Source organism: Pseudomonas sp. FH1 (assembly GCF_000510895.2).
Lineage (GTDB): Bacteria > Pseudomonadota > Gammaproteobacteria > Pseudomonadales > Pseudomonadaceae > Aquipseudomonas > Aquipseudomonas azotoformans_A.
The window spans coordinates 55812-112138 of record NZ_AOHM01000039.1 but is presented as its reverse complement, the minus strand read 5'-3'; the positions used below and the strand labels follow the sequence as shown (position 1 = coordinate 112138).

Below are 56327 nucleotides of genomic sequence, written 5' to 3'. Positions count from 1 at the left end.
CTGACCCAGCGCCTGCAAGACCTGCTGCTCAATGAGGGCGAAACGGTGTACTGCGAGATTGCGCCGTTGTCACCGGGCATAACCTTGCCGGTGTTCCTTGAGCGCCGCCGCGAAGCGTCCGATGGCGCACCCTTGCGAGTCGATGTGAAAGCCGCCGTGCAACACAGCCTCGGGCCCGAAGGCCTGGACCTCAAGCGCCTGGAAGACCGGGTGCGCATGGACCCGCAAATCACCGCCGTGCTGATCGCCGCAGCCAACAGCGCCGGCCATCACGGCAACCCCGTGCAAACCCTGCCTGCTGCCTTGCAAAAGCTGGTGCCGGGGCAAAGCATGAACTTGATTCTTGGTCTGGCGCTCAAGCACAACGTGGTGCTAGGTGACCCGGCTCTGGTGGCCTATGCCGAGCGCCATTGGCAACTGTCCCAGGACACCGCCGACTACGCCCGGCGCCTGGCACGCATGTTGGAGCTGGACCACGAACGCTGTTACAGCGCCGGTATCCTCCATCGGCTCGGTGACCTGGCGTTGTTGCGCTGCCTGGAAGACTGGCGCCAGGGCGGCGGTGCGCTGGATGACGAAGCGATTGGTGAATCGCTCTACACCTTTGGTGCCGCCTATGGTTCGGCACTGCGCGCGCGTTGGCGTTTGCCGCTGGAATTGCGCCAATTGATCGCGGCGATTTATTCGTTGGAGGGCGGTGTGTATGCCAGGGATGCACTGGTGGTGAACCTGGCGGCGCAGATGGCGCGTTTGACGGAACATGAAGGCTTGGAAGAGCTGGCCAGGGGCAAGACTGCGCGATTGCTCAAGGTCGGCTTGGCGGAGCTGACGCGGATCCGCAAGGCGTAGCGTCAGCCCGCAACGACGCGATTTTTGCCCAGGCGCTTGGCCTCGTACATCGCCGCATCGGCGCGGGCGAACAGGCTGTCCAGGGTCGAGTCTTGCTCCGTGAGGCTGGCCAGGCCCTGACTGATGGTCACGCTGAACGCCTGGCCTTCATAGCTGAAACCCAACTCCTGGATCTCTTTGCCCAGCCGCTCCGCCACTTGCAAGGCCATCTCCGGCGCGCAACCGGGCAATACGGCAGCGAACTCTTCGCCGCCAATGCGCCCGAACAGGTCGCCACGGCGTAATACCCCGCGGCCGCTCTCGGCGATACGGCGCAACACCTGATCACCTTCCAGGTGGCCATAGCTGTCGTTGACGTCCTTGAAGTCGTCGATGTCCAGCAGCAGGAAGGCCAGCGGCGCACCTTGGGCACAGGCCGTATCGAAGGCTTGGTTGGCACACTCGAAGAAATGCCGACGGTTGCTGCTCTGGGTCAGCACATCGGTGGTGGCCAGGCGGTGCAGCTCCAACTCCATCTGTTTCTTATCGGTGATGTCTTCGGCCATGCCCACCACGATCAACGGCTCGCCGGGCTCGACCTGCTGGTTGATGTAGCACTTGTCGCTCAGCCAGCGGATCTGCCCGTCGGCGGTGATGATGCGGTACTCGCGGTCCTCCACGGCGCCTTGTTCCAGCACGCGGGCCAGGCTGTGCTCGGCGTAGTCGAGGTCTTCGGGGTGAATGCTGTTGCGCCATTCACGATGGTCGGCCAGCAGCAGGCCCGCGGAACGGCCGAAAACGCGTTCATAGGCCGGGCTCACATACAGCACGCGGCGTGTTTCCCAATCGATGGCCCACAGCACGGCGTTCACGCTCACCAGCATCGAACTCAACAGCTGCTCACGCTCGCTCAACCGCTCGACTTCACCCTGGGCATGCACCAGCGCCAACAGGGTCGCGGCGGCAGCCGGACGCGGATGCTCAGCGGTGGGCGGATCGGGCAAGTAGGGATTTTCGTGAACCATCGGCACAACTCTCTCTGGGCGCGCCGCAGGCTGGAGCAGCGGTCACTACAAGGGGCCACCATGATGGCGAAGTGTTCATTGAGAGAGGGGAATTGCAGTGAAGTTCCGTCAACAGGACCGATTGCCGGTGCCCGGTAAATGACGCCAAAAAGCTGATAGGTGGGAGAGCAAGCCCTCCCACCGCACCATCAGACCGCCGCAGGACGCAGCGAATAAGTCTTCAATTGGTGAGCAAAATCCCGCAGGGACTGGATGCCGCTGGCCTCGGCCTCATGCACCCATTCCTTGATCGCCGCGAGCATATCGTGGCCATTGGAACTGGTCTTGAGCCAGATCTGCTGCAGCGCCAGGCGCTTTTCGTAGATCACTTTCAGGGCCTGGCTGTGTTCCAGCATGCTCTGGATACGCACATGGTGGCGGTCATCCAGCAAACTGGTTTCCCGCGACAGCAGGCGCTTGGCACGGTGGAATTGGTGGCGAACGGAGTGATCGACCTTTTCCAGCTCCTGCTTGACCAGTGGGCCGATAACCAACTTGCGGTACTGGGCCATGATCTGGAAGCGGTTGTTGAGGATCGCCATGGCGGTGTCCATGTCCAGGTGGCCCTTGCCTTCCACGCGGTGGGCGATGGGCGCGACGCGTTGCACCTTGGCCAGGCGCAGGAAGCTAAAGACCTTGATCCAGGCCCAGCCCATGTCGAATTCCCACTTCTTCACCGACAGTTTGGCGGAGTTGGGATAGGTGTGATGGTTGTTATGCAGCTCTTCGCCACCGACGATGATGCCCCATGGCACCAGGTTGGTCGCCGCGTCACGGCATTCGAAATTGCGATAACCCACGGCATGGCCCAGACCGTTGATCACACCAGCGGCCCAGAACGGAATCCACATCATCTGGATCGCCCAGATGGTGATGCCGATGGTGCCGAACAGCAGCAGGTCGATCACGCCCATGATTGCCACGCCCAGCAGCGGGTAGGGCGTGTAAATTTTACGTTCGATCCAGTCTTCCGGGCAGTTCTTGCCGTAGATGCGCAGGGTCTCGGGGTTTTCGGCCTCGGCGCGGTACAGCTCGGCGCCTTTGCGCATCACAGTGGACAGGCCCTTGATGACCGGGCTGTGCGGGTCGTCGACGGTTTCGCACTTGGCGTGGTGCTTGCGGTGGATGGCGGTCCACTCGCGGGTGTTCTGCGCCGTGGTCAACCACAGCCAGAAGCGGAAAAAGTGTTTCAGGCCGGCATTGAGCTCCAGGGAGCGATGGGCTGAATAGCGATGCAGATAGACTGTGACCGCAACGATGGTCACGTGGGTCATCAACAGAGTGACCGCCACCAGTTGCCAGGCTGACAGGTCAAGAAAACCGTTGTACCACATAGGCTGTATGGCCCTCAGATAAAGAAAAGAACAGCTCACGCATTATCACTAAGCCTACAGAGAAAACCAGCCGCCCTTTCAGATAGGAGTGACTGGATGTTTCTTATTCTATAATCCGCAGCCTTTGTAGGGCGATTCTGTTTTTTTGGTAAGGATTACTGACCATATGCTGTTTTCATACCGAGGTGCCCTGCGTGCGGGGCTGGTATACCTGCTGGTTTCCGTTCTGTGGATCGGCGTAACCCAACGCCTATTGATCGAGTTTCTCGATAACCCGAGTGAGCTGAACCACTGGCTGCAGGTGCGCGGCTATGTATGGGTGGCGCTCAGCGCTCTGGCGATTTACCTGATCTGCGCTCGGTTTGCCCGGGCCCATCAGCTGCAACAGCCCTTGAAAGAAAACCGCGAACGCCTGCGCCAGGCCGCCGCCGTGTTCGATTGCACCCGCGAAGGCGTGTTGGTGACGGATGCACAGGGGCTGATCGTGCACGTCAACCGGGCCTTCATGGAGATCACCGGCTACAGCCGCGAAGACGTCATGGGGCATCAGGCCAGCCTCTTTAAATCCGGTCGCCATTCGTCGAATTTCTATCAACAGATGTTCCAGAGCCTGGAGCGCACCGGCGAATGGAGCGGTGAAATCTGGAACCGCCGTAAAAGCGGTGAGATTTATCCACAGTGGCAGACCATTCGGGTCATTCACGATGACCAAGGGCAGGTCAGCCATTACGTCGCGGTGTTTTCCGACATCAGCGCCATCAAGGACTCCGAGCACGAACTGGCCCACCTCGCGCACCACGATCCGCTGACCGACCTGCCCAACCGCCTGCTGTTCACCGACCGCGCCGAGCAGGCGCTGGCCTCGGCGCAGATCCACAAGCGCGGTTGCGCCCTGCTGTTGCTGGACCTGGACCACTTCAAGATCATCAACGACAGCCTGGGCCATAACGTCGGCGACCAGTTGCTCAAGCTGGTGGGCGAACGCCTCAAGGCGCTGTTTGGCCCTGGCGTTACGCTGGCGCGCCTGGGGGGAGATGAGTTCGCGGTGCTGGCGGAAAGTTGTCCACAGGTGGCCCAGGCGGCGGGCCTGGCGCAGCGCATGCTGGACGCGATGAAACAGCCCTTTATCTTCGACGGCCACCAGCTGTTTATCAGCGCCAGTATCGGGATAAGCCTGTTCCCCAACGATGCCCTGAGCGCCGAGCAGTTGCTGCGTAACGCCGATTCCGCGCTGTTCAAGGCCAAGAGCGCCGGCCGCGAAGGCTACGCCTTGTACACCGAGGAGCTGACTGCCCACGCGCAAAATCGCGTGGAAGTCGCCAGCGAGCTGCGCCGCGCCCTCGAACAGCAGGAGCTCTGCGTCTATTACCAACCCGTGCACGACCTGCACAGCAGCCGTCTGATCGGCGTCGAAGCGCTGGTGCGCTGGCAGCACCCGGAGCGCGGCCTGGTGCCGCCGGGGGAATTTATCCCGATCGCCGAGCGCACCGGGTTGATTGCCGAGATCGATGCGTGGGTGATGGACCAGGCGTGTCGGCAGATGTGCCAATGGCTGGCTGATGGCGCCCCGCTGAGTTTTATCGCCATCAATGTGTCCAGCCGTCTGTTTGCGCGGCGTGAGCTGTATGAACAGGTCGCCCAGGTGCTGCATGACACGGGTCTGGATCCGGCCTTCCTCGAGCTGGAAGTCACCGAGAGCGCGGTGATGGAAGACCCGGAGGTCGCGCTGGAGCAGATGCACCGTCTCCGGGAGTTGGGGCTGCGCCTGGCGATCGATGATTTTGGTACGGGTTATTCGTCGCTGCTGCGCCTTAAGCGCCTGCCGGTGCAGAAGCTCAAGATCGACCAGGGCTTTGTTGCCGGGTTGCCCGGGGACGAAGATGACGCGGCCATCGTGCGCGTGGTGATCGCCCTGGCTAAAAGCATGGGCATGCAGGTGCATGCCGAGGGGATCGAGCAGGTCGAACAGGCGCGGTTTCTGTTGGATCAGGACTGCGATATGGGGCAGGGGTATTGGTTTGGCCGGCCGATGCCGGCGCAGGAAATTGATTGGTCGCGGGCCCCCGTAATCGGACAGGCATGACGCGATCAATGTGGGAGCCGGGCAAGCCCGGCTCCCACAGGGTTCAGTGGCACCCATAAAGAAGTATTTTCGAGCTGAAAGCTGTTGCAACCCCACGCCCCACCAGAAAATTCTTTCTGGTTATATAAACATTCTTAAATAGTATTTTTAAGAATATCCGCGCTTATCTACTATCGCTCTCACGCCGCAAGCAGTGCCGCCACTGCGAGGCACTATTCATTTCAGGAGCGAGACCATGAGCGCATCTCTACGTAGCGTCGACGGCCAGGACGAAGCAGCCATTTTGCGTGAGATCCAGAGCGCCTTGCGCGATCTGCGGTTTGGCGCGGTGGAAATCACTGTGCACAACGCTCAAGTGGTACAGATCGAACGCAAAGAAAAATTCCGTTTGCAGAACCCGGGTAACAAACCGAGCTAAGCACTGACGGCGATAGACCCGCACTTAATAAGAAAAAGCCAACACCCCAGAATTTTCAGGAGCTTCTATGTCGTCGATTCGCCGTTATGCCCTGGCCGCCCTGGCCAGCGCCGTGTTTGCAGGTTCCGCCGTTGCCAAGGACTACGAGTTGCTCAACGTCTCGTACGACCCGACCCGTGAGCTGTACCAGGACTACAACGCTGAGTTCACCAACTTCTGGAAACAGTCCCACCCAGGTGACAACGTCAAGATCCAGCAATCCCACGGGGGTTCGGGCAAACAAGGCCGCGCGGTGATCGACGGCCTGCGCGCCGACGTGGTCACCCTGGCCCTGGCCGGTGACATCGACGAAATCGCCAAGCTGGGCAAGACCCTGCCGGAAAACTGGCAGACCCGCTTGCCGGACGCCAGTACGCCGTACACCTCGACCATCGTGTTCCTGGTGCGCAAGGGCAACCCTAAAGGCATCAAGGATTGGGGCGACCTGATCAAGAAAGACGTGTCCGTGATCACCCCGAACCCGAAAACGTCCGGCGGCGCGCGCTGGAACTTCCTCGCCGCCTGGGCCTACGGCCTGAAAACCGGTGGCAGCGAAGCCAAGGCCCAGGAATACGTGAAAGAACTGTTCAAGCACGTACCTGTGCTGGACACCGGCGCTCGCGGTTCAACCATCACTTTCGTCAACAACGGTCAGGGTGACGTGTTGCTGGCCTGGGAAAACGAGGCGTTCCTGGCTCTGAAAGAAGATGGTGGCGCTGACAAGTTCGATATCGTCGTGCCGTCCCTGTCGATCCTCGCGGAGCCGCCAGTGGCCGTGGTCGACAAGAACGCCGAGAAAAAGGGCAACACCGAAATCGCCACTGAATACCTGAAACACCTGTACAGCCCGGCTGGCCAGGAGATTGCGGCGAAGAACTTCTACCGCCCACGCGATGCAAAAGTGGCCGCCAAATACGCCCAGCAGTTCCCGAAACTGGACCTGGTGACTATCGACAAAGACTTCGGCGGCTGGAAAACTGCCCAGCCGAAATTCTTTAACGACGGTGGCGTGTTCGACCAGATTTACACCGCGCAGTAAGCCGAGCAACAACCCGCCCACGGAGCCCGCATTCACCTGCGGGTTTTGTGTGTCAGTTCCCTTAACCAAGGACTCTTATGTCGCGTCGTATCTCCCCCGTCATACCCGGCTTCGGGCTGACGCTGGGCTACACCGTGGTGTACCTCAGCCTGATCGTACTCATCCCCCTCGCGGCGATGTTTGTACACGCCGCTCAACTCACCTGGGATCAGTTCTGGAACATCATCTCCGCACCGCGCGTGCTGGCGGCGTTGCAACTGAGCTTCAGCACCGCGCTGTACGCCGCGTTGATCAACGGCGTGATCGGTACGCTGCTGGCCTGGGTGCTGGTGCGCTACACCTTCCCCGGCCGCAAGGTCATCGATGCGATGATCGACCTGCCATTCGCCTTGCCCACCGCTGTCGCCGGGATCGCGCTGACCGCGCTGTACACGCCTAACGGCCTGGTGGGCCAGTTCGCCGCCGACCTGGGCTTCAAGATCGCCTACACCCCGTTGGGTATCACCCTGGCGCTGACCTTCGTCACGCTGCCGTTCGTGGTGCGCACGGTGCAGCCGGTACTGGCCGATATCCCCCGGGAAGTCGAAGAAGCCGCCGCCTGCCTGGGCGCCAAGCCGTTGCAGGTGTTCCGTCACATCCTGGTGCCCGCGTTGCTGCCCGCCTGGTTGACCGGTTTCGCCCTGGCGTTTGCCCGTGGCGTCGGTGAGTACGGTTCGGTGATCTTCATCGCTGGCAACATGCCGATGAAAACCGAGATCCTGCCGCTGCTGATCATGGTCAAGCTCGACCAATACGACTACCGCGGCGCCACGTCCATCGGCGTGTTGATGCTGGTGGTTTCCTTTGTCCTGCTGCTGCTGATCAACTTGTTGCAGCGGCGCATCGAACGTCCATAAGGAGGCGCGGAACATGTCCCAATCGTCTATTTCCGCCGCGTCCTCGGCCAACGCCGCCCGTCGTGGCAGTGCTGCATCGCGACGTATCCTGATCGGCCTTGGCTGGCTGGTGTTTGCGCTGTTTTTGCTGTTGCCGCTGTTTATCGTGGTGACCCAAGGCCTGAAGAACGGCCTCGGCGCGTTTTTTACCGCGATCCTTGAGCCCGACGCGTTGTCGGCGCTGAAGCTCACGGTGATCGCCGTGGTGATTTCGGTGCCGCTCAACCTGGTGTTCGGCGTCAGCGCCGCGTGGTGCGTGAGCAAGTACTCGTTCCGTGGCAAAAGCATCCTGGTGACGCTCATCGATTTGCCGTTCTCGGTGTCGCCGGTGATCGCCGGCCTGGTCTATGTGCTGATGTTCGGCGCCCAGGGCTTCTTTGGCCCGTGGCTGCAGGACCATGACATCCAGATCGTATTCGCCTTGCCCGGCATCGTGCTGGCAACCATCTTCGTCACCGTGCCCTTCGTGGCCCGTGAACTGATCCCGCTGATGCAGGAGCAGGGCACCCAGGAAGAAGAGGCCGCGCGCCTGCTCGGTGCCAATGGCTGGCAGATGTTCTGGCATGTGACCGTGCCGAACATCAAATGGGGTTTGATCTACGGCGTGGTGCTGTGTACCGCACGGGCCATGGGTGAGTTCGGCGCGGTGTCGGTGGTGTCCGGCCACATTCGCGGCGTAACCAACACCCTGCCGCTGCACGTCGAGATTCTCTACAACGAATACAACCACGTTGCCGCGTTTGCGGTGGCGAGTCTGTTGCTGATCCTGGCGCTCTTCATCCTGCTGCTCAAGCAGTGGAGCGAGAACCGTATAAACCGCCTGCGCGCCGGTGCGGCTGAGGAATAATTCATGTCGATCGAAGTCCGTAATGTCAGCAAGAACTTCAATGCCTTCAAGGCCCTGAACAGCATCAACCTGGACATCCAGAGTGGCGAGCTGGTGGCGTTGCTTGGCCCGTCCGGCTGCGGCAAGACCACCTTGCTGCGTATCATCGCCGGCCTGGAAACCCCGGATGACGGCAGCATCGTGTTCCACGGTGAAGACGTCTCCGGCCACGACGTGCGTGATCGCAACGTCGGCTTCGTGTTCCAGCACTACGCGTTGTTCCGCCACATGACCGTGTTCGACAACGTGGCGTTCGGCCTGCGCATGAAACCGAAGAACCAGCGCCCGAGCGAAAGCCAGATCGCGGTCAAGGTGCATGAGCTGTTGAACATGGTGCAGCTGGATTGGTTGTCGGATCGCTACCCGGAGCAGCTGTCAGGTGGCCAGCGCCAACGTATCGCCCTGGCCCGTGCCCTGGCGGTGGAACCTAAAGTGCTGCTGCTCGACGAACCCTTCGGCGCCCTCGACGCCAAGGTGCGTAAAGAATTGCGCCGCTGGCTGGCGCGTCTGCACGAAGACATCAACCTGACCTCGGTGTTCGTGACCCACGACCAGGAAGAGGCCATGGAAGTCGCTGACCGCATCGTGGTGATGAACAAGGGGGTGATTGAGCAGATCGGTTCACCGGGTGACGTCTACGAAAACCCGGCCAGCGATTTCGTTTATCACTTCCTGGGTGATTCGAACCGTTTGCACCTGGGCGAAGATAAACACGTGCTGTTCCGCCCGCATGAAGTGTCGTTGTCGCGGCATGAGCTGGAAGATCATCACGCGGCTGAAGTGCGTGATATTCGCCCGCTGGGTGCGACCACGCGTGTGACCTTGAAGGTTGAAGGCCAGAACGAACTGATCGAAGCCGAAGTGGTGAAAGACCACGATAGCCTGACCGGTCTGGCCCGTGGCGAGACGCTGTTCTTCAAGCCAAAGGTCTGGCAAAAAGCCTAAGCTTAAAAACACTGCATAACCCTGTGGGAGCTGGGCAAGCCCGGCTCCCACAGTGGATCTTCATTAATCTTCAAACCGTGGCACGTTTTTCTCTTGCGGCCACCGGACCCGAACGCTCCTCGATCTGCTGCTTGAGGTCATGGCGCAACCCCAGCAAAAACGCCAACTCCGCCACCACAAACAACGGCCCCACAATCAACCCCGACACGTCATCCACAAACGCCGGTTTCCTGCCTTCGTAGTAGTGCCCGACAAACTGAATCACCCAGCCCACCACAAACATGCCGATACCGCTGCTCAGCCACACTAAAGTGCTCTGCGCCGCCAGCACATGCCCGGCCCACACCGACAAGCCCATCAACACCGTCATCAGCACGCCCAGCGCCAGTTCGAGTCGCAGGTAAAACCATGCCGAAAACAGCGCGAGCATAACGGCCGGTGAGATCCACACGCCACCTGCGGCCCACTCCGGGCGTGACAGCAGCACGGCCACCGCGACGACAATCAGCGGAATGCCGATAAAGTGGCTGGCAATATTGCGCGGGTCGCGGTGTTAGGCAGCGTATTGACTGAGGTGGTCGACGAGGCTTTTCATTGTTGTTCCTCCTGTAGGATGCTTGATCATGCCCTGTCACCCGGTGGCGAACTGTCAGCTGGGCGACAATCTTCGGAGTTCTCATGGACGCAGAGCAATGGCACGCGCGGTTGGCCACCGGTCATTGGTTCAGCCGCCTGCCGGGACCTTTTCAGCATAGCTTGCTGGCCCATGCCCGGCTGCGGCAGCTTACGGCTGGGCAGTACCTGTTCAAACGGGGTGATCCGCCTTGTGGTTTGTATGCGGTACTCGACGGCAGCCTGCGGGTCAGTGCGGTGAATGAGCAGGGCAAAGAAGCCATCCTCAGCCTGGTCGAGTCGCCCTACTGGTTCGGTGAAATCAGCCTGTTCGACGGTCTGCCACGCACCCACGATGCCTGCGCCGTCGGGCCGTGCACATTGTTGCAAGTGCCGCAGCAGGCGCTACTGAACATCCTGGATGAAAATCCCCGGTACTGGCGTGACCTGGCCTTGTTGATGAGCCAGAAATTGCGCCTGAGTTTTATCGGCCTCGAACAACTCAGCCTGATGCCGGCCTCGGTCAGGTTGGCCCATCGCTTGTTGATGATCGTCGAGGGCTACGGCGATATCGACCATTCAAAACGCGTGCTGCAATTGCCCCAGGAAGACCTGGCGGCAATGTTGAGCCTGTCGCGTCAGACCACCAACGCCTTGCTCAAAGACCTGCAAGCCCAGGGCATCGTGCGTTTGGGGTACGGAGAGATCGAAATCCTCGACGCGCATCGGCTGCGGGAGGCGGGGCACACCTGAGGGTGTTAGCCTGCACGCCTGATCAATCGAGGTGTGTTATGCGCGTGCTGTTAGTGGAACATGAGTCCGACGAGGCACAGCGGATGGCCTGGGGCCTGAACGAAGCCGGTTACACCGTGGAAGTGGCGGCCAATGGCATGGCGGCGTTGCGGCTGGTGGAAAGCACCGAATACGACCTGGTGATTCTGGATGTGATGTTGCCGGGATTGAATGCCTGGAAGTTGCAGCAGGCGATTCGCTTGAAGGGCAAGACGCCGATGTTGTTCCTGACGACCCCTGGGGGTATTGAAGACCGCCTGCGTGGGTTGGAACTGCATGAGGAAGACTATTTGCTCAAACCCTTCGAAGCCAAGGTTCTTGTTGTGCGGGTAAAGAAATTGTTGCGGCGTGATCGCGGGCGCTGAGTTGTTTGAGCGATCGCTATCGTAACCCATCCCTGAACTGCCCCGGCGTCATCCCCGTCCAGCGCTTGAACGCACGGTTAAAGCTGCTGGTATCTGCAAAACCGAGCAGATGGCTGATTTCCGCCAGTGAGCACTGCGGGTCCCGCAGGTGCAACAGCGCCAGGTTCTCACGGCACTCATTGAGCAACGCATCAAATCGGCACCCCTCATCCGCCAGGTGCCGCTGCAAGCTGCGCAGGCTCAGGTGCAGCGCTTGGGCGACTCGCTCGGCGCTCGGTTCGCCGTCGGGCAACTGCGCTTCAATCACGCGGCGTACCTTGCGCTCCCAGGTCAGCGGTTGCAGTTGGGCGAGGGTGCGCTTGAGCACGGTTTCGTTATGTTCGGCCAGTTCGGGGTTGGCATCGTCCAGGTGGCTGTCGAAATCCTGCGCGGCGAACTCCAGGCGGTCCTCCTCCGCGCCGAAAAACACCGGCGCGCGAAATACTGTGTGCCATGGCTTGGGATCGGCCGGTTCCGGCCTTCGCAGGTACACCGCCAGCGGCGCGTATTCGCGCCCCAGGCGATTGCGGCAGGTACGCACATAGATCGCCGCAAACGCATCGATGGCCTCGAACGCCGGTGCCGGACTCTGGGCCGGTCGCAGCAAGCGAAAGCGGTAACGTTCTCCCTCCCGACTCAGTTCCAGCGTCAAAGCATCACTGACCACCTGGTGATAACGCACGATGCGCTCGAACACTTCCCGCAAGCTGCCACTGGCCACCAGCGCATAACCCAGCGCATGAAAGGTGGTGGGGCTGACAAATCGCGACACCCGCAGCCCAATCGCCGGATCACCACTGGCCTGCACCGCCAATTCCCACAGACGCGTGGTGGCCGACAGCGGGTAGCGGGCGTTGGGATCGTCCATCTGCTGCGGGTCGAGCCCGGCTTGCTGGCACAACGCGGCGCTGTCGAGGCCCAAGGCATCGAGCTGCTTGCGCAGGGCGCGGGTCCAGCTGGCGAGGGAAGTGGGTTCGGTCATGACGATTGGCGCTTGCGGTCAACAGGTTGGCGTCCGGGGCTAGCGTCCTGCCAGATCGCTTGGGGCAGGATGGGCGCATCAATACACAAGAGGATGGGAGCATGGACGGTACTTCTGCAAGTCCCCAACAGATGAACGCACAACAGCGTTCGGCGCATATCCGTGAAGTGGTGCTGGCCGAAGGCGTGCGCCTGCGCCAGCAGCACCCCTGGCTGTTGCATCAGGACGCGCTGGGCGCGGGCATCCTGGCGTTTGCGCTGCTCGGTATGCTGGGCTCGGCGGCGCTCTACATCACGGGCCATATGGCCTGGTGGGTGTGCCTGCTGCTTAATGCCTTCCTGGCTTCGCTGACCCACGAGCTGGAACACGACCTGATCCACAGCATGTACTTTCGCAAGCAGCGCCTGCCCCACAACCTGATGATGGGCCTGGTGTGGCTGGCGCGGCCTAGCACCATCAACCCGTGGGTGCGCCGCCACCTGCACCTCAACCATCACAAGGTCTCCGGCACCGAGACCGATATGGAAGAGCGCGCCATCACCAACGGTGAGCCCTGGGGCTTTGCGCGGTTGTTGATGGTTGGGGATAACGTGATGTCGGCCTTCATCCGCATCCTGCGGGCCAAGACCTGGAAGCATAAACTGGCGATCCTCAAGCGCTCGCTGCTGGTGTACGCGCCGCTGGCGCTGCTGCATTGGGGCGCGTGGTATGTGTTCCTCGGCTTTCATGCGGCCAACGGCATTGCCAGTCTGCTCGGTGCACCCATCGCGTGGTCTGCCGGCACCTTGCAGATGATGCACGTGATCGATATCGCCGCCGTGGTGATCATCGGCCCTAACGTGTTGCGTACCTTTTGCCTGCACTTTGTCAGCTCCAACATGCACTACTACGGTGATGTGGAATTGGGCAATGTGATCCAGCAGACTCAGGTATTGAACCCCTGGTGGATGTGGCCGCTGCAGGCGTTCTGCTTCAACTTCGGCAGTACCCACGGCATCCACCATTTTGTGGTGAAGGAACCGTTTTACATCCGTCAGATGACCGCCAGGGTGGCCCACAAGGTGATGGCTGAGATGGGCGTGCGGTTCAATGATTTCGGGACGTTTGCGCGGGCCAATCGGCTGGGTTTTCCACCGCCAGCAGGGTTTCGATCAGCGCCTTCGCCGCAGGCGACAAACGCACCCCAGCGCGGCTGATCACCCCGCAACGGTTGCTGAGGCTGTCAAGCGCGTGGGGCAGATTGCGCCAATGCAGCGCCTGCAATTGGCCGCTGGCGAATGCGTCGACGAAGGCTTCCTCGGCACCCAGGCCGATGGCGTCGGATTGCTTCACGATGGTGGCCAATGCGGCAAATTGTTCAAGCTCTATGGCGGGCGCAAAGTCGATGCGCCCACTGAGGTTGGCCAGCAGTTTGCGAATGCCAGGCGCAATCAGTGGCGTGGCCAGCGGGTAGCCGAACAGGTCGTTGGTGGAGAGGCTGTCCTTGGCCAGCAGCGGGTGCCCGGCGCGGCAGAAAAACACGCTGCGCCGAGGCGTCAGGGCCTGGGTCTGGAAGTTCGGGTCAGCCTCAAAGTGACGCACGTCGGCGATAAAGAACTCGATCTCTTCACGGTTCAGGCTGCGCCCGAGTTTCTCCCAGTTATCCACCTGCAAGGCAGTGCGCACCTTGGGGTAGGTGGAGACAAAGCGCGCCATCGCCTGGGGCACCAGGTTCACGGCAGCCACGGCGTCGCTGCCCAAGCGCACTTCGCCCGCATCGAGTTTGGTCATGCGCGTGACTTCATGGCTCAGCAACGCCGCGCCTTGCACCAGGCTCAATGCGTGTTGCAACACCACCTGGCCTTCGGGGGTGGGACGCAGGTCTTTATTCGCGCGGTCCACCAACACGCAGCCGAACTCCTGTTCCAGGCCCTGGATGCTGCGGCTGAACGCCGGCTGCGTGATGCCCATGGCATCCGCCGCGCGCACGAAACTGCGGTGCTCGTTGAGCGCGATGAAGTAGCGCAGTTGGCGAAGGTCCATGGTATGCCCGGCATCCTTTAGGGGAACCGGGATTTTAAGGTGACGGCTTATTCCGTCAATGAAGCATTATTGTTTTATCTAGATCTTAAATGCATATCTATAGAGCGGGCGCCGTGCGGTAAGTGGCGGGGCTGAATACCCGGGTCACCACCAGCATCGCCACCGCTGTCACCGTCAGCACCACCCAGGCACTGACAAAACTGCCGGTGAGTTCACGCAGCCAACCGGTCAGCCACGGCGAAATCGCATTGATCAAAAAGCCCACGCCCTGCACGAACGCCGCCAATTGTCCGGCTTGGCGCGGGTCGCGGTGGTGGTCGAGGGTCAGCAGCAGGCTCAGGGCAAAACACGCGCCCAGGCCGAAGCCACACAGCGCCACCCACAGATGGGGAAACTGCAACGGCGCCATCAGGAGGCCGAGATAGCCAATGGTTTGGGCCAGCAGGCTGATCCACAGCAGTGGCCGCCGATCAATCCCTCGTTGCGCCAGCACGGGCATCAACAGCGCGGCGATTACCTGGAAGATGGTCATGAAGGCCAGCAACGAGCCACTGGGCAACACATCCCATCCCAGTTGCTGGTAGTAGGCCGGCAGCCACGCAACCATGCTCATGTAGCCGCAATTTACCAGGCCGAAATACAGCGCCAGCAGCCAGGCGCGGCGATTGCGCAGGCCCTTGAAGGCGGGGATGACGTTCGCGCTTTTTGCCGCGCCCAGTGGCAACCAGGCCCACAACAGCAGCGCGGCCAAGGCCGGCAGCAACCACACACCGAGCCCGGCTTCCCACCGCTGAAAATGCGTGGCCACCACTGGGCTGATCAGCGCCGCCAGCCCACCACCGGCCATTAGCGAGGCAGAGTAAACCCCCATCGCCACCGGCACGCGGTGATGAAATTCGCGCTTGATCATCGCTGGCACCAACGCCTGGATCAACGCGACACCGGCGCCACCGAGCAACGCGGTCACCAGCAGCGTCGAACCCTGGCCCATCAGCCAGCGGGCCAGGCACGCCAGCAGGATCATCATCAAGCCCAGGGCAATGCCACGGCGTTCACCCAGTTGCGCTTCAACCCGCACGCCCACCAGCGCCACAAGGCCCATGCACACCACGGGCAGGCTGGTGAGCAGGGCGCTGCTCTGGAAGCTCAAGCCGGTGGCCAGGCGAATCTCACCGAGCAACGGGCTGATGGAGCTGAGGATCGGCCGCAGGTTGAGGCCCAGGACCACCAACAGGCCCCAGCCAGCGAGGGATTTATTCAGGGGCATGCAGGTTTTTCCAGTGCTGGTACAGCGTGGTCATGGCCGCATCCGGCAGATGCTGGATCGGCAGGCGCTGCTCGCTCACTGGCAGGCCCACCTGCTGCCCGATCGCCGCTGTCGACAGGCCAAAGGGCTCGGCCATTTCGTTGCTGGCGGCAAACACCACCCGTTCCACACCGCACAGATACATGGCGCTCAGGCACATCGGGCAGGGTTGGCCGCTGGCGTAGATCACGCAGCCATCCAGGCGCGTGCCGAGTTGCTGGCTGGCAGCGCGGATCGCCAACAATTCGGCGTGGGCGGTAGGGTCCTGGGTCAGATGGATTTCATTCACCGCTTCAACCAGCACTTCGCCGCCTTGCGTCAACACCGCGCCAAACGGTCGGCCACCCTGGGCGACGTTGGTCTGGGCAAGTTGGATCGCGCGTTGCAGGTGCTGGTGATCGTCGGTCATGGAAATCCCTCCGGGCATGATTGGAGGGTGAAGTATGGGTAGCCGTCAGAGTATTCTGAAATTAAATATAACCATGCTAACCAGTGGCAAATGGAATGGTAAGCGCCCATGTTCGATCCCGTATTATTGCGCAGCTTTGTCGCCGTCGTGGATTGCGGCAATTTCACCCGCGCCGCCGAGCGTCTGCACCTGACCCAATCCACGGTCAGCCAGCAGATCCGCCGATTGGAAGAGGCGGTGGCATGTCAGTTGCTGGACCGCGATCAGCGCCGCGTGGTCGCTACGGCGGAAGGCGAGCGCTTGCTGGCCTATGCGCGGCGCATCCTGGCGCTGCATGAAGAAGCCGCCGATGTGTTGATCAGCCAGCAAAGCGACGGCGTGTTGCGCCTGGGTGTGCCGGAGGACTTTGCATCCGAACGCCTCATGCCGCTGCTCTCGGCCTTTGTACTGGCGTTTCCAAGGGTGCGCCTGGAAGTCACCAGCGGCCTGGGCCCCGAGTTGCAGCGCCAGTACCGTAGCGGAGAGTTCGACGTGTTGTTGGTCAAGCAGATGGGCGACAGCGACGACTGCCTGGCCTCATGGCCGGAGCCCTTGTGCTGGGTGGACAGCCGCAGCACGCCGTCCCTGGGGCGCGATCCTTTGCCGTTGGTGGCATTTCCCGTAGGCGGCCTGTACCGCAATGAAATGCTGCAACACCTGGAAGTGGGCGGCTGGCGCTGGCGCATCGGGTACTCCAGCGCGAGCCTGGCGAGTGTGTGTTCGGCGGTGGCGGCGGGGTTGGGCATCAGTTTGTTACCCCGTCGCGTCGTACAGGCAGGGCATAGCGTGCTGGGCCCGGACAGCGGCTTGCCGAGGGTGCAAGGCGTGCGTCTGGCGTTGTATGGCCGCAGTGGCTTGGGCGCGGCTGGGCAAAGCCTACAACGCCAACTGCTTGATTTGTGTGCAAACAGCCCCGCCTGATCAATGCCTTTACTGAATATTTCTTATGCCTGAAAGGCATTCAAAAACAACGCCTTTGCGCCAGCCCCCGCAGGACGGGGCTTTGCCGTATCCAAGTGTTTCATTTATTCAATTTAGATCTATGTATAACTTTAAAGATTACTTTAAGAGATAAGCGTCTGGCCCCGATGATTCAACCCTCGACGGCCTTCCACGCAGGCCTGTCGGTTTTTTTGTTTCAAAACTGTAGGGAGTGAATCAATGGGCAATGTCCAGACCGCCGCCAGTGCACATGAGGCGCAATGGCGCCAGGCACAGGGTGGTGAGTTGGTCGACCTTGGCCGGCCGCACCGCGCGCCGTTGGGGCAGTTGCGCACGCAGAAAACGCCGAAGCGTTTCTCCAGCCGTCGCGAAGGGATCCTGCTGGGTTTGCTGGTGCTGGCCCTGCACGGCGTGGTGATCTACTGGGTGAGCCAGAAGCCGACCCCGGTGTTGCCGATCGTGCCGCCGGAAATTCCGCCGATGACGATCGAGTTTTCCCAACCGGCACCTCCCGTGGTGGAACCGCCGCCTCCCGTGCCGCCGCCACCACCGCCGCCTGTTGTCGAGCCACCGCCGCCGGTGGTGGATGAATTGGCCGCCAAGCCAGCGCCGCCTAAACCGATTCCGAAACCCAAGCCTAAGCCGGTTCCAAAGCCTGAGCCCAAGCCCGCACCGAAGCCCGTCGAGCAGCCGCCCGCGCCACCGACACCGGCACCACCTGCGCCTCCAGCACCACCGGCGCCGGCCCCGGTAACACCCGCTTCGGCCAACGCCGCGTACCTGAAGAACCCGGCGCCGGAGTACCCGTCACTGGCGCAGCGGCGCGGTTGGGAAGGCACGGTGTTGCTCAGGGTCCAGGTACTGGCCAGTGGCAAGCCGGGTGAGATCCAGATCCAGAAAAGCAGCGGTCGCCAGCAACTCGACGACGCCGCCCTGGCAGCGGTGAAGCGCTGGAGCTTTGTACCGGCCAAGCAGGGCGATGTGGCCCAGAACGGCTGGGTCAGCGTACCGATCGATTTCAAGATTCACTAACTATTCGGCTGCGGTGTGTTGCACACGCCGCGACCTGCACAGAGGGAAAACATCATGGCATTAGCATCTCCACTTGAATCCATCGAAAGCGCGGTGATCTGGCTGCTGGTGGTTTTTTCGGTCGCTACCTGGGGCCTGGCCCTGCTCAAGGGCGTGCAGTTCGGTCGCCTCAAGGCGCAGGATCGCAAGTTCCACAAACAGTTCTGGGCGGCGTCGAGTCTCGACTCGGCCGCCGAGCTGGCCGAAACCCAGCCGGGCGCCGCGGCCCGTGTGGCCCAGGCCGGTTACGCCGCGATCCAGGTGGGCGAAACTCCGCACGCGGCCGACCTGAGCCAGGCGATTAACCACCAGGACCGCCTCGAACGCGCCTTGCGCCAGCAGATCGTGCGTGAACGCCGCTCCTTGGAAACCGGCCTGGCCGTGGTCGCCAGTATCGGTAGCACCTCGCCGTTCATCGGCCTGTTCGGCACCGTGTGGGGCATCATGGAAGCGCTCAAGGGTATCAGCGCTGCGGGCTCCGCCAGCCTCGAAACCGTGGCCGGCCCGATCGGTGCGGCGCTGGTCGCGACCGGTGTGGGTATCGCCGTCGCGGTGCCTGCGGTGCTGGTCTACAACTATTTCCTGCGTCGCCTGAAGCTGACCGCTGCCGACCTGGACGACTTTGCCCACGACTTCTACAGCCTGGCCCAGAAGAACTCCTTCCGCGTGCTGCTGCACCCGGCCCTGAACAAAACCAATGCCGGCAACCCGCAGAAAGTGAAGGAGGCGTCCTGAGATGGCCTTCTCCACGCAAGACAGCGATGAGGTGCTGAGCGAGATCAACGTGACGCCGTTGGTGGACGTGATGCTGGTGCTGCTGGTGGTGTTTATCGTCACCGCGCCGCTCTTGACCAACGCAATCCCGATCAACCTGCCCAAGACCGAGGCGGTCGCGCCGGTGGAGCAGAAAGACCCGCTCGTGGTGAGTATCGACGGCGCCGGCAAACTGTTTATCAACAAGGATGAAATCCAGCCGGACCTGCTGGAATTCAATCTGCAGGCGGCCAAGGCCAAGGATCCCGATGTGCGGGTGCAACTGCAGGCTGACGATGGTGTGAACTACGGCGAAGTGGCGCGAGCCATGGCGTCGATCGAGCGCGCGGGGATTACCAAGCTGTCGGTGATTACCGCACGTTAATTGCAAAAGCCTCGACAATTTTTTGGCCGTCTCCTTGGCAGGGTGCGGCCTTTTTTTTGCGTAAAATCCTTTTGTGATTTTGGTTATTAATAAATAGCTTCTTATTCCTTAACGAATATAACCCCCGTCCCTATACTGTTCAGCAACGTTAAACGCTGCAGGAGGGCACACCCATGCACAGCGAGTCGATTCGTTATCTGATCGTGCCGGGCTGGCAAGGATCGCCAGAAGATCATTGGCAAAGTCACTGGCAGAACAGCCTGCCCAACAGCGCCCGCGTGGAGCAAGATGACTGGCTGACGCCCCGTCGCGAAGACTGGGTCGCCGCGCTGGCCGAGGCCATCGCGGCCGACAGCACGCCGGTGATCCTGATCGCCCATAGCCTGGGCTGCATCACCGTGGCGCATTGGGCGGCCACAGCGCCGGTGCAGTTCCTGCGCCAGGTACGCGGCGCCTTGCTGGTGGCACCGGCCGATGTCGAGCGTCCTGCCTGTGCTCCCGCCTTGCGTAATTTCGCGCCCATCCCCACCGACCTGCTGCCGTTTCCGAGCCAGGTGGTCAGTTCCGACAACGACAGTGCCGTGAGCGCGGCTCGGGCCCTTGAGCTGGCCCGTCACTGGGGCGCTGAAGCCGGGATTCTGTCCGGCGCCGGGCATATCAATGTGAAGTCCGGTCACCAACGCTGGGAGCAGGGGTTTGCTTACCTGTACCGCCTGCAAAGCCGCCTTGAGCATCACGCCCGGCGCACTGCCTGAACACTTTTCAACGCCCCGTCCCTTAAGTGGATTGGGGGCGGGAGCCTGCCATGAGTCTGCATGAAACCTACGGCCAGCCGTTGCTGACCTTCCCCGACGCCGAAAAAAGCCCGCTGAGCATTCGCGCCAAGGCATTGGTGTTTGTCGATCCCCGTTCGCGTCAACTGCGCGAAGACCTCGAAAGCCTTGCACCACGCGCCTTGCCCGTGTTGATTCGCGGCGAGACCGGCAGCGGCAAGGAGCTGCTGGCGCGCCACATTCACCGTGGCAGCGACCGTACCGGTTTGTTTGTCTCGGTCAATTGCGGCGCCATCAGCCCGACCTACGCCGATGCCGAATTGTTTGGCTATGCCGCCGGTAGCCACAGCGGCGCGGTCAGCAGCCGGGCCGGTTGGTTTGGTTCGGCGAATGGCGGCACGTTGTACCTGGATGAGATCGGCGATTTGCCGCTGCCGATCCAGGTAAAACTTCTGGCCGCCCTGGAAAACCACGAAGTCACCCGCGTCGGCGCCCATCAGCCCAGCCCGGTGGATGTGCGCCTGGTCGCCGCCACCAGCATCGACCTGGCCCAGGCTGTGGCCGCCGGCAAGTTCCATGAGCGCTTGTTCCATTACTTGAGCGAAGGGCGGCTGGACTTGCCCGCACTGCGCGAGCGCGTGGGTGACATTCTGTCCTTGGCCGAGTACTTCCTGGGCATCTACAGCCAGCGCCTGGACCTGCCGGTGCCGTTGATCAGTGACGCCGCCCAGCGCGTGCTGGAACTCCACAGCTGGCCGGGCAATACCCGCGAGCTGGAAAACGTCATTCACTTCGCGTTGCTGGTGAGCAGCGGCGACGAGATCCTGCCCGAGCATCTGAACCTGCCGGTCGCAGGCTCGCCATTGGAACAGGTGCAGCGGATTTTCCAGAGCGCGAGCGCCGCCGAGCGGGAAACCGTGCTGAAATTCCTACATGAACAAAATGGAATATCAACGTGAATAAAAGATATTGTTCGGGAATAAAAAATCTAGGTATTGTCCCATTCACGCCGCGATAGCACTTCGCTGGCACACTACATAAAAATCGGTCGTCAGAGACGCCCCGCAATTCCGATAAGGACACTGCATGAAAAAGGTTCTGTTGTTTACCGCACTGGCGGCTGCCCTGACTGCAAGCTTCGCCCAGGCCAACGAGAAACTGGTCGTTGCCGCGACCCCGATCCCCCACGCCGAGATCCTCGAGTTGATCAAGCCGACCCTGGCCAAAGAAGGCGTGGACCTGCAGATCAAAGTCTTCACCGACTACGTTCAACCTAACACGCAGGTGGCCGAAAAGCGCCTGGATGCCAACTACTTCCAGACCCTGCCGTACCTGGAAAACTTCAACAAGGGTAAGGGCACCAATCTGGTGACCGTGGTCGGTGTGCACGTTGAACCCATCGGCGGCTACTCGAAAAAGATCAAGAACATCTCTGAGCTCAAGGATGGCGCCACTGTGGCCATCCCGAACGAAGGCTCCAACAGCGGACGTGCCCTGTTGCTGCTGCAAAAGAATGGCCTGATCACGCTGAAAGATCCGACCAATGCCCTGTCCACGCCGAAAGACATTGCCAGCAACCCGAAAAACCTGAAGTTCAAGGAACTGGAATCGGCGCTCCTGCCACGCGTGCTCGACCAGGTTGACCTTGACGTTATCAATACCAACTACGCCCTGGAAGCTGGCCTCAACCCAGCCAAAGACGCGCTGATCATCGAAGACGCCAAGTCGCCGTACGTGAACTTCCTGGTGGCTCGCCCGGACAACAAGGACAGCGACGCTATCCAGAAACTGTCCAAGGCCCTGACCAGCCCGGAAGTCAAAGCGTTCATTGAGAAGAAGTACAACGGCGCGGTCGTGCCTGCGTTCTGATGTAACTCAAAACCCCCTTCAAGGTTTGAACGCCGACGGCTTGCATCGCGTCGGCGTTTTTTTATTCCGGTTTTTTGATAAAGAAGAGAACTTAGATTAAAGGCGTTAAATAAATTATTGGTTGAAGGTCACCGTTGAGTTCATCGGCGGGCCTGATGGATTGTGTCTGAGTGTATCTTTAAATTGTCTTACATTTTACGTTTTGCTTAGTTGGTTTAGTAGGGCCAAGCTTGCGCGTGTTGTAAGAGTCATCGCATGGAGGCGCCCGTGAGTTCTACCAACTTTTGGAAGCCAGTGTCATTATGATGAAATCCATTTCTCCTTACGATGTACGAACCCCTATGGCTGGCCATGTGAATGACGCTACTCATTCGCCATCTGCTGCAGGATTTGAAGCAAAATACCCCGAAGATCAGTTCAAGCCAGTCCCCAATAATATTCACATGGTCTGGGTGGGCTCCAAACCGGGTTCGAACCAGGATACTTATTTACGCCAGTGGGCCACCATGAACCCGAACCATAAAATTATGTTATGGGTTGACTCTACTCAGTTTGATGCTTACGCAACTAATAAATCGGCTCAGGCAAAAGCCGAAAGTGTTTACCCAAACTACCAGTCAGAAAGACCCGTTCGAGGGTTGTTCAGTCAGCTTAAGACAGCAATTAATAACCCGCTGCAATGGCCTCGCAATCAAATCGAGCAGAAGCAAGTTATTGCAGAACTTAATAAAGAACTTTTGTCTTCAGGTAACAAAGCATTGAAGGAAGCATTGCTGCCAGAGGGTGGAAAAGTTACGCCCCAGAACGCCTCTCAAGTGCTCAGTGCTTTTGAGCGTCACGCTTCACGTACCGATGACAAGTTTCATCAAGCAGAAGCCACCATTCTTGACCAGACGACAAAGTCCTGGGACCGCTACGCCAGTAACCCTCCCGGTGACACGACGACCCTGGCGGCTTTACAGGAGCGTTTCAGCGATCTGAAGAACGTGCAGATACGTGACTTGAGCAATCCTGCCGACATACGCCTGCAAAACAAGGACGTGTATCAGCATGAAATCATGGGCCGCAACGGCGGTTACGCCGCAGCTTCCGACGTCGCCCGATATGAAATCGTCAATCACTATGGCGGCACCTACACGGATATTGACCTGGAAAGCGTGCGCCCGCTTGACGGCGCCTTAAATGCCCACCCAGACCTGATGCTGGTCGGCATGGCTGCAGGCAAGAGTGAGGCAAGTGGCAACGCCACCCCCTATTTTGCCAACGCGCTGTTCTCCAGCCACTCCCAGAGCGCGATGCTGAAGAGCCTGATTGATGACATCGGGGACAAATACCGTTCGATGAACGGCAATGAATACGCCGGCGATCGTTACTTCAGCCGTCCGAATAAAAGTACCATCGAAACCACCGGGCCCAATGCACTACGTGGGCATGTTGACAGGGTGATACAAGAAGCCAAAGGACGACCGGACCTGATCCGTAACGACGCCGCCTCCTCTGCAGAACGTATCTGGGACATGGCAAAGCCACAGAATAAAGAGTACTGGGGCCTGGTGGATTCCCACTTCAAGTTCCCGGACAACTACGTCAACTTTGAGACCGAAGAACAGCAAAACAGCGCCACCAAAGCCATGGCGGGAGGTGCTGATCGGCAGCCTTCCACCCAAGGTTGAGCCTATGAAAAAAAGCCTCACCATGGTGAGGCTGTTTTTTTACAGCGCCTGACTATTGATCGCCCTGCGCAGCGCCATCAACCACTTCACCAACTCCTGCGGATCCATCGGTTTCACTTCCTGCATGGTTCAATCCCTCGAATCTCAGACCCCCCAACCATAGCTGCCACCCGGCAAACCCGCGAATCCGGTGGTTATCTTTTTGGGTGATATCAATATGCCATTTTGGTATTTAAATTTTCTTTTTTATACCTTTAAAGTTCGCGCTACCCGGCGTTACCCACGCCGGATCGGATTGCGCCCGCTGCATTACCCTTGCGGCGTCATGGACTGGAAATGACCTTCGATTTCGCTTTTATCCTCAGCACCCTGCCGGCTTTCCTCAAAGCCGTGGGCGTGACGTTGCAAGTGGGCCTGATCGCCATTGCCACCTCGTTGCTAGTGGCGCTGATCAATGCGGCGCTGCTGGTGTTTCGCACGCCGTACCTGTCGCGCCTGGTCGCGTTGTATGTGGAGCTGGCGCGTAACACGCCGCTGCTGATCCAGCTGTTCTTCGTGTACTTCGCGCTGCCGGCCCTGGGCTTCAATATTTCCGGGTTCTGGGCGGCGATCATCACCATGACCTTCCTCGGCGGTGCCTACCTCACCGAAGTACTGCGTGCCGGTGTGGAAGCGGTGCCGCTGGCGCAGATCGAGTCGGGCAAGTCCATCGGCCTGTCCGACTGGCAGCTGTTGCGCCATGTGATCCTGCCCCAGGCCGGCATCCTCAGCCTGCCGGCGCTGTTCGCCAATTTCATCTTCCTACTCAAAGAGACCACCGTGGTCTCCGCCGTGGCGGTGCCGGAGATTCTCTACACCACCAAGAGCTACATCGCCCTCTACTACAAGACCTACGAAATGCTCGCCGTACTGACGCTGATCTGCGTGTTGCTGTTCTTGCCGCTGTCGCTGTTGCTCAGCCGCCTGGAAAGGAGGCTCCAGCATGGCCAGTTCGGGTCTTGAGTTGCTGTGGGTGTCGTTGCCGCAACTGGGCAAAGGCGCTGCGCAAACCTTGTCGATTTCATTCTTGAGCATCGCCTTCAGCACTGTCGGCGGCGTGCTGTACGGCGTGTTGCGCACCTTGAACAACCGGCTGATCAACGCGGTGCTGCGGGTGTACCTGGAGCTGTTCCGCGCGATCCCGGTGCTGGTGTGGCTGTACCTGCTGTTTTTCGGCCTGCCGATTTTCTTCGGACTGAGCATTCCGAGCTTCTGGTGTGCAGTGCTGGTGCTCTCGTTGTGGGGCGCCAGCGAAGTGGGCGAGGTAGTGCGTGGCGCCTTGCATTCGTTGCCCCGTGGCCAGCGTGAAGCGGGGCTGTCGATTGGCCTCTCGGACCCGCAACTCTACGGCTATGTGCTGCTGCCCCAAGCCCTGAAACGCATGACCCCGCCGACCATCAACGTCTACACGCGGATCATCAAGACCAGCTCCCTGGCGGTGCTGATTGGCGTGGTGGATGTGATCAAGGTTGGCCAGCAAATCATCGAACGCACCTATGAGTCGGTATTGATCTACGGCGTGCTGTTCCTGTTTTTCTTCTTTATCTGCTACCCGTTGTCGGCCGCCTCCAAGGTGCTGGAACGGCGCTGGGCCCAAGCATGAGCGCATTGATCGAGTTCCAGGGTTTCAACAAATTCTTCGGCGAGGCGCAGGTGCTCAAAGGCATCGACTTGAGCGTGCAAAGCGGCGAAGTGGTGGTGATCCTCGGCCCCAGCGGTTGCGGAAAAAGCACCTTGCTGCGTTGCCTCAACGGCCTGGAAGTGGCCCACAGCGGCAGCCTGCGGTTTGCCGGCAAGGAGTTGTTGGGCAAACAAACCGACTGGCGGCAGGTGCGCCAAGACGTCGGAATGGTGTTCCAGAGCTACCACCTGTTCCCGCACATGAGCGTGCTCGACAACATCCTGCTCGGCCCGTTGAAAGTGCAAAAGCGCGACCCGCGCGAAGCCCGCGAACAGGCCGAGAAACTGCTGGAACGCGTAGGCCTGGCCGACAAGCGCGACGCCTTCCCGCGCCAGCTCTCCGGCGGCCAGCAGCAACGCATCGCCATCGTCCGTTCACTGTGCATGAACCCTCAGGTCATGCTCTTTGATGAGGTCACCGCCGCCCTCGACCCGGAAATGGTCAAGGAAGTGCTGGAAGTGATCCAGGGCCTGGCCCGCGATGGCATGACCCTGCTGATCGTTACCCACGAAATGGCCTTCGCCCGCGCCGTCGCCGACCGCGTGGTGTTTATGGAAGCCGGTCGCATCCTCGAACAGAACACCCCCGAGGCATTCTTTACGAACCCGCAAACCGCACGCGCGCAGCAGTTCCTGGAGAAGTTCTCCTTTGTTTCAACACTGCCCAAAAAACCTAAGGAACTTGCGCTGATATGAAAAAGTTACTGCTGCCACTGTTTGCCGTCGCTTTACTGGTCGGCTGCGATAAAAAGGCCGAAGAGCCTGTAAAACCTGCCGCTGTCAGTTACATCGACAAGATCAAGGCCCGCGACAAGCTGATCGTCGGCGTATTCACCGACAAACCGCCGTTTGGTTTTGTGAACGAAGCCGGCCGCTACGTTGGTTTCGATACCGACATCGGTCGCCAATTCGCCAAGGACCTGCTGGGCGATGAAAACAAGGTCGAGTTCGTGGCCGTCGAGCCGGCCAGCCGCATTCCGTTCCTGCAAAGCGACAAGGTCGACCTGATCCTCGCCAACATGACCGTGACCCCGGAACGCAAGGAAGCGGTGGACTTCACCAACCCCAACCTGAAAGTGGCGGTGCAGGCCCTGGTGCCGAACGACAGCGCCGTAAAAAGCCTGAATGACCTGGCTACCCGCACCACCATCGTCACCACCGGCACCACCGCCGATATTTGGCTGACCAAGAACCACCCGGACTGGAAACTGCTCAAGTTCGAGAAAAACTCCGAGTCGCTGCAAGCGCTGTCCGCCGGCCGTGGTGATGCCTACGCCCAGGACAACCTGGTGCTGTTCAGCTGGGCCAAGCAGAACCCGGGTTACCGTGTGCTGGAAGAAAAACTGGGTGATGAAGCGCCGATTGCACCGGCCGTGAAGAAGGGCAACATCGAGTTGCGCGACTGGGTGAATGCCGAACTGGCCAAGTTGGGCGAGGAGAAATTCCTGCTCAAGCTGTACGACCAATATGTGCGTAAAGAGCTGAGCGATGACACCAAGCCTGAGAGTGTGATTGTTGAAGGCGGGAAGTGGCAGGGCTGATCTCTATTTGCTCGTTCCCACGCTCTGCGTGGGAACGAGCATTACTCCGGCCAATGCCACGCCGGCGCATCCAAAATCCCCTGGCCCACAATCCGGGTCTCCCCCAGCACCTTCTCCAACACAATCGAATTGCACCCCGCATCCTGCTGCAACGCTGCAATCAAGCGGCTGGCATGGGACACCACCCACACCTGGCACTGCTGGGACGCCTGGATTATCAAGCGCGCCAACGCCGGCAGCAGGTCCGGGTGCAAACTGGTTTCCGGCTCGTTCAGTACCATCATGGTCGGTGGCCGAGGTGTGAGGAGCGCTGCGATCAGCAGCAGGTAACGTAAGGTGCCGTCCGACAGCTCCGCCGCCGACAATGGCCGCAGCAAACCTTCCTGATAAAACTCAATCGCAAAGCGCCCACCCTGCAATGGTTGGATATTCAGGCGCGCGCCGGGGAAAGCATCGCTGACCGCACGCTGCAAGGCCTCGGGATCGCCGATTTCACGGATGGTCTGCAACGCCGCCGCCAGGTCGCGCCCATCGTGATGCAACACCGGCGTGCGTGTGCCCAGTTGTGGCTGACGCACCGGCGCGTCCATATCACTGCGAAAGTGATCATAAAAGCGCCAGCCACGGATGCTTTCGCGCAACAGCAACACCTCCGGTGAACCGCGCAGGTTGCCGACCTGATCGAACAGGCTGTGGTAGTTCGGCGTGTACTGGGCCAGCACATCCCAGGCGCGACCCTCACGCGCCCGCACCATCGGCCCGGAACGCTGCACCAGCAGGCTGGCCGGGCGGTAGAGGTGGCCGGCCCAGATGCATTCCTTCTTGACCTCGGGGTCGAGAGAGAAAAACGACTCGCTCGGTTCAGGCAGCCCCAAGGAAATGGCGTAGCTGAAATCCTCCCCGGCAAACCCCAGGCGCAGGCGTTTCACGCCTTGGCGCACGGTGGACTCAATCGGCACCTCGCCGTTGTGCATGCGCCGGCTGATGGTCTCCGGTCCGGCCCAGAAGGTCGAATCCAGCCCACCCTCACGGGCCAGCGCATTGATCACCCCGCCCTGGGCGGTTTCCGCCAGCAGGCGCAGGGCGCGGTACAAGTTGGACTTGCCACTGCCATTGGGGCCGGTGACCAGGTTGAGTCGGTCCAGGGGCACTACCAATTTATTGATCGAGCGGTAATTGGCCACCGCGAGGGTCTTGAGCATGGGCATTCAGTCGGCGTGGGAACCATTGGAGTATGGGAGCCTCCATGCAGATAAGGAACCCTGAACTAAGCTCACAGTCGCATACACACTGGCACGTCGGCATCACGCACAAGGAGCCTGCATGGGCGGTCGCATTTGCACCTTTATTTTCGGACTTGGCCTACTGGCGCTGTTAAGCGGCTGTGGCGAGGAAAAGGCTGAGCCCAAGCAGCATTCGCGGGTATTTGTGCAGACCGTGCAGCCGGCTGACTTCGCCGCGGCGGTCACGCTGACCGGCGATATCCAGGCCCGTGTGCAAACCGACCTGTCCTTCCGCGTCGGCGGCAAGATCATCCAGCGCATGGTCGACGTCGGTGATCGGGTGAGCGCCAAGCAAGTGCTGGCCAAGCTCGATCCCAAGGACTTGCAGACCAACGTCGATTCCGCCCAGGCCCAGGTCGTGGCCGAGCAAGCGCGGGTCAAACAGACGGCCGCCGCCTTCGTGCGCCAGGAAAAGCTCTTGCCCAAGGGCTATACCAGCCGCAGCGAATACGACTCCGCCCAGGCCGCGTTGCGCAGCAGCCAAAGCGCCTTGGCCGCCGCTCAGGCCCAGCTGGCCAACGCCCGCGAACAGCTCGGCTACACCTCGCTCATCGCCGAAGCCCCCGGCGTGATTACTGCGCGACAAGCCGAAGTCGGCCAGGTGGTGCAGGCCACCGTGCCGATTTTCAGCCTGGCCCGGGATGGCGAGCGCGATGCGGTATTCAACGTCTATGAGTCGCTGTTGGTGGAGCCGCCGCCGGAGGCGCCGATCACCGTCAGCCTCTTGGATAACCCGAATATCAAGGCCGTGGGCAAGGTGCGTGAAGTTACGCCCGCCGTGGCCGCCAATACCGGCACCGTGCAGGTGAAAATCGCCCTGCAAGCGTTGCCCAAAGGCATGGAATTGGGCTCGGTGGTCAGCGCCACCGCCAACGGCCCGGCCAAGGCCAGCATCGAATTGCCTTGGGCCGCGCTGACCAAGGACCTCAGCGAACCCGCCGTGTGGTTGATCGACAGCGACGGCAAGGCCCAACTACACAAAGTCAGCGTGGCGCGTTATCTCACCGGCAAAGTCATCATTGGCGATGGCCTCAAAGGTGGCGAAAAAGTCGTGGTGGCCGGCGGGCAATTGCTGCACCCCGGCATGATTGTCGAGATTGCCCAGCAGGGAGCCCAGCCATGAAGCGCCTGACGGGAATATTCGCCGCCAGCCTGTTGCTGGTGGCCTGCTCCAAGGAAGAACCGCCACCCGAGCCTGTGCGCCCCGTGCTGTCGATGGAAGTGAAAGCCGAGGACCAGGAAAACCTCGGCCGTTTTGCCGGCACCATCCAGGCGCGTTATGAAAGCAACCTGGGCTTCCGCGTGCCCGGCCGCATTGCCCGCCGCGCCGTGGACGTGGGCGCCGAGGTGGAGAAGGGCGCCTTGCTTGCCGTCCTCGACCCCACCGACCAACAAAACCAATTGCGCGCCGCCCAGGGCGATCTGGCTCGTGTGCAGGCGCAATTCATCAACGCCCAGGCCAATGCCCGCCGTCAGCAGGAATTGTTCAACCGTGGCGTCGGCGCGCAGGCCCAGCTGGATATTGCCCAGACCGACCTTAAAACCACCCAGGCCTCTCTTGACCAGGCACAAGCCTCGGTCAACCAAGCCAAGGACCAACTCAACTACGCCGAACTGCGCACCGACCACGCTGGCATTGTCACCGCGTGGAATGCCGAAGCCGGCCAGGTGGTCAGTGCCGGTCAGCAAGTGGTGACCCTGGCCCGCCCGGATATCAAGGAAGCGGTGATCGACCTGCCCGCCGGCCTGGCCGAGCGCCTGCCCCATGACGTGGTGTTCCTGGTCGCCGGGCAACTCGACCCAAGTGTCAACACCACCGCCATCGTGCGCGAGATCGAACCCCAGGCCCAGAGCGCCACGCGCACCCGGCGCGCGCGGCTGACCCTGGCGGAAACACCGCCTGCGTTCCGCCTCGGCACAGCGATCAGCGTGACCTTGAGCACCGCCATTGCGCCACGCATCGAAGTGCCTTTGAGTGCCTTGCAGGAGGTCGACGGCAAGACCCGCATCTGGCTGCTCGACACCCAAAGCCAGACCGTGCAACCGCGCGACATCAGCCTGATCAGCCGTGACGCCAACAGCGCCTTGCTCAATGGCGGCGTCAAACCCGGCGAGCGTATCGTCACTGCTGGCGTGAACAGCCTGAAGCCTGGGCAAAAAGTCAAAATCGACGAGGACAGCCCGCGATGAAAGGGAGCTTCAACTTATCCGACTGGGCCCTCAAGCATCAGTCCTTCGTCTGGTACCTGATGTTCGTCGCGCTGCTGATGGGCGTGTTTTCCTACATGAACCTGGGCCGGGAGGAAGACCCTTCGTTCACCATCAAGACCATGGTGATCCAGACCCGCTGGCCAGGCGCGACCCAGGAAGAAACCCTCAAGCAGGTCACCGACCGCATCGAGAAAAAACTCGAAGAACTCGACTCCCTCGACTACGTGAAAAGCTACACGCGGCCAGGCGAGTCCACGGTGTTCGTGTTCCTCAAGGACACCACCAGCGCCAAGGCCATCCCGGAGATCTGGTACCAGGTCCGTAAAAAGATCGACGACATTCGCGGCACCTTCCCCCAGGGCTTGCAGGGCCCATCGTTCAACGATGAGTTCGGTGACGTGTTCGGCTCGGTGTACGCCTTTACCGGCGACGGCCTGTCGATGCGCCAGCTGCGCGACTACGTGGAGCAGGTGCGCGCCGAGATCCGTTCGGTGCCGGGGCTGGGCAAGGTCGAGATGATCGGCCAGCAGGACGAAGTGATTTACCTGAACTTCTCCACGCGCAAACTGGCGGCCCTGGGGATTGACCAGCGCCAGGTGGTGCAGAGCCTGCAGTCGCAGAATGCGGTGACGCCGGCCGGGGTGATTGAGGCCGGGCCGGAGCGGATTTCCGTGCGCACGTCGGGGCAGTTCGCTTCGGAGAAAGACCTCGCCAATGTGAATCTGCGGCTCAATGACCGTTTCTATCGCCTGGCGGACATTGCCGATATCAGTCGTGGCTATGTGGACCCGGCGCGACCGATGTTCCGGTTCAACGGCAAGCCGGCCATCGGCTTGGCGATTGCCATGCAGAAGGGCGGCAATATCCAGTCGTTCGGCAAGGCCCTGCATACGCGAATGGACGAGCTGACCGCCGACCTGCCGGTGGGCGTCGGCGTGCACAAGGTGTCCGACCAGGCGGAAGTGGTGGAAGAGGCTGTCGGCGGCTTTACCAGCGCGTTGTTCGAGGCGGTGATCATCGTGCTGGTAGTGAGCTTTATCAGCTTGGGCATGCGCGCCGGCTTGGTGGTGGCGTGTTCGATTCCGTTGGTGCTGGCGTTGGTGTTCGTGTTCATGGAATACAGCGGCATCACCATGCAGCGGGTGTCCCTGGGCGCGCTGATTATCGCCCTTGGCCTGCTGGTGGACGACGCCATGATCACCGTCGAAATGATGATCACGCGCCTGGAGAAAGGCGAAACCAAGGAGCAGGCAGCGACCTACGCCTACACCTCCACGGCGTTCCCGATGCTGACCGGTACGCTGGTGACGGTCGCCGGTTTTGTGCCCATCGGCCTCAACGCCAGTTCGGCGGGCGAGTACACCTTCACTCTGTTCGCGGTGATTGCCGTGGCGATGCTGGTGTCGTGGGTGGTGGCGGTGCTGTTTGCGCCGGTAATCGGCGTGCATATCCTCAGTGCCAAGGTGAAGCCTCACGATGCCGAGCCGGGGCGAATTGGCCGGGCGTTCAATGGCGGCATGCTCTGGGCCATGCGTAACCGTTGGTGGGCGATTGGCATCACCGTGGCGCTGTTTGTGGCGTCGGTGTTCTCCATGCAGTTTGTGCAGAACCAGTTCTTCCCGTCATCGGACCGCCCGGAAATCCTGGTTGACCTGAACCTGCCGCAAAACGCCTCGATCAACGAGACGCGCAAGGCCGTCGACCGCCTGGAAGCGATCATCAAGGACGACCCGGACATCGCGCGTTGGAGCACCTATATCGGTCAGGGCGCGATTCGGTTCTACCTGCCGTTGGACCAGCAACTGGAAAATCCCTACTACGCGCAGTTGGTCATCGTGAGCAAGGGCCTGGAAGAGCGCGGCGAGTTGATCGCACGCTTGCAAAAGCGTCTGCGCGATGACTTCGTCGGCATTGGTAGCTTTGTGCAGCCGCTGGAAATGGGCCCGCCGGTAGGTAGGCCGATTCAGTATCGCGTGTCGGGCAAAGACACCGACCAAGTACGCAAACACGCCATCGAACTGGCGACCTTGCTCGACAAGAACACCCACCTGGGCGAGATCATCTACGACTGGAACGAGCCGGGCAAAGTGCTGCGCATCGACATCGCCCAGGACAAGGCGCGCCAGCTGGGGCTGTCGTCGGAAGACGTGGCGCAGTTGATGAACAGCGTGGTCAGCGGTGCCTCGGTGACCCAGGTGCATGACGATATCTACCTGATCAACGTGGTCGGCCGCGCCGAAGATGCCGAACGCGGTACGCCGGAAACCTTGCAGAACCTGCAGATCGTCACACCCAACGGCACCTCGATTCCGCTGCTGGCGTTCGCCACGGTGCGCTACGAGCTGGAGCAGCCGCTGGTGTGGCGCCGCGACCGTAAACCGACGATCACCATCAAGGCGTCGGTGCGTGATGAGATGCAGCCGACGGACCTGGTGAAACAGCTCAAGCCGGAGATCGATAAGTTCAGCGCCGGCTTGCCGGTGGGCTACAAGGTCGCCACCGGCGGCACCGTGGAGGAAAGCGGCAAGGCCCAGGGCCCGATTGCCAGCGTGGTGCCGTTGATGCTGTTCCTCATGGCGACCTTCCTGATGATCCAACTGCACAGTGTGCAGAAGATGTTCCTGGTGGCGAGTGTCGCGCCGCTCGGTTTGATCGGCGTGGTGCTGGCGCTGATCCCCACGGGCACGCCCATGGGCTTTGTGGCGATCCTGGGGATTTTGGCGCTGATCGGCATCATCATCCGTAACTCGGTGATTCTGGTGACGCAGATTCACGAGTATGAAGTGGCAGGTTATTCACCGTGGGATGCGGTGGTGGAGGCTACCGAGCACAGGCGCCGGCCGATCCTGCTCACGGCAGCCGCTGCAAGCCTGGGCATGATCCCCATCGCGCGTGAGGTGTTCTGGGGGCCAATGGCCTACGCGATGATTGGCGGGATCATCATTGCGACTTTGCTTACACTTTTGTTTTTGCCTGCGTTGTATGTGGCTTGGTACAAGATCCGCGAGCCCAAACACGAACAGAGCTGAACATGCCCCACCTCCTGCGCCACGGTTTGTTGATCTGCACGCTGTTGCTGTCACCCGTGGCTTTTGCCGGCACCGTTCTGGAAAACGCGCTGTGGCGGGTCGAACTCGACCCGGCCACCCTTGCGATCCGCGTGACCCCCAGCGGGCAACCGACGATACAAGCTTCCAGCGGCGTAGCGGCCCGTGCCGTCAGCCAGCTTGCCCACAGCGATCAGCAGGCCGATTGGCAATGGGATGATGGCGCCTTCCGTGTGAGCGCTACCCTTGAGCAGCGCGACCTGGCGTTGTCCATCCGTGCGCGTGCGCCGGGTGAAATCCCCATTCTTCAACAACCGGCCAGTGCCTTAGGCAAAGGCGTGATGTGGCCTTTGGCTGAAGGGCATTACGTACCCGCCGATAACGCCATCTGGAAGGCGTTCCTGCTGGAGCAAGGTGACTTCAACACCACCCAGGATCTCAGCCTGCCGCTGTGGGGTGTCGACCACGGCGCGTTTACGCTCAACTGGTTGCTGACCAATCCCTATAACAATCGCCTGCGTTGGCAACCGGACCAGGCCCTGTCCTTGGCCCATGAATTCACCTCGCTCGACCCTGATGCGCCGATGACGTTGCGGTTGCACCTGGGCGATGGCGATCCCTTGGCCGGCGCCAAGCGCTATCGCCAGTGGTTGGTCGAGCAGGGGCGGTACGAGCCTTTGGCGGACAAACTGCGACAGACGCCCGAAGCGCAGAAGTTGCTGGGCGCCAGTCATGTCTACCTGTGGGGCAATGACCTGCTGGCGTTGGAGGATGTGCGGGATTGGCCGCTGTTGCTCCAGCGCTTGCGTAGACATGAACTCAAAGGCTTGCTGGACAAGGAGTCTGCCAAGGTACTGGCGCAGACCACGGCGTTGAATCGTTATGAGCAGACGGTGCTGCTACGAGGGCTGAACGCGGCGATCAACAAGAAAGCGCGGCAGAGTTGGCAGGTAGCAGAGCCTGATATGACACGGCTCGCTGCGCGCTACGGTGAATTGCGTGGCGAGTTGGCCGTGGACTTTGCCGGCGCCCTCAGTGAAAACCCGACAGCCTGGGGCAACCCGGTGATTCAATCGCTGAGCAACGCCGGCTTGCCCCGTGTGTTGCTGACCCTGGGCGAAGGCTGGGAAGGCGGGCTCTGGCACCCCGAGGCGATTCGCGCCGGTGTCGATGCGGGCTTCCTGATGGCGCCCTACGACTCCTATGAAACCGCGTTATCCGCCACGGAAAACCCCGACTGGACCACCGCCCACCTTGGCAGCAATGCCTACCGCGACTGCGCGATTGTGTTGAAGGGCGGCAAGCTCAAGACCGGTTTTCAGCAGTCCGGGCACTACACCGACCCGCGCTGTGTACGGCCGTTGCTGGAAGCGCGGGTGCAGGCCGTACAAGCCAAGGCTGGCTTCAACGCCTGGTTCCTGGATGCCTACGCCACCAGCATGGTGTTCGACAGCTACCGCGGCAGTGCACCGATGACCCAGGCGCAAAACGCCGAAGGTAACATCGACGCCTCTCGCTGGATCAATACCGCGCGCAAGTTGCCCACCGGTTCTGAAGACGGCAACGCCATCACGGCCCAGGGCATTCTGTTTGCTCATGGCATGCAGACGCCAGTGATGGGCTGGGGTGATCACGCGATGACCAAGGACAAGCAGTCACCCTATTACGTCGGTAACTGGTTCCCACCGGAGCAGCCGGCGGTGTTCTTCAAGCCGGTGCCATTGAAGGAGCCGTTTCGCACGGTGTATTTCGAACCGACGATGCGCCTGCCGTTGTATCAGGCGGTGTTCCATGGCTCGGTGATCACGACCCATCACTGGTTGTTCGACAGCCTGAAGCTGAGCAATGTGCAGGTTGAAAATGAGCTGACCCAACTGCTCTACAACGTACCGCCGCTGTATCACTTGAGTGCTGCGACCTTGAAGCAGCGACTGCCATTGATCCAACGCCAAGACGCCTTTTTCCGCCCACTGCATCAGCGTTTGGCCATGCAGGAAATGACCGGTTTTCGGTGGCTGACAGCGGATCGGCGGGTGCAGGAGACCACGTTTGCCGATGGGACGCGGTTGGTGGCGAATTTTTCCAGTCAGGAAAAAGCAGGGTATGTCGCTCGGAGTGTGACGGCGCTACTGAAGGGTGAAGAAGCCCAGGTTTATCAGGTGAAATAACCTGTGGCGAGGGAGCAAGCTCCCTCGCCACAAAAGCCGTCAGAGTTTGCGCCACACGCTGGCCAGCCAAGGCTGCTGCTCACGCGGCAGTCCGGCGGGGCGGTAGTAGTGTTCCAATTCCACAAAACCTGCGTGGGTGAGCAACGTTTGCCACGCCGCCAAGTCGTGATAAGACCCATAGCGCGGCCCATTCCAGCCTTCCTGATTCTCACCCCGAGGATTGGAGCTGAACAACACGCCCCCAGGCTTCAACGTCCCCTGCAACTGCTTGAGCACTCGCGGCAGTTCCTGCTTGGGAATATGAAACAGCACGGCATTGGCAAAAATCCCATCGAAGCGCTCGGCAGGCAGGTCCAGCTTAAGGAAGTCCTGCTGCAACACCTCGCAACCACTGTCTTCCCGCGCCATCTGCGCAAACCGCTCCGAGCCATCCAGGCCTACGGCGACGTGTCCCATACGCGTAAACGTCTGCAAATCCCGCCCCGGCCCGCAGCCAAAATCCAGCACGGTAAACGGCCCTGTGCCCTGGATATGCCTCAGCAAGGCGTCGATGTTCTGGCTCACATCATGATCGCGGGTGCCTTCACGGAAGTCCTCGGCCACCTTGTTGTAGTGGCCAAGGGTGGTGGAGGTGATCTGGTCGAGGTCGTCGGGCTTGAGGGGCATGGCAAGTAATACCGGGCACTGAGATGCCCCGACTATACCTCACCTCTTGTTGAGCACCCGCGCCAGGCGATCACCGCCCAACTGAATCACCGCCACCAGCATCACCAGCAACACGATCACCGTCAGCATGATCTGCGTATCAAAGCGCTGATAACCATAACGGTAGGCAATGTCGCCCAAGCCGCCCGCGCCAATCGCACCGGCCATGGCCGACGAGTTGATCATGGTGACCAAGGTGATGGTGAACCCGCCGACAATCCCCGGCAGCGCTTCCGGCAGCAGCACATGCCAGATGATGTGCCAGCGACGACAGCCCATGGCTTGCGCAGCCTCGATCAGACCGTGGTCGACCTCGCGCAGGCTCACTTCGGCGATGCGTGCAAAAAACGGCGTGGCGGCAATGGTCAGCGGCACGACGGCGGCCCATACGCCATAGGTGGTGCCGACGATCAGCCGGGTGAACGGGATCAACGCCACCATCAGGATCAGGAATGGAATCGAGCGGAACAGATTGACGAACGCCCCCAGCACGCGGTTAAGCGCCGGGGCTTGATAGATACCGCCTTTGTCGCTGGTCACCAGGAACACCGCCAGCGGAATGCCCACCAGCAGCGCGATCAATGACGACACGCCGACCATCAACAAGGTGTCGATGGCGCCCTGCACTAAACGATCAAACCACATAGCCCAGCACCTCTGCCTGTTGTGCCCAATTGCCGGCGCGGTTGCGCAACTCGCTAGCGTCGTGGGTCGATCCACTCACGGCCAGCAGCAGTTGCCCCAGGGCATGCCCTTGGATGCGTTCCACGCCACCCTGCAGCAAGCGCACGCGCCCGCCGAGTGCGCTGAACAGCGCGGCCAAGTCCGGCTCGTCGGTGTCGCTGCCGGTGAACTGCAAGCGCAGCACCACGGCGGCGTCGGCGGATGCCGGTGTGGCTTGCAAACAGCTCTGCAACTCGTCCGGCAGCCCGTGTTGCAGCGGTGCCAGCAGGGTTTTGCTGACGTCATGCTGCGGGTTGCCGAACACCTGCCACACCGGGCCTTGCTCAACGATGCGCCCGTGTTCCAGCACCACCACGCGGTCGCAGATTTCGCGGATCACCGCCATCTCATGGGTGATCAATACGATGGTCAAACCCAGGCGCTTGTTGATCTCACGCAGCAGGCCGAGGATCGACTGGGTGGTTTCCGGATCCAGGGCCGACGTGGCTTCGTCGCACAGCAGAATCTGCGGGTCATGCACCAGCGAACGGGCGATGCCCACCCGCTGTTTCTGCCCGCCGGACAGCTGCGCCGGGTAAGACTTGTGCTTGTCCTGCAAACCCACCAGTTCCAGCAGCTCGCGTACTTTCTGCTCGCGTTGCAGCTTCGGTACGCCTGCCACTTTCAACGGCAACTCGACGTTCTGCCACACCGTCTTGGCCGACATCAGGTTGAAGTGCTGGAAGATCGTGCCGATGCGCCGACGCAGCTCCACCAGACGGTCTTCATCGAAGTCACCGATGTCGACCTGATCGATCAGCACGCGCCCGCTGCTGGGTTGCTCCAGGCGGTTGATGGTGCGGATCAGCGACGACTTGCCGGCACCGCTGCGGCCGATGATGCCGAACACTTCACCGCGCTGGATCGCCAGGTCGATGCCTTGCAAGGCATGCACGGTGCCGTCGTAGGTCTTGCCCAGGTTGATAAAACGCACATGGGCGCGGTTCAGGTCAGGGTGCAGTTCGGTCTGCTCGGCGTCCCTGGGCGGCAGGCCCAGGTCGCGCAGTTGGGCGTTGGCGGCGGTCATTTTTTATCTTCCCAGCCGACCTGGTAGAGCTTGCCCAGGGATTTATCCAGCGCAGCCCGCACGACTGGCGAATGTTGGTAGATGTCGACGAACTTGATCACCCGTGGGTCGGTTTTGCTTTTCGGCTGGATCACGAACTGGATCACGTATTCCGGGTGGTCAAGGCCGTCGAACAGCAGCGCCGATTCGGCATCGAAGGTCTTGGACAGGCGGATGTATGCCGGGTAGCCCTGCACCAGGTCGGCGTCGTCGTAGGCGCGTACCAGTTGCACGGCCTCGACCTGCAGGATCTTGATCTTCTTCGGATTGGAAACGATGTCCTCTTCGGTGGCCTTGTAGCCCACGCCCGGCTTGAGGGTGATCAGCCCGGCCTTGGCCAGCAGTTGCAGGCCGCGACCGCTGTTGATCGGGTCGTTGGCAATCGCCACGCTGGCGCCTTGGGGCAGGTCGTTGATGCTCTTGTACTTCTTCGAATACAGGCCGACGTTGTTGATGATCCCCGGCGCGTACGGCACCAGGTCAAAACCGGCGGCGGCCTTGGCGTTTTCCAGGAATGGGATGTGCTGGAAATAGTTCACGTCGATATCGCCGGCCGCGAGGCTGACGTTCGGCGCGATCCAGTCGGTAAATTCCACCAGTTCGACTTTCAGGCCTTGCTTGCCGGCTTCGGCGACGGCGGCTTCAAGGGGAATCGCAAAGGCCGCCGTGGTGCCGATTTTCAACGGCGCATCGGCGGCGAATACCGCCGAGCTGAACAGTCCGAAAGCCAGGGCCAGTGCTTTGACTGGGTGAGCGAGCAATGTCTTTTTCATAGGGTATTTCCAGTCAGAGAAGCCGTTTGGCGGTAGGTGGAGCCGGTGTGTTGTTCGGGCAGGCGGGCGTTGCCGTGGAAGACTTTTTCGCGCAGCGTGCCGGTCTCGTACGCGGTCTTGTAGGACCCGCGCTTTTGCAGCTCCGGCACCACCAGGTCGATGAAGTCCACGTAGCTTTCCGGCGTGACGATGCGCGTGAGGTTGAAGCCGTCCAGGCCGGTTTCGCTGATCCAGGATTCCAGCTCGTCGGCGACCTGCTCTGGTGAGCCGACCAAGGTGATGTAGCGGCCACCGAGGGCGTGCTGTTCCAGCAACTTGCGCCGGGTCCAGTCGTTGTTCTGCAGATTTTTGGTGGCCGATTGGATCGCGTTGCTTTTCACGTACTGGATAGGTTCGTCCAGCGTGTACTGGGCGAAATCAATCGCAGTAGACGCCGAGAAATGCGCCACGCCCGCCTCCGGACTGGCGTAGCTCAGGTACTCGGCGTGCTTCTCCCAGGCCAGCGCTACGGTAGCGCCCACGATCACGTTGAGGCCCATGAACACCTTGATGTCATCCGGGTTGCGCCCGGCTGCCACGGCGCTGGCGCGTACCTTGTCCACCTGCACCTTGGTCGCCGCCTTGTTCTGCCCGCTGATAAACACGCACTCGGCATGCCGGCCTGCGAATAGCAAACCGCGATCCGAACTGCCGGCCTGGAACAGCACTGGCGTACGTTGTGGCGAGGGTTCGCACAGGTGATAACCCTCCACCTGGTAGAACTCGCCGTGGTGTTCGACCTTGTGCACCTTGCCCGGCTGCGCATACACCCGCGCTTTTGGATCGTTGAGTACCGCGCCGTCTTCCCAGCTGCCCTCCCAGAGCTTGTACAGCACCTCCAGGTATTCATCGGCCTGGTCGTAGCGACGGTCATGTTCAACCTGCTCGGTCAGGCCCATGGCCTTGGCGGCGCTGTCGAGGTAGCCGGTGACGATGTTCCAGCCGACCCGGCCACGGCTCAGGTGGTCCAGCGTGGACATTCGCCGGGCGAACAGGTACGGCGGCTCGTAGGTGAGGTTGGCGGTGAGGCCAAAGCCGAGGTTTTTAGTGACGGCCGCCATGGCCGAGACCAGCAGCAACGGGTCATTCACCGGTAACTGGATCGACTCCTTGAGCGGTACGTCTATCGAGTTCTGATAGACGTCATACACGCCGACGATATCGGCGATGAACAAGCCATCGAACAGCCCGCGCTCAAGTGTTTGCGCCAAATCTGTCCAGTACTCAATGGTTTTGTACTGGGTTGATGTATCCCGTGGATGGGTCCACAGGCCGTGGTTGATGTGCCCGATGCAGTTCATGTTGAAGGCATTGAGCAGGATTTTCTTCTTGGCCATCAGATGGTCCCCCGCAGTGGCGGGTTTTCATCGTTGAGGTAGTAATTGCCCACCGCGTGGTACTTCCAACGCACCGGGTCGTGCAGGGTATGCACGCGGGCGTTGCGCCAGTGGCGGTCCAGGCCGTGCTCGGCCAGGGTCGCCTGGCTGCCGGCGAGTTCGAACAAGGTACTGCCGGCGGCCAGGGAAATCTCGGTACTCAAGGCGCGTACTTCAGCGACGGCGATGGAGGCGGCTGCAACCGTTTCGGCGTTGCTGTCGGCCTGGGCGCGGTCGAGGAATTCACCCGAGCGTTCCAGCAGCGCCTCGGCGGCGTGCAGGCGGATGCTCAGGTGACCGAAGCTTTTCAGGGTCAGTGGGTCTTCGGTGGCTTTGTCGTTGCCGGAATCGATCCATGGGCGGGTCTTGGTGCGCACAAAGTGCAACGCATCCTCAAAGGCCGCGCGGGCGATGCCCGTGTCGATGGCGGCGTGGAGGATCTGCGCCAGCGGACCGACGGTTGTGGGGCGTTCAAAGGCGCTCTGGAACGGGATCACGTCTTGCGCGGTGACCCACACGTTATCGAACACCACCGAACCGCTGCCCGTGGTGCGCTGGCCGAAGCCGCTCCAGTCGTCGATCACGCTCAGGCCTTCGCTGTCGCGCGGCACAAAAGCGAGTTGCTGCACGCCCTGTTCATCCACCACCGACGTGGGGATGCGTTGGGCGTAGATCGCGCCGGTGGAGTAGAACTTGCGACCGCTGATACGGAAACCGTCACCGTCGCGGGTGATGGAGGTCACGCGGTCGTGAGCGGTCTTGGTGCCCAGTTCCGCCAGCGCGTTGCCGAAGCGTTGGCCTGCAAGAACTTCGGCGTACAGGCGTTTTTGCTGCGCCGGGCGGCCGTTTACGCGCAGCATTTCCAGGGCATAAAAATGGTTTTGCGGGATCTGGCCCAGGGAAGCATCCGCCTGGGCGATCAGCGCAATGACCTTGGCCAGGGTGACGTTGGACACGCCCGCGCCACCGTACTCCTTGGGCACGCTGATACCCCACAGGCCGGAGCGCGAGAATACATCCAGCTCAGGCAGCGGCAGGCGGCGTTCACGGTCGCGCTGGGCGCTGTCGCGACGGAAGTCTTCGGCCAGGTCGCTGGCGACAATAAGGGCTTGTTCGTCGCTGGTGATAACCGCGACGTTTGCAGAGAAAGTCATAGGTGTTCTCCAGAGGTCTGGTCGGTCAGATCCAGGAATGCCTGGCAGGCAACGTGCCGTTCAGTCGATAGGCGCCGATGGCGTGATATTTCCAGCGCACCGGATCGTGCAGGGTGTGCACGCGGGCGTTGCGCCAATGACGGTCGAGGTTGAATTCGGCGAGGGTGGCGCGGCTACCGGCCAGCTCGAAGAGTTTTTCGCTGACCAGCAGCGATACTTCGGTGGTCAGCACCTTGGCTTCAGCCACGGCAATCGACGCACGGGCCGCGGACTGCGCGGTGATCGGCGCAGCGCTGACCTGGTCCAGCACCTGGCCAGCCTTGCGCAGCAGGGCTTCGGCGGCATGCAGTTCGATCTTCAGCTTGCCGATATCGGCGATCACATACAGGTCATCACTGGCGCGTTCGACCTTGGCATCGATCCATGGGCGCGAGCGCTCGCGGACAAAGGCGATGGTGTCATCGAGCGCGCCGCGTGCGATGCCGGCGTCGATGGCTGCCTGGATCAATTGGGAGACCGCGCCTTGGATATTCGGGGTTTCGCCGATGCGCCAGTTTTCCACGACCCACTCGGCATCGACCTGCACTTGGTCCAGCAACACGGTGCCGCTGGCGGTGGTGCGTTGGCCAAAGCCGGACCAGTCATCGACGATGCGCAGGCCTTCGGTGCCACGGCGCACAAACGCCATGACCTGCTTGCCGTCATCGTTCAGCGCTTTGACCGCGACCCAATGTGCAAACAGCGCGCCGGTGGAGTAGAACTTCTGGCCGCTGATCACATAGCCGTCACCCTCAGCGGTGATGCGCGCCTTCAGTTCCAGAGTGTTTTTGGTGCCGCGTTCCGGGCCGCCATTGCCGATGCGCCAGCCGTCGAGGACGCTCTGGAACAGCTGTTTTTTCTGGCGCTCGGTGGCGGCACCTTGCAACAGGTGCAGGATGCCGAAATGGTTCTGCGGAATCTGCCCGAGGGCCGGGTCTGCCGCACTGATGATCGCGAACACGTCGGCCAGGGTCACGAAAGACACCTGCGGGCCGCCGTATTCACGGGGAATGGAAATACTGCCCAACCCACTGCGGGTGAACTGTTCGAGCTGTGCCCATGGCAGCTTGCGCTGCTGGTCGCGCTTGGCGGCTTGCAGGCGCGCAGCCTGGGCGAGTTCATGGGCAGCCTTCAGCGCCTCTGCGTCGTTGCGCAGCACGGCGGCTGGCAACAGCAGGGGGGCAATGTCCAGATCGCTCTGGGGGGGTGTTTGAGCCAAGTTAGACATCAGCGCCGCTCCTTGGCTGCACGTAATGCCCTGGCGTTGTGCACCGGGGTAATCCTGACCATACCGACCTCGCATTCAATGAAATAAAAACAGAAAAATCAGCGATGTCCGGTGGTCCGGTGCATATACCCTAAGCGTGTTAAATATATAAATAAACTAACTTTTGGGAATATGCATAGAAGGTCTGTCACCCAGGTTCGCAGGGCGATCCCAGTGGGCGCGGTTGATAGATCAGCGCCGCCCCGGCCAGACGGGGCGGCGCCTCGGCGGCAATGCGTAACATGCGGGCGGGTGCCCAGCGTGAGTTGTTGCCGACGCGATCCAGAATGCAGTACGTCACTTCCAATCGGCAGTCGTCGCCGGCTTCGGTGATGATCGAGGAGGGCACCCATACCTGCATCGCCAGGCCGACTTCAACGGCCTGGATCTTTGGCAAGTCAAGGCGCACATCACCCCAGCGCAGGGTGATGGCATCGCCCGTGGCCATGTTGAGATAGGGCGCGATGGTCAGCGGGATACCGCGTCGCACCTGGCTGGCGTTGACGCCGAAGCGGCGGATGGTGTCGGGCAACCCCACGGGGGCGAGATTCTGGTTTTCGTTGCCGCACAGCGACGAGGGCTGGCCACCCGGAAAGAGCGTCTTCACCTGCACGCGCGTCACGGCCGAACGGGCAGGGGCGTGGCCCACTTGCATGACCTGGTAATGCACTTGGGTCGGGCCGTCCAGCACAAAACTCTCCGGCACCCGTAGATGGGTAAGTGTGCCGATCTTGCAGGCGGTCACCCGACGCGAAGCGGCAAAGCAATTGTTCCAGAACAGCTCGATCAGGTCGCCTTCATCCATGCCGGGATACGGCGCGATGTCGACCTGCAGGTGGGCGGCGGCGAGGGCATTGATGCCATTGCCGATGGCCTGGGGCAGCGTCGGGGCGGTGAGCAGGGGGGGCGTCATAAATAATCTCCTTGATGCAGCCAGCAGCAATCGCTCCGGCCCCTTGGCGCAGGCAAGCGCGGTGGGCCGAACAGAACGATTCAGTGAATAGCCGGGATAGGATCCAATCCTCTGGGCGCTAGATAAGAGGGTTGGGCGCGGAGCGTCAATGGCGGCAAAGGGCTAAACGGCGGGTTTGGAGATATTCAGAAGGGTCTGACTGGTGCGGGGATATTCGCGCGGGTGTGGTGGGGTGTTTTGCAGGTTGGAATGAGGACTTCGTGTAGGAACAGGCTTTGTATGGGAGCTGGCAAGCCAGCTCCCATACAAAGCTTCAGTGGGCGAGGAATTTGCTCAGAAACTGCTGGGTGCGCTCTTCCTTGGGGTTGGCAAACAACGCCTTGGCGTCGCCTTGTTCCACGATCACGCCCTTGTCGAAGAAGATCACCCGGTTGGCCACATCCCGCGCAAAGCTCATCTCGTGGGTGACGATGACCATGGTACGGTTTTCTTCGGCGAGGCTGCGGATGGTTGCCAGTACTTCACCCACCAGTTCCGGGTCGAGGGCCGAGGTGGGCTCGTCGAACAGAATCACCTCCGGTTCCATGGCCAACGCACGGGCAATCGCCACGCGTTGTTGCTGACCGCCCGACAGGCGCCGTGGATAGGCGTCTTCCTTGCCCGCCAGGCCGACCCTGGCGAGCAGCTTGCGACCCAGGGCGTCAGCCGCCTCCCGTGGCATCTTCTTGACCACGATAGGGCCTTCGATGACGTTTTCCAGCGCCGTTCGGTGGGGGAACAGGTTGAAGCTCTGGAACACAAAACCCACGTGCTGGCGCAGGCGCCGCACCAGGCTGGCCTGCTGGTTGATCGGCTTGCTGCTGTCGATCTCGATGTCGCCCACCTTGATGCGACCGCTGGTGGGTTGTTCGAGGAAATTCAGGCAGCGCAGGAAGGTGGTCTTGCCGGAACCGCTGGGGCCGATGATGGCGATGACTTCGCCTTCCTTGACCTCCAGGTCGATGCCGTTGAGCACCACCTGACCCTTGAATTGTTTGGTCAGTTTTTCAACCACGATCATGCTTCAGGACTCCAGGTCATGCCGGTTGACCCGGTCTTCCAGGCGATTCTGCAAATGCGCCAGGATGCTCGCCAAAATCCAGTAGATCAGGGCAGCGGAGAGATACATGGTGAAGATTTCGAAGGTCCGTGCCGACACCAGTTGCGCCTGGCGGAACAGCTCGGGCACTTGGATGGTAGCGGCCAGCGCCGTGTCCTTGACCAGCGAAATGAAGCTGTTGCCCAGCGGCGGCAAGGCCGTGCGCATGGCCTGCGGCAGGATGGCCCGGCGCAGGGTCTGCGCACGGGTCATGCCGATACTGGCCGCAGCTTCCCATTGGCCGCGCTCGATGGAACCGATGGCGGCGCGCAGGATTTCACAGGCATAGGCGGCCATGTTCAGCGAAAAGCCGATCATGGCCGCCGGGATCGGATCCAGCTCGATGCCCACTTGCGGCAAGCCGTAGTAGATCAAGAACAGCTGTACCAGCAAGGGCGTGCCGCGAAAGAACGACACGTAGACTCGGGCGAGCCAGCTCACCAGCTTGAAGCGCGACAGGCGCATCAAGGCCAGGCCGAAGCCCAGCAGCAAACCGAAAAACATCCCGCCGAGGCTGAGGATCACCGTGTAGTACGCGCCCTTGAGCAGAAAGGGCGCGGAGTCCAGCGCGAGTTGGAAACCTGCTTCCATTATTGAGTGACGTCAGCGTTGAAGTACTTCTCGGACAGCTTCTTCAAGGTGCCGTCGGCGCGCAGTTTGTCGAGGGCCTTGTTCACCGCGTCGAGCAGTTCTGGCTCGCCTTTGCGCAGGGCAATACCGGCTTCCTGACGGGAGAAGGCGTCGCCGGCTGCGGCGGTGTCAGGGGCTTTCTTGGCGTATTCCAGGGCGGCCAGCCGGTCGATCAGGATGGCGTCGATACGGCCGATGCGCAGGTCCTGGAACTTGGTCGGGTCGTCGTTGTAAGTCTTGATGAGGGCTTTAGGCTGATTGTCCTTGAGCCATTGTTCGTAGTTGGTGCCCAGGCCCACACCGACTTTCTTGCCGGCCAGGTCGTCGGCGGTCTTGATCGCGTCAACGTTCTTCTTCAGGACCAGTGCCTGGATACCGGAGACGGTGTAAGGCTTGGAGAAATCGTACTTTTTCTTGCGCTCTTCAGAGATGGTCACTTGGTTGACCACGGCGTCCAGACGCTTGGATTCCAGGGCGGCGAGGATGCCATCCCATGGAGTGGCCTGCAGCTTGACCTTCACGCCCAGCTCCTTGGCCAGCGCTTCGGACAGCTCCACTTCGAAACCGCTGAGCTTGCCGCTTTCATCGACGAAGCTGAAGGGTGGGTAGGTGCCTTCCAGGCCGATCTTGATCTCGCCTGCTTTCTTGATGTTGTCCAGCTGTTCACCCGCGACCGCTTGGCCGATCAGGCCAGCCCCGAGTGCCAGGCCCAAAGTGCCAACCAACAACGTGCGACGGAATACAGAAATAGTCATGAAGAGCCCCTGTGTTTTTTATGGTGAGCGAAGCAGGTGACGCAGTAGTCGTATCCTGCCTTAAAGCGCGTAGCGCGTCTTCGCCTACGGCGCGATGATAAAGCCGGTTTTTAAGACTTGAAAATAATATTAAATCACCCGCTTATTCTTTTTTGGAATAATCTGGTCGACATTTTTAGAACGCCGAGTCATAAGCGAACAACGCTGGCGCGCCACCGGTATGCAGGAAAATGATCGGCCCGTCCTCAATCCGTTGACGCCCGATGCCATCCAGCAAGCCGGCCATGGCCTTGCCAGTGTAGACGGGGTCCAGCAGCAGGCCTTCCTGGCTCGCCAGCAGCTTGACCGCCGCCAGGGTGCCGGCGTTCGGTTCGCCGTAGCGCGGGCCGAAGTACTCGTCCCACAGGATCACCTTGAAGGCCTCGGGGATCTCGACTCCCAGCAACTCGGCGGTGCGTTCGGCCAGGCCCTCTACTTTCGGGCGCTGAGCTTCTTCAGTACGTGAGACGGTGACGCCAATCACGGGTAGGTTTGGCATTACCTCGCTCAAGGCCAACGCCAAGCCACTGTGCGTTCCCGCGCTGCCGGAGGCCAGGACCACGGCGGCGAACTCGATGCCACTGTCTTCGATCTGCCCGGCCAGCTCCAGCCCGGCCCGCACGTAACCCAATGCACCGAGGGCATTGGAGCCGCCGATCGGCACCAGGTAGGGCTTCTTGCCGTTGCTGCGCAGGCGGTCGGCGAGGGCGTTGAGCTGGTCGTCGATGTTGTCGAGGTTCTCGACCAATTCCACCTTGGCGTCGAACAACTCCAGCAGCAGGCGATTGCCGTTGCTTAGGTAATTGGGGTCTTCGGTGCCGGTGGGATTTTCCAGCAGGGCGACGCAGCCCAGACCGAGCTTGGCCGCCAGCGCGGCAGTCTGGCGCACGTGGTTGGACTGGATCGCGCCGGCTGTCACCAGGGTGTCGGCGCCTTGGGCGATGGCATCGGCGGCGAGGTATTCGAGTTTGCGCAGCTTGTTGCCGCCCATGGCCAGCGGCGTGGTGTCGTCGCGCTTGACGTAGATATCCCTGCCCAACCAGGCCGACAGCCGCTCGAGTTTTTCCAGGGCAGTGGCGCCACCCAGCAGTTCCAGGCGGTTAAAACGGTCGAGCTGTTGTTTGATCATGGCTACGCACGGTTGATGAGTATGGGGCGACTATAGGCAGGCACTTTTCATCGGGCAACCGTCAATCGCTTATTCCGGACGGTTCTTAGCATCACACCATTGGTTCTTAAGGGCGGCCAGGGTGCATACCGTAAAGTGATGGCCATTTCGTCAGGAGTGAATACCGTGAGTGAGCGTTCCAGTCATTGGCAATTACAGACCATCGTCAGCCAACTGCGCAGCGCCCGGGACCAGTGGCGAACGCGCAATGGGCGCTTGAGTGGAGAGCATGGCGGTCGTGAGTTGCCGTCCCGCGAGGCGGTGGCGCAGATTCTAGAGTCGTTGTGCGGCGCACTGTTCCCCATGCGCCTGGGCCCGGTGGACCTGCGTGAAGAGAGTGAAGATTTCTACGTTGGCCACACCCTCGATGTGGCGCTGAATGCCTTGCTCGGCCAGGCCCGCCTGGAGTTGCGCTACGCTGCACGCCAAGGCGCTAAAGACGACAGCGAAGTCGACACGCTTGCCATCCGCCTGATCCAGGATTTCGCCCTGGCCCTGCCGTCCCTGCGCAGTCTGTTGGACACTGACGTGCTGGCCGCCTACCACGGCGATCCGGCGGCGCGCAGCGTGGATGAAGTGCTGCTGTGCTATCCGGGCATCCTGGCGGTGATTCACCACCGCCTGGCCCACCACCTGTACCGTGCCGGCCTGCCGCTGTTGGCGCGCATCAGCGCGGAAATTGCCCACTCCGCCACCGGTATCGATATCCATCCCGGCGCGCAGATCGGACCGAGCTTTTTCATCGACCACGGGACCGGCGTAGTGATCGGCGAAACCGCGATTATCGGCGAGCGCGTGCGCATCTACCAAGCTGTGACGCTGGGCGCCAAGCGCTTCCCGGCAGACGAGGACGGGCAGTTGCAGAAAGGCCATCCACGCCACCCGATTGTCGAGGATGACGTGGTGATCTACGCCGGGGCGACGATCCTGGGGCGTATCACCATCGGCCAGGGCTCGACCATCGGCGGCAACGTGTGGCTGACGCGCAGCGTACCGGCGGGGGCGAATATCACCCAGGCCAACCTGCAACATGATGACGGCACGCAAAAGTGATGGCACTTCCCGTGAGCGCTGAGGACTAAGCTTGCCTTGGGCTGGCGTAGGAAATGTCTACCACTCAGCCCTGCGATTAGTCCCAGACCGCCCATCCATGTTTAACTTGAATGCTCGTTCAAGTTAAACCCGGTGGTTCGCTGCCCGCTCACAACAGGAGGCTTACCTTTGCTGAGTCCGTTATTTACAGCCACATCTCACTCCCTCGGGGTGCATCGTTCATGAGTGCATCGTCCACCCCTACCAGCGGCCAGGTGCGCATGAACGCGCCGGTCTTCTACTTCGCCGCGACGTTTATCCTGCTGTTCGGCATCACGGTCATCGCTATCCCGCAACAGGCCGGTGCCTGGCTGCTGGCGGCGCAAAACTGGGCGGCCAACACGGTCGGCTGGTACTACATGCTGGCGATGACCCTGTATCTGGTCTTCGTGGTGGTCACCGCGTTATCGGGCTACGGCAAGATAAAACTCGGTGCCGACCACGACGAGCCCGAATTCAGTTATCTGTCCTGGGCCGGCATGCTGTTCGCCGCCGGGATCAGCATCACGCTGTTTTTCTTCTGCGTCTCCGAGCCGCTGACGCACCTGGTGCAACCGCCGCAAGGCGCGCCGATGAACGCCGATGCCGCGCGCCAGGCCATGCAGATCCTGTTTTTGCATTGGGGCCTGCACGGCTGGGGCGTGTTCGCGTTTGTCGGCATGGCCCTGGCGTATTTCGCCTACCGGCATAACCTGCCGCTGGCGTTGCGTTCGGCGCTGTACCCGCTGATCGGCAAGCGCATCAACGGTCCTATCGGTTATGCGGTGGATGGCTTCGGCATTATCGCCACGGTGTTCGGGCTTGGTGCGGACATGGGCTTTGGGGTGCTGCACCTCAATTCCGGGCTGGACTACTTGTTTGGCATTGCCCATACCCAGTGGATCCAGGTCGGTCTGATCACGCTGATGATGGGCGCCGCGATCATCGTCGCCGTGGCCGGTGTCGATAAAGGCGTGCGCGTGATGTCCGACATCAACATGCTGCTGGCCTGTGCGTTGCTGCTGTTCGTGTTGTTCGCCGGGCCCACCCAGCACTTGCTCAACACCTTGATCCAGAATATCGGCGACTACCTGGGCGCCTTGCCGACCAAGAGTTTCGACGTGTACGCCTACGACAAACCCAGCGACTGGCTGGGTGGTTGGACGGTGTTCTACTGGGCCTGGTGGATTGCATGGTCGCCGTTCGTGGGCCTGTTTATCGCGCGCATTTCCCGTGGCCGCACCATCCGTGAGTTCGTGTTTGGCGTGCTGCTGATCCCGCTGGGCTTCACCCTGGCGTGGATGTCGATCTTCGGCAACAGCGCCATCGACCAGGTGCTCAACCACGGTATGGCCGCACTCGGTCAGTCGGCCATCGATAACCCGTCGATGAGCCTCTACCTGCTGCTGGAAACCTACCCGTGGAGCAAAACCGTCATCGCGGTCACGGTGTTTATCAGCTTCGTGTTCTTCGTGACCTCCGCCGATTCGGGCACCGTGGTGCTGTCCACCCTGTCGTCCAAAGGCGGCAACGCCGATGAAGACGGGCCGAAATGGCTGCGGGTGTTCTGGGGTGCGATGACCGCGCTGGTCACCAGTGCCTTGCTGTTTGCCGGCAGCATCGATTCGCTCAAGTCGGCGGTGGTACTGACCTCGTTGCCGTTCTCGATGATCCTGCTGCTGATGATGTGGGGGCTGCATAAGGCGTTCTATCTGGAGTCGCAAAAGCAGATCGCCCAGTTGCATTCATTGGCACCGATTTCGACGGCTCGCAAGGGGCGCGGCGGCTGGCGCCAGCGTTTGAGCCAGGCCGTGCACTTCCCGTCGCGAGACGAGGTGTACCGTTTCCTTGACTCGACGGTGCGCCCGGCGATTGAAGAAGTGACGGCGGTGTTTGTCGAGAAGGGTTTGAATGTCGTGACGCAACCTGACCCCGCCAACGACAGTGTCAGCCTGGAAATCGGCCATGGCGAGGAGCGACCGTTCATCTACCAGGTGCAGATGCGCGGCTACTTCACGCCGTCATTTGCCCGTGGTGGGATGGGCTCCAAGGAGCTCAACAACCGTCGCTACTACCGGGCGGAAGTGCACTTGGCCGAGGGTAGCCAGGACTATGACTTGGTGGGCTATACCAAGGAACAGATCATCAACGACATCCTCGACCAGTACGAGCGTCACCTGCAGTTCCTGCACTTGGTGCGCTGAGGCTCAGGCCCTGAGGTACAGGGCCAGTGCCACCAGGGGCACGCCGAACACGCCACTGCCGATCACCAGTTCCGACACCAGGGGCTGGCCGGCAGTGACGACCCCTACAGCGCCATTGACCACCGCCACCCCCAACCAGATCGCCACAAAGCTGTAGGCCAGAATGTGCCGGCTCACGCCAAGCTTCTGCCCGATCAACAGCATCAGTACCAGCAGGATCAAGCCGACGGTGATCACCAGGGTGGTGTGCATGTTCAGAGCTCCTTGCCCAGTGTGTTGTCCAGGGAATAGCGGCCGGCACCGCGAAACACCAGGTACAACGATAGCAGCGCCATCAGCACCGGGTACTCGATGCCTCGGTCGATCCACGGCCACGTCGGCCCCAGCAAGTAAGCAATGGTCAGCATCTGCACGGTCATCATGGCCGCGATCAGCCGTGTGCTCAGGCCGAGTATCAACAGCAATCCACCGACTGCTTCCAGCAAGGCCACCAGCAGACCGATCAGCTCCGCCTGCGGCAAGTGCAGGCGGTTCTGGATCAGATTGATGGAGGCCGCCATCGGATCGGCCATCGAACCATGGGCGTTGCCCAGCAATTTGGGCAGCCCGTGGGTGAGCATGATCACCCCAAAACCTGCGCGCAGCAGCGCGTAGGCCAGGGGTTCGGCGCAGCGGTAAAGCGGGGCGAGTGCGGGGATCAACAAGGTTGGCATGATGGAGCTCCACAAAGAGAACATCGCTGGCCCGGATGTGTGACTTAGACCAGCCCGCCATTGGCGCGCAGGATTTGCCCATTCACCCAGCCACCGGCCGGGCTCACCAGAAACGCCACCACGCGGGCGATATCTTCCGGTTGGCCAAGGCGTTCCAGCGGCGGCATCTTGGCCATGCCCTGGATCTGCTCTTCGCTTTTGCCGTGCAGGAACAATTCGGTGGCGACCGGGCCTGGCGCCACGGCGTTGACAGTAATCCGGCGCCCGCGCATCTCTTTGGCGAACACTTGGGTCAGGGACTCCACCGCCGCCTTGCTGGCGATATACACCGCGTAACCTTGGAAGTTGAGGCCGACGGTGCTGCTGGAAAAGTTGACGATGCGTCCGCCGTCATTCAGGCGGGTGGCGGCTTCGCGCAGGGCGTTGAAGGTGCCACGGGTGTGGATATCGAAGTTCTGGTCGTAGAGTTCGTCGCTGTGCTGGGCCAGGGGCAGCGTCTTGAGGATGCCGGCGTTGTTGATCAGCACATCCACCTTGCCCAATTGCGCCTCGGTTTCGTCGAACAGGCGCTTGATGTCGGCGGGTTTGGCGACGTCGCCTTGGATCGCTATGGCTTGGTGGCCGGCCTGGCGCAGTTCCACTACCAGCTTCGACGCCTCGGTGGCGCTGCTGGCGTAGTTGATGGCCACGGCGTAGCCGTCGGCAGCGAGTTGCTTGGCGATGACGGCGCCAATGCCACGGGAGGCGCCGGTGATGATTGCTACTTGAGTCGTCATGATCTGGGTTCCTTGAACGGGGTGTGGAAGCAGATTCACATGTTTACCCAGGCCGATAAATGCGCCAGAGTTGCCTTGACTGTTCAATAATCGCCAACAATCGGCGTGTAGGAGTGCAGCGTGGATCAAGTCAAAGCCATGAAGGTCTTCGTGCGGATTTACGAGCGTTCCAGCTTCACACTGGCGGCCGATGACCTGAATCTGCCCCGTGCGACCCTGACCCACACCCTCAATCAATTCGAGGCCTGGCTCGGCACGCGCTTGTTGGAACGCAGCACCCGGCGTGTGCGCCCGACCCTCGATGGCGAGGCGTATTACCAACGTTGCGTGCAGCTGCTCGCGGAGCTGGAAGAGGCCGAGCTGGCGTTCCGCAGCGTGGCGCCCAAGGGGCGTTTGCGCGTGGACCTGCACGGCACGCTGGCCAAGTATTTTGTGGTACCGGCGCTGCCGGAGTTCATGGCGCGTTACCCGGATATCGAGCTGTCCATCAGTGAGGCGGATCGCTTTGTCGACCTGATCGCCGAGGGCGTCGATTGCGTGCTGCGTGCCGGCACCCTGGGGGATTCCGCGTTGATTGGTCGGCGCGTCGCCAACCTGCGCCAAGTGACCTGCGCGAGCCCCGCCTATCTGCGCAAATTCGGAGAACCCAAGAGCCTGGCCGAGCTGAGTGAACACCGCGCGGTGAACTACGTTTCACGCACCACGGCCAAGCTGTTTCCGTTCGAATTCATGGTCGATGGCGAGTTGCAGGAAGTGAGTATCGAAGGTGCATTGTCGGTGTTCGGCGCGGAGATTTATTCGGCCAGCGCGGTGGCCGGACTCGGCATTATCCAGTGCCCGCATTACCGCATGGCCGAGCTGATCGAGCAGGGCGTGATGCGAGAAATTCTCCAGGAAACACCGCCACCTTTGATGCCGGTATCGGTGCTGTATCCACAGAATCGACACATGTCGCCGAGGGTGCGTGTGTTCGTCGACTGGCTCGCGGAAATCTTCGAAAATGCCCGATAACCCGCGTAGTTAAAGGGTTTCATAAATTTAATTTCATCCGCCTACATCGCGTTTTGACGCGCAACTGTCATCTGGCCACTGCGTAATTGTGTGAAGCGTTTGACGCTTTCATTTCAGAACAGTGACGGAGACCGGTAACAATGAAGACGTTGATAAGCCCTATGGTGGGTGCCGCCATGGCGAGCTTTATGCTGTCCGCCCACGCCGATTTTATCGATGACAGCCACGCCGATGTGACCCTGCTCAACCGCTACCTCAACCAGCAGGGGCGTGATGTGGTGAACAGCAACGCCAAGGCCCACAGCATTCGCGATTGGGGCCAGGGGTTCGAGTTCAACTTCAAGTCCGGCTACACCGAAGGTCCGGTGGGTTTTGGCCTGGACCTGCAGGCGTTCTACGGGTTGAAGCTGGACTCCGGCGGTGACCTCAACAACAAGGATCACCAGGGCCGCTACCCCGGCAGCATGTTCCCGCTGGACAACGGCAAATCCGCCGACCAGTTCGGTGTGTTGAGCCCGACGTTCAAGATGCGTTTCGCCAAGGATGAACTGCGTGTCGGCACGCTCTACGGCAACAACCCGATACTCGCCAACACCGACGGGCGCCTGTACCAGCAGACCAACACCGGTGTGCAACTGGTGTCCAAGGACCTCAGCGACTTCACCTTCACCGGCGGCGATATCTTCAAGACCAAGATCCGCAACGAAACCGGCGACCAGGGCATGATCACCGCCGGCGGCACCAAAGAGAGCGATCGCTTCCTGTTCGGCGGTGCGGATTACACCGGCATCCAGAACACCACGGTCAGCCTGTGGTATTCCAACCTTGAGGATTACTACCAGCAGTTTTTCCTCGGTGCCAAGCGCCATGACGCGTTATCCGTGGGTGCCATCGACACCGACCTGCGTGTATTCCGCAGCCTGGGGGTGGGCGGCAACGCCGACGGTGACAAGGACTACGCCGCGAGTGGTCTGTACGGCGACGGCGTGAACAAAGGCCGCATCAACCAGACCACCGCCAGCTTGCTTGAGAGCTACAGCCTCGACGGCCACACCGTCGGCCTGGGTATCCAGAAAAACAGCGGCGACAGCGACTTCCCGTACCTGGACTCCGGCCTGAACAGCGGCGACAACCGCCAGGGCCCAGGCTCAGGTGCCGACACCCCGGCACTGACCAACATGCAGTTGAATAAATTTCAACACGCCGGTGAGCGCACTTGGCTTGCGCAGTACAAGTATGACTTCGGTAAGCTTGGCCTCACGGGCCTGACGTTCTCCGCTGCCTATGCCCACGGTGATGACATCCGCACGGCGCAAGGCACTACCAGCGAATGGGAACGTAACGTCGCCGTGGCTTATCAAGTGCCCACCGGCACTCTCAAGGGCCTGGGTGTGACCTGGAAAAACGCCCACGCGAGCCCGGACATCAGCGGTGCCACCGTGCAGGATGAAAACCGCTTCTATGTGAGTTATGTCGTTCCACTCTGGTAGGCAATTGCTGTAGAACGGAACGGCAGACTTAAGCGATTCAGCTGGTTAAAAGGCCTGGGAATAACCTTATTCCCAGGCCTTATTTGCCGACGTCCAAGAGAGGATTCGATGACTTACATTGCTGCCGAAAACCGCTATGAATCTATTCCGTATCGCCGCGTAGGCCGCAGTGGATTGGTGCTGCCTGCACTGTCCCTGGGCCTGTGGCACAACTTTGGCGACAGCACCCCGATCGACACACAGCGCGCTCTGTTGCGCACCGCGTTCGACCTGGGCATCAACCACTTCGACCTGGCCAACAACTATGGCCCGCCCTATGGCAGCGCCGAGATCAACTTCGGCCGCTTGCTGCGCGAAGACTTCAAGCACTACCGCGACGAACTGATCATTTCCAGCAAAGCCGGCTGGGACATGTGGCCCGGCCCTTACGGCCAGGGCGGCGGCTCACGCAAGTACGTGCTGGCCAGCCTCGACCAGAGCCTGCAACGCCTGGGCGTCGACTACGTGGACATCTTCTACTCCCACCGTTTTGACGCCGACACCCCCCTGGAAGAAACCGCCAGCGCCCTCGCCACTGCCGTGCAGCAAGGCAAGGCGTTGTACATCGGGATCTCGTCCTACTCGGGCGTGAAAACCCGCGAAATCGCCGCGCTGCTCAAAGAGTGGAAAGTGCCGCTGCTGATTCACCAGCCGGCCTACAACCTGCTCAACCGCTGGGTGGAAAAAGACCTGTTGGACACCACCGAAGAGCTCGGCGCCGGGGTGATCGCGTTCACGCCGCTGGCCCAGGGTCTGCTGACCGACAAATACCTCAACGGCGTGCCGGCGGATGCACGGGTGAACCGTCCGGGTGGTGGTTCGTTGCAGGCCAAGCACCTGTCCGAAGCCAACATCGCCCACGTGCGTGCGCTGAATGAAATCGCCCAACGCCGTGGCCAGAGCCTGGCGCAACTGGCATTGGCCTGGACTCTGCGTGATCCACGGGTGACCAGTGCGCTGATCGGTGCGAGTCGGCCGGAGCAGATTATCGAGAACGTCGGGGCGTTGAAAAATCTGCATTTCAGTGCAGAAGAATTGGCGGAGATTGATCGGTTTGCGCTGGAAGGTGGGATTAACTTGTGGGAAAAGCCGTCCACTGCTGAATAATCTGACGCCACTCGATCAAATTGTGGGAGCGGGCTTGCTCGCGAATGCGGAGTGTCAGTCAACAGATGTACTGACTGATCCACCGCCTTCGCGAGCAAGCCCGCTCCCACATTTAATCCTCGGCGGGATTTAGAACGGCACATCTCCCAAAATCGTCGCCCGGTGCATCACCCGCCGCTGCGGCCGGTAATCATCCACCGCGTAATGCTGCGTCACGCGGTTATCCCAGAACGCCACATCGTTTTCCTGCCAACGCCAACGAATGGTGAACTCCGGGCGTGTCGCGTGGGCAAACAGCAGCTTCAGAATCGCCTCGCTCTCCGCCGGTTCCAGCTCGTTGATCCTGGTGGTAAACCCATCACTGACAAACAGCGACTTACGCCCACTCACCGGGTGCGTGCGCACCACCGGATGCGACAACGGCGGGTTCTTCTTGCGGGTCTCTTCCCAGCGCGCCAGGTCTTCGGCGGTGTTGCCAAAGCGCTCCAGCGGGAAGGATTTGGTGAAGTCGTGGGTCGCGGTCAGCCCGTCGAGCAGGCGCTTCAACGGCTCGGACAAC

54 protein-coding genes and 1 pseudogene (2 of these 55 cut by a window edge) are annotated in these 56327 nt (G+C 60.9%); 31 read left to right on the top strand and 24 right to left on the bottom strand.

From position 1 onward, the window contains the following. A protein-coding gene (locus tag H096_RS13750) for an HDOD domain-containing protein (RefSeq protein WP_033898919.1) crosses the window boundary here: on the top strand, window positions 1-849 show its 3' portion. 360 nt of this gene lie to the left of the window's left edge; 849 of the gene's 1209 nt are visible here — the last part of the coding sequence; its start codon lies off the left edge, out of view; it ends in the stop codon at window positions 847-849. Between the two features lie 2 nt (window positions 850-851). Here H096_RS13750 and H096_RS13745 read toward each other — a convergent pair whose 3' ends face one another. Continuing rightward, window positions 852-1853 (bottom strand): sensor domain-containing diguanylate cyclase, encoded by a 1002-nt coding sequence (locus H096_RS13745; RefSeq protein WP_033898912.1) that lies wholly within the window; start codon window positions 1851-1853, stop codon window positions 852-854. Between the two features lie 188 nt (window positions 1854-2041). After that, on the bottom strand, window positions 2042-3226 hold the full coding sequence (desA, locus tag H096_RS13740; RefSeq protein ID WP_033898911.1) for a delta-9 fatty acid desaturase DesA: 1185 nt from the start codon (window positions 3224-3226) through the stop codon (window positions 2042-2044). A gap of 166 nt (window positions 3227-3392) precedes the next feature. Here desA and dibA point away from each other — a divergent pair, with 166 nt between their 5' ends. From dibA to H096_RS13710, 6 genes are all read left to right on the top strand, one after another. Then, complete coding sequence (dibA, locus tag H096_RS13735) at window positions 3393-5309, top strand: phosphodiesterase DibA (protein ID WP_033898905.1); 1917 nt, start codon at window positions 3393-3395, stop codon at window positions 5307-5309. A 235-nt stretch (window positions 5310-5544) separates the two neighbouring features. Next, window positions 5545-5727 carry a sulfur starvation response protein OscA gene (oscA, locus tag H096_RS13730; RefSeq protein ID WP_003170956.1) on the top strand — a complete coding sequence of 61 codons (183 nt, stop codon included), beginning with the start codon at window positions 5545-5547 and terminating at the stop codon, window positions 5725-5727. Between the two features lie 67 nt (window positions 5728-5794). Next, a complete protein-coding gene (locus H096_RS13725) occupies window positions 5795-6805 on the top strand; it encodes a sulfate ABC transporter substrate-binding protein (protein ID WP_028615255.1) in 1011 nt (336 codons plus the stop codon). Between the two features lie 77 nt (window positions 6806-6882). Then, window positions 6883-7701, top strand: coding sequence for a sulfate ABC transporter permease subunit CysT (gene cysT / locus H096_RS13720; RefSeq protein WP_016975029.1), 819 nt, complete (start codon window positions 6883-6885; stop codon window positions 7699-7701). Window positions 7702-7714: 13 nt separating this feature from the next. After that, complete coding sequence (cysW, locus tag H096_RS13715; RefSeq protein ID WP_010214166.1) at window positions 7715-8587, top strand: sulfate ABC transporter permease subunit CysW; 873 nt, start codon at window positions 7715-7717, stop codon at window positions 8585-8587. A 3-nt stretch (window positions 8588-8590) separates the two neighbouring features. Next, window positions 8591-9571 (top strand): sulfate ABC transporter ATP-binding protein, encoded by a 981-nt coding sequence (locus H096_RS13710; RefSeq protein WP_033898897.1) that lies wholly within the window; start codon window positions 8591-8593, stop codon window positions 9569-9571. A gap of 70 nt (window positions 9572-9641) precedes the next feature. On the opposite strand, the pseudogene H096_RS13705 reads toward H096_RS13710, so the two are convergent. After that, a pseudogene (locus H096_RS13705) lies at window positions 9642-10166 on the bottom strand (Mpo1-like protein). An 83-nt stretch (window positions 10167-10249) separates the two neighbouring features. On the opposite strand from H096_RS13705, the gene H096_RS13700 reads away from it, so the two are divergent. Both H096_RS13700 and H096_RS13695 read left to right on the top strand, forming a co-directional pair. Continuing rightward, window positions 10250-10936: a Crp/Fnr family transcriptional regulator gene (locus tag H096_RS13700; RefSeq protein ID WP_033898894.1), complete on the top strand. Its 687-nt coding sequence runs from the start codon at window positions 10250-10252 to the stop codon at window positions 10934-10936. 38 nt (window positions 10937-10974) lie between these two features. Further along, window positions 10975-11340 carry a response regulator gene (locus tag H096_RS13695; protein ID WP_033898890.1) on the top strand — a complete coding sequence of 122 codons (366 nt, stop codon included), beginning with the start codon at window positions 10975-10977 and terminating at the stop codon, window positions 11338-11340. A gap of 16 nt (window positions 11341-11356) precedes the next feature. On the opposite strand, the gene H096_RS13690 is transcribed toward H096_RS13695, so the two are convergent. Beyond that, window positions 11357-12361, bottom strand: coding sequence for an AraC family transcriptional regulator (locus H096_RS13690; RefSeq protein WP_033898888.1), 1005 nt, complete (start codon window positions 12359-12361; stop codon window positions 11357-11359). Between the two features lie 101 nt (window positions 12362-12462). Between H096_RS13690 and H096_RS13685 the strand changes: the two genes are divergently transcribed. Beyond that, the gene (locus H096_RS13685) at window positions 12463-13557 is read left to right on the top strand and encodes a fatty acid desaturase (protein ID WP_033898886.1); all 1095 of its coding nucleotides are present in this window, start codon (window positions 12463-12465) and stop codon (window positions 13555-13557) included. On the opposite strand, the gene H096_RS13680 is transcribed toward H096_RS13685, so the two are convergent. From H096_RS13680 to H096_RS13670, 3 genes are all read right to left on the bottom strand, one after another. Continuing rightward, a complete protein-coding gene (locus tag H096_RS13680) occupies window positions 13448-14383 on the bottom strand; it encodes a LysR family transcriptional regulator (RefSeq protein WP_033898884.1) in 936 nt (311 codons plus the stop codon). The genes H096_RS13685 and H096_RS13680 overlap by 110 nt on opposite strands. 97 nt (window positions 14384-14480) lie before the next feature. Further along, complete coding sequence (locus H096_RS13675; RefSeq protein WP_033898881.1) at window positions 14481-15650, bottom strand: CynX/NimT family MFS transporter; 1170 nt, start codon at window positions 15648-15650, stop codon at window positions 14481-14483. Continuing rightward, complete coding sequence (locus H096_RS13670; RefSeq protein WP_033898971.1) at window positions 15637-16098, bottom strand: nucleoside deaminase; 462 nt, start codon at window positions 16096-16098, stop codon at window positions 15637-15639. Before H096_RS13670 ends, H096_RS13675 begins: the two co-directional genes overlap by 14 nt. Window positions 16099-16206: 108 nt before the next feature. Here H096_RS13670 and H096_RS13665 point away from each other — a divergent pair, with 108 nt between their 5' ends. From H096_RS13665 to H096_RS13610, 12 genes are all read left to right on the top strand, one after another. Continuing rightward, complete coding sequence (locus H096_RS13665) at window positions 16207-17058, top strand: LysR family transcriptional regulator (RefSeq protein WP_033898878.1); 852 nt, start codon at window positions 16207-16209, stop codon at window positions 17056-17058. A 240-nt stretch (window positions 17059-17298) separates the two neighbouring features. Further along, the gene (locus H096_RS13660) at window positions 17299-18111 is read left to right on the top strand and encodes an energy transducer TonB (protein ID WP_033898876.1); all 813 of its coding nucleotides are present in this window, start codon (window positions 17299-17301) and stop codon (window positions 18109-18111) included. 51 nt (window positions 18112-18162) lie between these two features. Beyond that, a complete protein-coding gene (locus H096_RS13655; protein ID WP_156487848.1) occupies window positions 18163-18885 on the top strand; it encodes a MotA/TolQ/ExbB proton channel family protein in 723 nt (240 codons plus the stop codon). A 1-nt stretch (window position 18886) separates the two neighbouring features. Continuing rightward, complete coding sequence (locus tag H096_RS13650; protein WP_010565408.1) at window positions 18887-19288, top strand: biopolymer transporter ExbD; 402 nt, start codon at window positions 18887-18889, stop codon at window positions 19286-19288. Between the two features lie 173 nt (window positions 19289-19461). Further along, window positions 19462-20043 (top strand): alpha/beta hydrolase, encoded by a 582-nt coding sequence (locus tag H096_RS13645; RefSeq protein ID WP_033898867.1) that lies wholly within the window; start codon window positions 19462-19464, stop codon window positions 20041-20043. 50 nt (window positions 20044-20093) lie between these two features. Then, the gene (locus H096_RS13640) at window positions 20094-21020 is read left to right on the top strand and encodes a sigma 54-interacting transcriptional regulator (RefSeq protein WP_033898865.1); all 927 of its coding nucleotides are present in this window, start codon (window positions 20094-20096) and stop codon (window positions 21018-21020) included. Between the two features lie 127 nt (window positions 21021-21147). Next, complete coding sequence (locus H096_RS13635) at window positions 21148-21930, top strand: MetQ/NlpA family ABC transporter substrate-binding protein (protein ID WP_033898862.1); 783 nt, start codon at window positions 21148-21150, stop codon at window positions 21928-21930. A gap of 302 nt (window positions 21931-22232) precedes the next feature. Beyond that, on the top strand, window positions 22233-23603 hold the full coding sequence (locus H096_RS33175; RefSeq protein WP_082461560.1) for a TcdA/TcdB catalytic glycosyltransferase domain-containing protein: 1371 nt from the start codon (window positions 22233-22235) through the stop codon (window positions 23601-23603). A 336-nt stretch (window positions 23604-23939) separates the two neighbouring features. Next, window positions 23940-24605 (top strand): amino acid ABC transporter permease, encoded by a 666-nt coding sequence (locus H096_RS13625; RefSeq protein WP_003187615.1) that lies wholly within the window; start codon window positions 23940-23942, stop codon window positions 24603-24605. Next, entirely contained in the window at window positions 24586-25245 is a 660-nt protein-coding gene (locus tag H096_RS13620; protein ID WP_033898855.1) for an amino acid ABC transporter permease, read from the top strand. The genes H096_RS13625 and H096_RS13620 overlap by 20 nt, the downstream gene beginning before the upstream one ends. Continuing rightward, a complete protein-coding gene (locus tag H096_RS13615) occupies window positions 25242-26018 on the top strand; it encodes an amino acid ABC transporter ATP-binding protein (protein WP_033898852.1) in 777 nt (258 codons plus the stop codon). Before H096_RS13620 ends, H096_RS13615 begins: the two co-directional genes overlap by 4 nt. After that, window positions 26015-26863 (top strand): transporter substrate-binding domain-containing protein, encoded by an 849-nt coding sequence (locus H096_RS13610; protein WP_033898850.1) that lies wholly within the window; start codon window positions 26015-26017, stop codon window positions 26861-26863. The genes H096_RS13615 and H096_RS13610 overlap by 4 nt, the downstream gene beginning before the upstream one ends. A 41-nt stretch (window positions 26864-26904) precedes the next feature. Here H096_RS13610 and H096_RS13605 read toward each other — a convergent pair whose 3' ends face one another. Beyond that, window positions 26905-28065, bottom strand: a complete 1161-nt coding sequence (locus H096_RS13605; protein ID WP_033898968.1) for an AAA family ATPase — start codon at window positions 28063-28065, stop codon at window positions 26905-26907. 121 nt (window positions 28066-28186) lie between these two features. On the opposite strand from H096_RS13605, the gene H096_RS13600 reads away from it, so the two are divergent. From H096_RS13600 to H096_RS13585, 4 genes are read left to right on the top strand one after another with little or no spacing between them, the layout of a single operon-like run. Next, complete coding sequence (locus H096_RS13600) at window positions 28187-29269, top strand: efflux RND transporter periplasmic adaptor subunit (RefSeq protein ID WP_033898848.1); 1083 nt, start codon at window positions 28187-28189, stop codon at window positions 29267-29269. Then, complete coding sequence (locus tag H096_RS13595; RefSeq protein ID WP_033898846.1) at window positions 29266-30336, top strand: efflux RND transporter periplasmic adaptor subunit; 1071 nt, start codon at window positions 29266-29268, stop codon at window positions 30334-30336. Before H096_RS13600 ends, H096_RS13595 begins: the two co-directional genes overlap by 4 nt. Continuing rightward, the gene (locus H096_RS13590; RefSeq protein ID WP_033898837.1) at window positions 30333-33386 is read left to right on the top strand and encodes an efflux RND transporter permease subunit; all 3054 of its coding nucleotides are present in this window, start codon (window positions 30333-30335) and stop codon (window positions 33384-33386) included. Before H096_RS13595 ends, H096_RS13590 begins: the two co-directional genes overlap by 4 nt. Window positions 33387-33388: 2 nt before the next feature. Beyond that, window positions 33389-35572, top strand: a complete 2184-nt coding sequence (locus H096_RS13585) for a glycoside hydrolase (protein WP_033898835.1) — start codon at window positions 33389-33391, stop codon at window positions 35570-35572. A gap of 39 nt (window positions 35573-35611) precedes the next feature. Here the strand turns inward: H096_RS13585 and H096_RS13580 are convergent, their stop codons facing one another. The 12 genes from H096_RS13580 to H096_RS13525 all read right to left on the bottom strand — a co-directional run bounded on the left by H096_RS13580 (window position 35612) and on the right by H096_RS13525 (window position 47318). Continuing rightward, a complete protein-coding gene (locus H096_RS13580) occupies window positions 35612-36238 on the bottom strand; it encodes a class I SAM-dependent methyltransferase (RefSeq protein WP_033898832.1) in 627 nt (208 codons plus the stop codon). Between the two features lie 39 nt (window positions 36239-36277). Beyond that, a complete protein-coding gene (locus H096_RS13575) occupies window positions 36278-36922 on the bottom strand; it encodes a methionine ABC transporter permease (protein WP_033898824.1) in 645 nt (214 codons plus the stop codon). Next, on the bottom strand, window positions 36912-38027 hold the full coding sequence (locus H096_RS13570; protein ID WP_033898822.1) for an ATP-binding cassette domain-containing protein: 1116 nt from the start codon (window positions 38025-38027) through the stop codon (window positions 36912-36914). Before H096_RS13570 ends, H096_RS13575 begins: the two co-directional genes overlap by 11 nt. Then, window positions 38024-38839: a MetQ/NlpA family ABC transporter substrate-binding protein gene (locus H096_RS13565; RefSeq protein WP_016974992.1), complete on the bottom strand. Its 816-nt coding sequence runs from the start codon at window positions 38837-38839 to the stop codon at window positions 38024-38026. The genes H096_RS13570 and H096_RS13565 overlap by 4 nt, the downstream gene beginning before the upstream one ends. After that, on the bottom strand, window positions 38836-40215 hold the full coding sequence (locus tag H096_RS13560; protein WP_033898813.1) for an LLM class flavin-dependent oxidoreductase: 1380 nt from the start codon (window positions 40213-40215) through the stop codon (window positions 38836-38838). The genes H096_RS13565 and H096_RS13560 overlap by 4 nt, the downstream gene beginning before the upstream one ends. Beyond that, on the bottom strand, window positions 40215-41408 hold the full coding sequence (locus H096_RS13555) for an SfnB family sulfur acquisition oxidoreductase (RefSeq protein ID WP_033898812.1): 1194 nt from the start codon (window positions 41406-41408) through the stop codon (window positions 40215-40217). The genes H096_RS13560 and H096_RS13555 overlap by 1 nt, the downstream gene beginning before the upstream one ends. Before the next feature lie 25 nt (window positions 41409-41433). After that, entirely contained in the window at window positions 41434-42675 is a 1242-nt protein-coding gene (locus H096_RS13550; RefSeq protein WP_033898810.1) for an SfnB family sulfur acquisition oxidoreductase, read from the bottom strand. A 187-nt stretch (window positions 42676-42862) separates the two neighbouring features. Then, entirely contained in the window at window positions 42863-43627 is a 765-nt protein-coding gene (locus tag H096_RS13545) for a hypothetical protein (RefSeq protein WP_033898808.1), read from the bottom strand. A gap of 313 nt (window positions 43628-43940) precedes the next feature. Next, a complete protein-coding gene (gene tcyN, locus H096_RS13540) occupies window positions 43941-44687 on the bottom strand; it encodes an L-cystine ABC transporter ATP-binding protein TcyN (RefSeq protein ID WP_033898805.1) in 747 nt (248 codons plus the stop codon). A gap of 3 nt (window positions 44688-44690) precedes the next feature. Then, window positions 44691-45356, bottom strand: a complete 666-nt coding sequence (gene tcyL, locus H096_RS13535; protein ID WP_010214112.1) for a cystine ABC transporter permease — start codon at window positions 45354-45356, stop codon at window positions 44691-44693. After that, the gene (tcyJ, locus tag H096_RS13530; RefSeq protein ID WP_033898803.1) at window positions 45356-46150 is read right to left on the bottom strand and encodes a cystine ABC transporter substrate-binding protein; all 795 of its coding nucleotides are present in this window, start codon (window positions 46148-46150) and stop codon (window positions 45356-45358) included. The genes tcyL and tcyJ overlap by 1 nt, the downstream gene beginning before the upstream one ends. 175 nt (window positions 46151-46325) lie before the next feature. Beyond that, on the bottom strand, window positions 46326-47318 hold the full coding sequence (locus H096_RS13525) for a D-cysteine desulfhydrase (RefSeq protein ID WP_033898801.1): 993 nt from the start codon (window positions 47316-47318) through the stop codon (window positions 46326-46328). Between the two features lie 165 nt (window positions 47319-47483). Here H096_RS13525 and epsC point away from each other — a divergent pair, with 165 nt between their 5' ends. Then, entirely contained in the window at window positions 47484-48410 is a 927-nt protein-coding gene (gene epsC, locus H096_RS13520; RefSeq protein ID WP_033898799.1) for a serine O-acetyltransferase EpsC, read from the top strand. 260 nt (window positions 48411-48670) lie between these two features. After that, on the top strand, window positions 48671-50632 hold the full coding sequence (gene betT, locus H096_RS13515) for a choline transporter BetT (RefSeq protein WP_162834914.1): 1962 nt from the start codon (window positions 48671-48673) through the stop codon (window positions 50630-50632). Between the two features lie 3 nt (window positions 50633-50635). Here the strand turns inward: betT and H096_RS13510 are convergent, their stop codons facing one another. Genes H096_RS13510 through H096_RS13500 form a run of 3 tightly spaced genes read right to left on the bottom strand, consistent with a single transcriptional unit; the run spans window position 50636 to window position 52121 of the window. After that, window positions 50636-50884: a hypothetical protein gene (locus H096_RS13510; protein WP_033898791.1), complete on the bottom strand. Its 249-nt coding sequence runs from the start codon at window positions 50882-50884 to the stop codon at window positions 50636-50638. 2 nt (window positions 50885-50886) lie between these two features. Beyond that, on the bottom strand, window positions 50887-51345 hold the full coding sequence (locus tag H096_RS13505) for a DoxX family protein (RefSeq protein WP_241495495.1): 459 nt from the start codon (window positions 51343-51345) through the stop codon (window positions 50887-50889). A 44-nt stretch (window positions 51346-51389) separates the two neighbouring features. Continuing rightward, window positions 51390-52121 (bottom strand): SDR family oxidoreductase, encoded by a 732-nt coding sequence (locus H096_RS13500; RefSeq protein WP_033898784.1) that lies wholly within the window; start codon window positions 52119-52121, stop codon window positions 51390-51392. Between the two features lie 120 nt (window positions 52122-52241). Between H096_RS13500 and H096_RS13495 the strand changes: the two genes are divergently transcribed. The 3 genes from H096_RS13495 to mgrA all read left to right on the top strand — a co-directional run bounded on the left by H096_RS13495 (window position 52242) and on the right by mgrA (window position 55768). Then, window positions 52242-53132, top strand: coding sequence for a LysR family transcriptional regulator (locus tag H096_RS13495; RefSeq protein WP_033898782.1), 891 nt, complete (start codon window positions 52242-52244; stop codon window positions 53130-53132). A 161-nt stretch (window positions 53133-53293) separates the two neighbouring features. After that, the gene (locus H096_RS13490) at window positions 53294-54622 is read left to right on the top strand and encodes an OprD family outer membrane porin (protein WP_082461557.1); all 1329 of its coding nucleotides are present in this window, start codon (window positions 53294-53296) and stop codon (window positions 54620-54622) included. A gap of 108 nt (window positions 54623-54730) precedes the next feature. Next, window positions 54731-55768 (top strand): L-glyceraldehyde 3-phosphate reductase, encoded by a 1038-nt coding sequence (gene mgrA / locus H096_RS13485; RefSeq protein ID WP_033898777.1) that lies wholly within the window; start codon window positions 54731-54733, stop codon window positions 55766-55768. Window positions 55769-55897: 129 nt separating this feature from the next. On the opposite strand, the gene tauD is transcribed toward mgrA, so the two are convergent. Further along, a protein-coding gene (tauD, locus tag H096_RS13480; RefSeq protein ID WP_033898765.1) for a taurine dioxygenase crosses the window boundary here: on the bottom strand, window positions 55898-56327 show its 3' portion. The gene runs 407 nt beyond the window's last position; only the last 430 of its 837 coding nucleotides appear in the window; its start codon lies off the right edge, out of view; it ends in the stop codon at window positions 55898-55900.

Coding starts and splice junctions, on each gene's coding strand:
- H096_RS13745 (WP_033898912.1), bottom strand. CDS start 1,853: ATGGTTCACGAAAATCCCTACTTGCCCGATCCGCCCACCGCTGAGCAT.
- desA (WP_033898911.1), bottom strand. CDS start 3,226: ATGTGGTACAACGGTTTTCTTGACCTGTCAGCCTGGCAACTGGTGGCG.
- dibA (WP_033898905.1), top strand. CDS start 3,393: ATGCTGTTTTCATACCGAGGTGCCCTGCGTGCGGGGCTGGTATACCTG.
- oscA (WP_003170956.1), top strand. CDS start 5,545: ATGAGCGCATCTCTACGTAGCGTCGACGGCCAGGACGAAGCAGCCATT.
- H096_RS13725 (WP_028615255.1), top strand. CDS start 5,795: ATGTCGTCGATTCGCCGTTATGCCCTGGCCGCCCTGGCCAGCGCCGTG.
- cysT (WP_016975029.1), top strand. CDS start 6,883: ATGTCGCGTCGTATCTCCCCCGTCATACCCGGCTTCGGGCTGACGCTG.
- cysW (WP_010214166.1), top strand. CDS start 7,715: ATGTCCCAATCGTCTATTTCCGCCGCGTCCTCGGCCAACGCCGCCCGT.
- H096_RS13710 (WP_033898897.1), top strand. CDS start 8,591: ATGTCGATCGAAGTCCGTAATGTCAGCAAGAACTTCAATGCCTTCAAG.
- H096_RS13700 (WP_033898894.1), top strand. CDS start 10,250: ATGGACGCAGAGCAATGGCACGCGCGGTTGGCCACCGGTCATTGGTTC.
- H096_RS13695 (WP_033898890.1), top strand. CDS start 10,975: ATGCGCGTGCTGTTAGTGGAACATGAGTCCGACGAGGCACAGCGGATG.
- H096_RS13690 (WP_033898888.1), bottom strand. CDS start 12,361: ATGACCGAACCCACTTCCCTCGCCAGCTGGACCCGCGCCCTGCGCAAG.
- H096_RS13685 (WP_033898886.1), top strand. CDS start 12,463: ATGGACGGTACTTCTGCAAGTCCCCAACAGATGAACGCACAACAGCGT.
- H096_RS13680 (WP_033898884.1), bottom strand. CDS start 14,383: ATGGACCTTCGCCAACTGCGCTACTTCATCGCGCTCAACGAGCACCGC.
- H096_RS13675 (WP_033898881.1), bottom strand. CDS start 15,650: ATGCCCCTGAATAAATCCCTCGCTGGCTGGGGCCTGTTGGTGGTCCTG.
- H096_RS13670 (WP_033898971.1), bottom strand. CDS start 16,098: ATGACCGACGATCACCAGCACCTGCAACGCGCGATCCAACTTGCCCAG.
- H096_RS13665 (WP_033898878.1), top strand. CDS start 16,207: ATGTTCGATCCCGTATTATTGCGCAGCTTTGTCGCCGTCGTGGATTGC.
- H096_RS13660 (WP_033898876.1), top strand. CDS start 17,299: ATGGGCAATGTCCAGACCGCCGCCAGTGCACATGAGGCGCAATGGCGC.
- H096_RS13650 (WP_010565408.1), top strand. CDS start 18,887: ATGGCCTTCTCCACGCAAGACAGCGATGAGGTGCTGAGCGAGATCAAC.
- H096_RS13645 (WP_033898867.1), top strand. CDS start 19,462: ATGCACAGCGAGTCGATTCGTTATCTGATCGTGCCGGGCTGGCAAGGA.
- H096_RS13640 (WP_033898865.1), top strand. CDS start 20,094: ATGAGTCTGCATGAAACCTACGGCCAGCCGTTGCTGACCTTCCCCGAC.
- H096_RS13635 (WP_033898862.1), top strand. CDS start 21,148: ATGAAAAAGGTTCTGTTGTTTACCGCACTGGCGGCTGCCCTGACTGCA.
- H096_RS33175 (WP_082461560.1), top strand. CDS start 22,233: ATGATGAAATCCATTTCTCCTTACGATGTACGAACCCCTATGGCTGGC.
- H096_RS13625 (WP_003187615.1), top strand. CDS start 23,940: ATGACCTTCGATTTCGCTTTTATCCTCAGCACCCTGCCGGCTTTCCTC.
- H096_RS13620 (WP_033898855.1), top strand. CDS start 24,586: ATGGCCAGTTCGGGTCTTGAGTTGCTGTGGGTGTCGTTGCCGCAACTG.
- H096_RS13615 (WP_033898852.1), top strand. CDS start 25,242: ATGAGCGCATTGATCGAGTTCCAGGGTTTCAACAAATTCTTCGGCGAG.
- H096_RS13610 (WP_033898850.1), top strand. CDS start 26,015: ATGAAAAAGTTACTGCTGCCACTGTTTGCCGTCGCTTTACTGGTCGGC.
- H096_RS13605 (WP_033898968.1), bottom strand. CDS start 28,065: ATGCTCAAGACCCTCGCGGTGGCCAATTACCGCTCGATCAATAAATTG.
- H096_RS13600 (WP_033898848.1), top strand. CDS start 28,187: ATGGGCGGTCGCATTTGCACCTTTATTTTCGGACTTGGCCTACTGGCG.
- H096_RS13595 (WP_033898846.1), top strand. CDS start 29,266: ATGAAGCGCCTGACGGGAATATTCGCCGCCAGCCTGTTGCTGGTGGCC.
- H096_RS13590 (WP_033898837.1), top strand. CDS start 30,333: ATGAAAGGGAGCTTCAACTTATCCGACTGGGCCCTCAAGCATCAGTCC.
- H096_RS13585 (WP_033898835.1), top strand. CDS start 33,389: ATGCCCCACCTCCTGCGCCACGGTTTGTTGATCTGCACGCTGTTGCTG.
- H096_RS13580 (WP_033898832.1), bottom strand. CDS start 36,238: ATGCCCCTCAAGCCCGACGACCTCGACCAGATCACCTCCACCACCCTT.
- H096_RS13575 (WP_033898824.1), bottom strand. CDS start 36,922: ATGTGGTTTGATCGTTTAGTGCAGGGCGCCATCGACACCTTGTTGATG.
- H096_RS13570 (WP_033898822.1), bottom strand. CDS start 38,027: ATGACCGCCGCCAACGCCCAACTGCGCGACCTGGGCCTGCCGCCCAGG.
- H096_RS13565 (WP_016974992.1), bottom strand. CDS start 38,839: ATGAAAAAGACATTGCTCGCTCACCCAGTCAAAGCACTGGCCCTGGCT.
- H096_RS13560 (WP_033898813.1), bottom strand. CDS start 40,215: ATGGCCAAGAAGAAAATCCTGCTCAATGCCTTCAACATGAACTGCATC.
- H096_RS13555 (WP_033898812.1), bottom strand. CDS start 41,408: ATGACTTTCTCTGCAAACGTCGCGGTTATCACCAGCGACGAACAAGCC.
- H096_RS13550 (WP_033898810.1), bottom strand. CDS start 42,675: ATGTCTAACTTGGCTCAAACACCCCCCCAGAGCGATCTGGACATTGCC.
- H096_RS13545 (WP_033898808.1), bottom strand. CDS start 43,627: ATGACGCCCCCCCTGCTCACCGCCCCGACGCTGCCCCAGGCCATCGGC.
- tcyN (WP_033898805.1), bottom strand. CDS start 44,687: ATGATCGTGGTTGAAAAACTGACCAAACAATTCAAGGGTCAGGTGGTG.
- tcyL (WP_010214112.1), bottom strand. CDS start 45,356: ATGGAAGCAGGTTTCCAACTCGCGCTGGACTCCGCGCCCTTTCTGCTC.
- tcyJ (WP_033898803.1), bottom strand. CDS start 46,150: ATGACTATTTCTGTATTCCGTCGCACGTTGTTGGTTGGCACTTTGGGC.
- H096_RS13525 (WP_033898801.1), bottom strand. CDS start 47,318: ATGATCAAACAACAGCTCGACCGTTTTAACCGCCTGGAACTGCTGGGT.
- betT (WP_162834914.1), top strand. CDS start 48,671: ATGAACGCGCCGGTCTTCTACTTCGCCGCGACGTTTATCCTGCTGTTC.
- H096_RS13510 (WP_033898791.1), bottom strand. CDS start 50,884: ATGCACACCACCCTGGTGATCACCGTCGGCTTGATCCTGCTGGTACTG.
- H096_RS13505 (WP_241495495.1), bottom strand. CDS start 51,345: ATGCCAACCTTGTTGATCCCCGCACTCGCCCCGCTTTACCGCTGCGCC.
- H096_RS13500 (WP_033898784.1), bottom strand. CDS start 52,121: ATGACGACTCAAGTAGCAATCATCACCGGCGCCTCCCGTGGCATTGGC.
- H096_RS13490 (WP_082461557.1), top strand. CDS start 53,294: ATGGTGGGTGCCGCCATGGCGAGCTTTATGCTGTCCGCCCACGCCGAT.
- mgrA (WP_033898777.1), top strand. CDS start 54,731: ATGACTTACATTGCTGCCGAAAACCGCTATGAATCTATTCCGTATCGC.